Source organism: Pontivivens nitratireducens, from assembly GCF_011290545.1.
Lineage (GTDB): Bacteria > Pseudomonadota > Alphaproteobacteria > Rhodobacterales > Rhodobacteraceae > Pontivivens > Pontivivens nitratireducens.
Window position 1 is genome coordinate 1258440 of record NZ_CP049811.1, and the last position, 57671, is coordinate 1316110.

Annotated in this window: 49 protein-coding genes, 1 tRNA gene, 1 other RNA gene and 1 pseudogene (2 of these 52 cut by a window edge); 36 read left to right on the forward strand and 16 right to left on the reverse strand. The window is 63.5% G+C overall.

The window, feature by feature from the left end:
- Together lysA and G8E03_RS06180 are read left to right on the forward strand one after the other, a co-directional pair.
- Positions 1-188, forward strand: partial view of a diaminopimelate decarboxylase gene (gene lysA / locus G8E03_RS06175; RefSeq protein ID WP_166189811.1) — the 3' portion only. It extends 1090 nt beyond the left edge of the window; the window shows 188 of its 1278 coding nt (coding positions 1091-1278); its start codon lies off the left edge, out of view; it ends in the stop codon at positions 186-188.
- Between the two features lie 93 nt (positions 189-281).
- On the forward strand, positions 282-2750 hold the full coding sequence (locus G8E03_RS06180; RefSeq protein ID WP_166189813.1) for a DUF4175 domain-containing protein: 2469 nt from the start codon (positions 282-284) through the stop codon (positions 2748-2750).
- 4 nt (positions 2751-2754) lie between these two features.
- Here the strand turns inward: G8E03_RS06180 and G8E03_RS06185 are convergent, their stop codons facing one another.
- A complete protein-coding gene (locus G8E03_RS06185) occupies positions 2755-3960 on the reverse strand; it encodes a hypothetical protein (protein ID WP_240910438.1) in 1206 nt (401 codons plus the stop codon).
- 60 nt (positions 3961-4020) lie between these two features.
- A pseudogene (locus tag G8E03_RS17685) lies at positions 4021-4080 on the reverse strand (MJ0042-type zinc finger domain-containing protein); the annotation flags it as partial.
- 173 nt (positions 4081-4253) lie between these two features.
- On the opposite strand from G8E03_RS17685, the gene G8E03_RS06190 reads away from it, so the two are divergent.
- The 3 genes from G8E03_RS06190 to G8E03_RS06200 are packed head-to-tail and all read left to right on the forward strand — an operon-like array spanning position 4254 to position 6529.
- On the forward strand, positions 4254-4931 hold the full coding sequence (locus tag G8E03_RS06190) for a cell division ATP-binding protein FtsE (RefSeq protein ID WP_166189818.1): 678 nt from the start codon (positions 4254-4256) through the stop codon (positions 4929-4931).
- Positions 4928-5821 carry a cell division protein FtsX gene (locus G8E03_RS06195; RefSeq protein ID WP_166189820.1) on the forward strand — a complete coding sequence of 298 codons (894 nt, stop codon included), beginning with the start codon at positions 4928-4930 and terminating at the stop codon, positions 5819-5821. The genes G8E03_RS06190 and G8E03_RS06195 overlap by 4 nt, the downstream gene beginning before the upstream one ends.
- Positions 5822-5830: 9 nt before the next feature.
- A complete protein-coding gene (locus G8E03_RS06200) occupies positions 5831-6529 on the forward strand; it encodes a lysophospholipid acyltransferase family protein (RefSeq protein ID WP_166189822.1) in 699 nt (232 codons plus the stop codon).
- A gap of 93 nt (positions 6530-6622) precedes the next feature.
- Here G8E03_RS06200 and G8E03_RS06205 read toward each other — a convergent pair whose 3' ends face one another.
- The gene (locus G8E03_RS06205) at positions 6623-7579 is read right to left on the reverse strand and encodes an acetyl-CoA carboxylase carboxyltransferase subunit alpha (protein ID WP_166189824.1); all 957 of its coding nucleotides are present in this window, start codon (positions 7577-7579) and stop codon (positions 6623-6625) included.
- Between the two features lie 116 nt (positions 7580-7695).
- Positions 7696-8655 carry an HpcH/HpaI aldolase/citrate lyase family protein gene (locus G8E03_RS06210; protein ID WP_166189826.1) on the reverse strand — a complete coding sequence of 320 codons (960 nt, stop codon included), beginning with the start codon at positions 8653-8655 and terminating at the stop codon, positions 7696-7698.
- Positions 8656-8865: 210 nt separating this feature from the next.
- On the opposite strand from G8E03_RS06210, the gene ffs reads away from it, so the two are divergent.
- An RNA gene (gene ffs / locus G8E03_RS06215) (signal recognition particle sRNA small type) lies at positions 8866-8964 on the forward strand.
- A gap of 36 nt (positions 8965-9000) precedes the next feature.
- Here the strand turns inward: ffs and G8E03_RS06220 are convergent.
- Positions 9001-9405 carry a VOC family protein gene (locus G8E03_RS06220; RefSeq protein ID WP_166189828.1) on the reverse strand — a complete coding sequence of 135 codons (405 nt, stop codon included), beginning with the start codon at positions 9403-9405 and terminating at the stop codon, positions 9001-9003.
- A gap of 123 nt (positions 9406-9528) precedes the next feature.
- Between G8E03_RS06220 and G8E03_RS06225 the strand changes: the two genes are divergently transcribed.
- Positions 9529-9891, forward strand: coding sequence for a DUF202 domain-containing protein (locus G8E03_RS06225; RefSeq protein ID WP_166189831.1), 363 nt, complete (start codon positions 9529-9531; stop codon positions 9889-9891).
- On the opposite strand, the gene recR is transcribed toward G8E03_RS06225, so the two are convergent.
- From recR to G8E03_RS06240, 3 genes are read right to left on the reverse strand one after another with little or no spacing between them, the layout of a single operon-like run.
- A complete protein-coding gene (gene recR / locus G8E03_RS06230; protein WP_166189833.1) occupies positions 9888-10484 on the reverse strand; it encodes a recombination mediator RecR in 597 nt (198 codons plus the stop codon). The genes G8E03_RS06225 and recR overlap by 4 nt on opposite strands.
- A gap of 8 nt (positions 10485-10492) precedes the next feature.
- A complete protein-coding gene (locus tag G8E03_RS06235; RefSeq protein WP_166189835.1) occupies positions 10493-11620 on the reverse strand; it encodes a beta-ketoacyl-ACP synthase III in 1128 nt (375 codons plus the stop codon).
- A 44-nt stretch (positions 11621-11664) separates the two neighbouring features.
- Positions 11665-12009, reverse strand: a complete 345-nt coding sequence (locus G8E03_RS06240; RefSeq protein ID WP_166189837.1) for a YbaB/EbfC family nucleoid-associated protein — start codon at positions 12007-12009, stop codon at positions 11665-11667.
- Between the two features lie 176 nt (positions 12010-12185).
- Between G8E03_RS06240 and G8E03_RS06245 the strand changes: the two genes are divergently transcribed.
- The 6 genes from G8E03_RS06245 (at position 12186) to G8E03_RS06270 (ending at position 20953) form a co-directional block, all read left to right on the forward strand.
- The gene (locus G8E03_RS06245; RefSeq protein ID WP_166189839.1) at positions 12186-14375 is read left to right on the forward strand and encodes an RNA degradosome polyphosphate kinase; all 2190 of its coding nucleotides are present in this window, start codon (positions 12186-12188) and stop codon (positions 14373-14375) included.
- Positions 14376-14454: 79 nt separating this feature from the next.
- A complete protein-coding gene (locus G8E03_RS06250) occupies positions 14455-15945 on the forward strand; it encodes a Ppx/GppA family phosphatase (protein ID WP_166189842.1) in 1491 nt (496 codons plus the stop codon).
- A 308-nt stretch (positions 15946-16253) separates the two neighbouring features.
- Positions 16254-17591, forward strand: coding sequence for a proline--tRNA ligase (proS, locus tag G8E03_RS06255; RefSeq protein WP_166189844.1), 1338 nt, complete (start codon positions 16254-16256; stop codon positions 17589-17591).
- Positions 17592-17661: 70 nt separating this feature from the next.
- A complete protein-coding gene (locus G8E03_RS06260; RefSeq protein WP_166189846.1) occupies positions 17662-18864 on the forward strand; it encodes a PQQ-dependent sugar dehydrogenase in 1203 nt (400 codons plus the stop codon).
- A gap of 126 nt (positions 18865-18990) precedes the next feature.
- Positions 18991-20277 (forward strand): lipoprotein-releasing ABC transporter permease subunit, encoded by a 1287-nt coding sequence (locus G8E03_RS06265; RefSeq protein WP_166189848.1) that lies wholly within the window; start codon positions 18991-18993, stop codon positions 20275-20277.
- Positions 20270-20953 (forward strand): ABC transporter ATP-binding protein, encoded by a 684-nt coding sequence (locus tag G8E03_RS06270; RefSeq protein WP_166189851.1) that lies wholly within the window; start codon positions 20270-20272, stop codon positions 20951-20953. The genes G8E03_RS06265 and G8E03_RS06270 overlap by 8 nt, the downstream gene beginning before the upstream one ends.
- A gap of 13 nt (positions 20954-20966) precedes the next feature.
- Here G8E03_RS06270 and G8E03_RS06275 read toward each other — a convergent pair whose 3' ends face one another.
- Positions 20967-22022, reverse strand: a complete 1056-nt coding sequence (locus G8E03_RS06275) for a hypothetical protein (protein WP_166189853.1) — start codon at positions 22020-22022, stop codon at positions 20967-20969.
- Between the two features lie 181 nt (positions 22023-22203).
- Here G8E03_RS06275 and G8E03_RS06280 point away from each other — a divergent pair, with 181 nt between their 5' ends.
- Positions 22204-22398, forward strand: coding sequence for a hypothetical protein (locus G8E03_RS06280; protein ID WP_166189855.1), 195 nt, complete (start codon positions 22204-22206; stop codon positions 22396-22398).
- Between the two features lie 39 nt (positions 22399-22437).
- Here the strand turns inward: G8E03_RS06280 and G8E03_RS06285 are convergent, their stop codons facing one another.
- Positions 22438-23616, reverse strand: a complete 1179-nt coding sequence (locus G8E03_RS06285) for an acetyl-CoA C-acyltransferase family protein (RefSeq protein WP_166189857.1) — start codon at positions 23614-23616, stop codon at positions 22438-22440.
- 258 nt (positions 23617-23874) lie between these two features.
- On the opposite strand from G8E03_RS06285, the gene G8E03_RS06290 reads away from it, so the two are divergent.
- Entirely contained in the window at positions 23875-26169 is a 2295-nt protein-coding gene (locus G8E03_RS06290) for a xanthine dehydrogenase family protein molybdopterin-binding subunit (protein WP_166189860.1), read from the forward strand.
- Positions 26170-26172: 3 nt separating this feature from the next.
- Here G8E03_RS06290 and G8E03_RS06295 read toward each other — a convergent pair whose 3' ends face one another.
- Positions 26173-26814, reverse strand: a complete 642-nt coding sequence (locus tag G8E03_RS06295; RefSeq protein WP_166189862.1) for a histidine phosphotransferase family protein — start codon at positions 26812-26814, stop codon at positions 26173-26175.
- Between G8E03_RS06295 and G8E03_RS06300 the strand changes: the two genes are divergently transcribed.
- The 4 genes from G8E03_RS06300 to G8E03_RS06315 all read left to right on the forward strand — a co-directional run bounded on the left by G8E03_RS06300 (position 26813) and on the right by G8E03_RS06315 (position 30421).
- On the forward strand, positions 26813-26989 hold the full coding sequence (locus tag G8E03_RS06300; protein WP_166189864.1) for a DUF3553 domain-containing protein: 177 nt from the start codon (positions 26813-26815) through the stop codon (positions 26987-26989). The genes G8E03_RS06295 and G8E03_RS06300 overlap by 2 nt on opposite strands.
- A gap of 170 nt (positions 26990-27159) precedes the next feature.
- Positions 27160-27948, forward strand: coding sequence for an L-ornithine N(alpha)-acyltransferase (olsB, locus tag G8E03_RS06305; protein WP_166189866.1), 789 nt, complete (start codon positions 27160-27162; stop codon positions 27946-27948).
- The gene (locus G8E03_RS06310; RefSeq protein WP_166189868.1) at positions 27945-28781 is read left to right on the forward strand and encodes a lysophospholipid acyltransferase family protein; all 837 of its coding nucleotides are present in this window, start codon (positions 27945-27947) and stop codon (positions 28779-28781) included. Before olsB ends, G8E03_RS06310 begins: the two co-directional genes overlap by 4 nt.
- Positions 28782-28858: 77 nt before the next feature.
- Complete coding sequence (locus G8E03_RS06315) at positions 28859-30421, forward strand: peptidoglycan-binding domain-containing protein (RefSeq protein WP_166189870.1); 1563 nt, start codon at positions 28859-28861, stop codon at positions 30419-30421.
- Between the two features lie 149 nt (positions 30422-30570).
- On the opposite strand, the gene ykgO is transcribed toward G8E03_RS06315, so the two are convergent.
- Together ykgO and G8E03_RS06325 are read right to left on the reverse strand one after the other, a co-directional pair.
- Positions 30571-30696 carry a type B 50S ribosomal protein L36 gene (gene ykgO / locus G8E03_RS06320; RefSeq protein WP_024810264.1) on the reverse strand — a complete coding sequence of 42 codons (126 nt, stop codon included), beginning with the start codon at positions 30694-30696 and terminating at the stop codon, positions 30571-30573.
- Between the two features lie 86 nt (positions 30697-30782).
- Positions 30783-30857, reverse strand: a tRNA-Val gene (locus G8E03_RS06325).
- Between the two features lie 268 nt (positions 30858-31125).
- On the opposite strand from G8E03_RS06325, the gene G8E03_RS06330 reads away from it, so the two are divergent.
- The 12 genes from G8E03_RS06330 to recN all read left to right on the forward strand — a co-directional run bounded on the left by G8E03_RS06330 (position 31126) and on the right by recN (position 46188).
- Positions 31126-32556, forward strand: coding sequence for a Glu/Leu/Phe/Val family dehydrogenase (locus G8E03_RS06330; protein WP_166189872.1), 1431 nt, complete (start codon positions 31126-31128; stop codon positions 32554-32556).
- Between the two features lie 203 nt (positions 32557-32759).
- Positions 32760-33941 (forward strand): peptidoglycan glycosyltransferase FtsW, encoded by a 1182-nt coding sequence (locus G8E03_RS06335; RefSeq protein ID WP_166189874.1) that lies wholly within the window; start codon positions 32760-32762, stop codon positions 33939-33941.
- Positions 33942-34011: 70 nt separating this feature from the next.
- Complete coding sequence (gene murG, locus G8E03_RS06340; protein WP_166189876.1) at positions 34012-35109, forward strand: undecaprenyldiphospho-muramoylpentapeptide beta-N-acetylglucosaminyltransferase; 1098 nt, start codon at positions 34012-34014, stop codon at positions 35107-35109.
- The gene (murC, locus tag G8E03_RS06345) at positions 35106-36509 is read left to right on the forward strand and encodes a UDP-N-acetylmuramate--L-alanine ligase (RefSeq protein WP_166189879.1); all 1404 of its coding nucleotides are present in this window, start codon (positions 35106-35108) and stop codon (positions 36507-36509) included. Before murG ends, murC begins: the two co-directional genes overlap by 4 nt.
- A gap of 18 nt (positions 36510-36527) precedes the next feature.
- On the forward strand, positions 36528-37454 hold the full coding sequence (gene murB / locus G8E03_RS06350; protein ID WP_166193934.1) for a UDP-N-acetylmuramate dehydrogenase: 927 nt from the start codon (positions 36528-36530) through the stop codon (positions 37452-37454).
- A gap of 45 nt (positions 37455-37499) precedes the next feature.
- Entirely contained in the window at positions 37500-38429 is a 930-nt protein-coding gene (locus G8E03_RS06355; RefSeq protein WP_166189881.1) for a D-alanine--D-alanine ligase, read from the forward strand.
- On the forward strand, positions 38417-39283 hold the full coding sequence (locus G8E03_RS06360; RefSeq protein ID WP_166189883.1) for a cell division protein FtsQ/DivIB: 867 nt from the start codon (positions 38417-38419) through the stop codon (positions 39281-39283). The genes G8E03_RS06355 and G8E03_RS06360 overlap by 13 nt, the downstream gene beginning before the upstream one ends.
- A 32-nt stretch (positions 39284-39315) precedes the next feature.
- Positions 39316-40623, forward strand: a complete 1308-nt coding sequence (gene ftsA / locus G8E03_RS06365; protein ID WP_166193937.1) for a cell division protein FtsA — start codon at positions 39316-39318, stop codon at positions 40621-40623.
- A 242-nt stretch (positions 40624-40865) separates the two neighbouring features.
- Complete coding sequence (ftsZ, locus tag G8E03_RS06370; RefSeq protein WP_166189885.1) at positions 40866-42428, forward strand: cell division protein FtsZ; 1563 nt, start codon at positions 40866-40868, stop codon at positions 42426-42428.
- Positions 42429-42664: 236 nt separating this feature from the next.
- Positions 42665-43597, forward strand: a complete 933-nt coding sequence (lpxC, locus tag G8E03_RS06375; protein ID WP_166189887.1) for a UDP-3-O-acyl-N-acetylglucosamine deacetylase — start codon at positions 42665-42667, stop codon at positions 43595-43597.
- A 100-nt stretch (positions 43598-43697) separates the two neighbouring features.
- Positions 43698-44531 carry an outer membrane protein assembly factor BamD gene (locus tag G8E03_RS06380; RefSeq protein ID WP_166189889.1) on the forward strand — a complete coding sequence of 278 codons (834 nt, stop codon included), beginning with the start codon at positions 43698-43700 and terminating at the stop codon, positions 44529-44531.
- A gap of 4 nt (positions 44532-44535) precedes the next feature.
- Positions 44536-46188 (forward strand): DNA repair protein RecN, encoded by a 1653-nt coding sequence (recN, locus tag G8E03_RS06385; RefSeq protein WP_166189891.1) that lies wholly within the window; start codon positions 44536-44538, stop codon positions 46186-46188.
- 61 nt (positions 46189-46249) lie between these two features.
- Here the strand turns inward: recN and G8E03_RS06390 are convergent, their stop codons facing one another.
- The gene (locus tag G8E03_RS06390; protein ID WP_166189893.1) at positions 46250-46573 is read right to left on the reverse strand and encodes a ribonuclease E inhibitor RraB; all 324 of its coding nucleotides are present in this window, start codon (positions 46571-46573) and stop codon (positions 46250-46252) included.
- Complete coding sequence (locus tag G8E03_RS06395) at positions 46570-47799, reverse strand: LL-diaminopimelate aminotransferase (protein WP_166189895.1); 1230 nt, start codon at positions 47797-47799, stop codon at positions 46570-46572. Before G8E03_RS06395 ends, G8E03_RS06390 begins: the two co-directional genes overlap by 4 nt.
- A 125-nt stretch (positions 47800-47924) precedes the next feature.
- Here G8E03_RS06395 and G8E03_RS06400 point away from each other — a divergent pair, with 125 nt between their 5' ends.
- The gene (locus tag G8E03_RS06400) at positions 47925-48440 is read left to right on the forward strand and encodes a DUF421 domain-containing protein (protein ID WP_166189897.1); all 516 of its coding nucleotides are present in this window, start codon (positions 47925-47927) and stop codon (positions 48438-48440) included.
- On the opposite strand, the gene gghA is transcribed toward G8E03_RS06400, so the two are convergent.
- Positions 48437-50791 (reverse strand): glucosylglycerol hydrolase, encoded by a 2355-nt coding sequence (gghA, locus tag G8E03_RS06405; protein WP_166189899.1) that lies wholly within the window; start codon positions 50789-50791, stop codon positions 48437-48439. The two genes, G8E03_RS06400 and gghA, sit on opposite strands and share 4 nt — an antisense overlap.
- Positions 50792-51011: 220 nt before the next feature.
- Here gghA and G8E03_RS06410 point away from each other — a divergent pair, with 220 nt between their 5' ends.
- The 4 genes from G8E03_RS06410 to glgA form a co-directional block, all read left to right on the forward strand.
- Complete coding sequence (locus G8E03_RS06410; RefSeq protein WP_166189902.1) at positions 51012-53459, forward strand: glycogen/starch/alpha-glucan phosphorylase; 2448 nt, start codon at positions 51012-51014, stop codon at positions 53457-53459.
- 151 nt (positions 53460-53610) lie between these two features.
- Complete coding sequence (gene glgB / locus G8E03_RS06415; RefSeq protein WP_166189904.1) at positions 53611-55785, forward strand: 1,4-alpha-glucan branching protein GlgB; 2175 nt, start codon at positions 53611-53613, stop codon at positions 55783-55785.
- 238 nt (positions 55786-56023) lie between these two features.
- Positions 56024-57277 (forward strand): glucose-1-phosphate adenylyltransferase, encoded by a 1254-nt coding sequence (gene glgC, locus G8E03_RS06420; protein WP_166189907.1) that lies wholly within the window; start codon positions 56024-56026, stop codon positions 57275-57277.
- Positions 57278-57280: 3 nt separating this feature from the next.
- Positions 57281-57671, forward strand: the start of a protein-coding gene (gene glgA, locus G8E03_RS06425) for a glycogen synthase GlgA (RefSeq protein ID WP_166189909.1). Its footprint extends 1013 nt past the window's final position; the window shows 391 of its 1404 coding nt (coding positions 1-391); it begins with the start codon at positions 57281-57283; its stop codon lies beyond the right edge, outside the window.

The window sequence follows — 57671 nt, forward strand, 5'->3', positions numbered from 1 at the left end:
GCGATCTGATCGCGTTCAGATCCGCCGGGGCCTATGGCGCGGTCATGTCATCGGAGTACAATTCGCGGCCCCTGATACCCGAGGTTCTGGTCAGCGGCGACCGCTTCGCCGTGGTGCGGGCGCGTCCGACATTTGAGGAAATGCTGGCCCGCGACACGGTGCCCGACTGGTTGCAAGACGAGGGCTGAACCGGCCCCACGATCACGTCATCGCGGGTGACGCTGCCGGACGCTTGGCCATCGGGCGGCAAGACGCTACCTTCCATGGCGAAGGGAGCATTCATGCGCCAGACCGATCGCCAGCCTGATCCTCAGTTCGACCCGCTGCACGCCTTTCGCGGACGCCTGCGCGCAACGCGTCTGGTCATCGCGGCGGAACGGGGGGCGCGGGCCTTTTGGCCGGTCAGCACATTGTTGTTGGGCGGCTACGCGGCGCTGCGATTCGGGGGCGTCGCCTGGTTGGCGGGGCATGTCGGCCTGTGGCCGGTTGTCGCCGGATTTGCTCTCGTCGCCGCGTTGCTCATCGCCATGGGCTTGCGCCGCTTTCGCTGGCCCACGACCGGCGATGCAATTGCGCGGCTGGATCGCGGCACGGCCCGAAACCTGCTGACCACGCTGACCGACCGCCCCGCCATGCCCACCGATCCCGCGCAGGCCGCCGTCTGGTCCGCGCATATGGCACGGGCGCAGGCTGCGGCGCAGGGCGTCGGCGTTCCCGCGCCGAACCTGCAAGTTTCGCGTCAGGACCGCTACGCATTGCGGCTGGTCGCGGCAACGGCTGCGATGGCGGGGGTGCTGTTCGTGCAGGGCACCGATCCGGGAGGTCTGGGCAAGATCGGCGGTGCCCGTGCCGCCGGACCGACATTCGAGGCCTGGGCCACCCCGCCGGCCTATACCGGGCTGCCCACCATCTATCTGACCGAGCGTGAGGGCGATCTGCTGTCCCTGCCCACAGGCACCGAAATTGCCCTGCGCGCCTATGGCGAGGGGTTCGAGCTGGATCACAGCGTCGGCAGCGACGGCACCCTGCGTCAGGTCGCCCCCGGCCTGAACGATGCGCGTCTGCTGTTGAATGAGGATGGCGCGATCACGCTCAGCCGGGGCGGGGCACAACTGGCGAAATGGGATTTCTCGGTCAGTGGCGATCAGGCCCCGACGATACGGTTCGATGGTGACGTGACCCGCGCGCGCGCCGGTGCGACCGAGGTTCCCTTCGCTGTCGCGGATGATTTTCAAGTTGCCTCCGCCAGGATGATCGTCACCCGCGATCTGGATGCGGTCGATCGCCGACATGGCTTGATCCCCGATCCCGTGACGCGCCCTGATTTGACCGTCGATCTGGATCTGCCGTCGCGCGATCAGGGCAGCGGAGCCGAAGTCTTTACCCGCGATCTGTCCACACATCCCTTTGCCGGGCTTCCCGTCCGGATGGTGCTTGAGGCGACGGACGGCGCAGGCCAGACCGGGCGCAGCGAAGCGCGCGAACTGGTGCTGCCGCAACGCGCCTTTTACGACCCGCTTGCCCGTGCCATTGTCGAACAGCGTCGCGACCTGCTGTGGGCCCCTGAGGAGAACATCCGCCGTGTCGGTCAGTTGTTGCGTGCGGTCTCGTATCAGCCGGATGAACTGAACACGCCCGACGGGGTCACGGACGCCCTGCGCGACACCATCGCCGCGATAGATATCGCCCGTCAGGGCACCCCGACATTGGAGCAGATCGACACCCTGGCCCAGCAGCTTTGGGACATCGCGCTGATGATCGAGGATGGCCGCCTTGCCGATGCCGCCGCTGAAATGCGCCGCGCACAGCAGCGGTTGAGCCAGGCCTTGCAGGACGGCGCCAGTGACGCCGAAATTGCGGATCTGATGCAGGACCTGCGTGAGGCCACGCGTGAGTATATGCGCCAGATGGCCGAGGCTTTGCAAAACGACCCGGACGCCCAGCAGCGCGCGCAGGAGCAGGGCGACGACGGGATGGAGATGAGCCGTCAGGACATTCAGGATCTGATGGATCGCATTCAGGAACTGTCCGAAAGCGGCCAGCGTGAGGAAGCGCAACGCCTGCTCGATCAACTCGCGCAGATGATGGAAAACATGCAAATGACCCTGAACGGTCAGGGACAGGGCGGCGAACCGCAGCAGGGGGGCGAGGGCGGCACAGGTCAGGGCGGTGTGCAGGACACCTTGCGACAACAGCAGGAGCTTGCCGACCGTTCGTTCGAAGAATTGCAGCGCCAGTTCCGTGAGGGCCCCGGTTCCGAGGGCGGTTCGGGGCTGGAGGGTCTTGCCGAGACGCAGGAGGCCTTGCGCGAAATGCTCGAAGGTTCCGATGACGGGCAGAGCAGCGCCGAGGCGCAGGAGCGTCTGGATCAGGCGGAACGCAACATGGCCGATGCCCGCGATGCGCTGGAACGTGGCGACGGGCGCGGTGCCCTCGACAGTCAGGCCCAGGCGATGGATGCATTGCGCGAGGCACTTCGCGCGCTCGACAACAAAGGCAACGATGAGGATGCGCCCCCGCGTGAGGGCGATCCCGCAGCGGAGGCCGATCAGCAATCGGCAAGCCGCGACCCGCTGGGGCGTCCGACCCAGAATGGTCAGGCCCTGCACAGCGGTGAGGATATGGTCCCCGAGGGCGGCTCCATCGGGTCCGCACGCGATCTGCTCGACGAAATCCGGCGCAGGTCAGGCGACCGCGACAGAACGGTGGAGGAGCGCGACTACCTGCGCCGCCTGCTCGACCGCTTCTGAGGGGTCAGCCGTTCACAAGGGCCGCGATGGACGCCCGCAACGAGTTGATGGTCGAAACGTAGGCCTCCAGCGCTGGCGCGATGGGCGGCAGGGCGGCGGCCAGATCGGCCGCCAGAAAATAGACCGCCGCCGCGATCAGGGCGAGCATCAGCGCCATCACGAAACCCAGACCACCTCGACCACCGGTCGTCGGGGAGGTCTGTTCCTGTAGTTCGCGCTCATCCTCCGGCACATTTTCCTGCGGCACATTGTCGTTCGCAGCCGCAGGAAGGGTGGTGGCAGGTGGTGGGGTGGCGCCAGGTCGCCCGGGTCGCGCAGGACGCGCGGTTCGCGGGGCGGCAGGCGCCACCGGATGATCGGATACCGGATGCGCGCCAGGGCGGCCCGGGCGTTGTGGACGGGCCCGCGACGGGGGGAAGGGCATTACATCGGAAGTTTCCGGCTCGATCCGCGCGGCAGGCGGAGGCGCCAGAGCGTCGGCATCCCCATCGGGCTCCGCCTCATGTGTCAACTCATGTGTCAACGTCGCTGCGGGCTGCGATGGCTCATCAAGGATGCGGCGCAGATCGTTCAGAACCGAATCCGCCTCGTCAATCTCGCTTGCGGGTTCCTCAATCAGGGTTTGTGATGTCGGTGGCGTTGCGTCCGACTGGCGCGCGGCTCGCCGTTCGGCGCGGCGCGCGCGCATCGCCTCGAACGCGGCATCGGCCCCGGCGCGGATCGTATCGCTTTGCGGCACCGGCGGAATGCTGAAATCGGCGGATGTGTCCGGTTCCTCGGGCTGCGCGGCAGGTGGATGCGGTTCGTCGGCATATTCGTGCTGCATTGGCACTGGGGTCGCGTCGATCGTGGGGGCGCTGTCGGTGCGTTCCGGCTCAACCGCGTTCGTCGCCTGATCAGTGGGCGCTTCCGCAGGATCCTGACGGGAGGAGACCTGTCGCGACAGAAGGGAGCGCAATGCCTCGACGTCGAAATCGGAGGCCCCGGCCATATCCGGCTGCTCCTCCTCTTCATCGAGGTCCATGCTCAACCGGTCATCTACGGCATATTCTTCCGCAGTATCAGGCACAGCTTCGGGTGTGGAATCGGGCCGCTCCCCCAAGGCATCGGAAATGGCGCTGGCGATCTCCTCCGGCGCCGCGAAGTCCGGGGTGATCATTTCGGGGGTGTCATCCGGGGAGTCCGGCGCGGCCGAATCCTGCGTGCTCACGGGTCGCGTGGCGGTCCATTCATTGTCGCAGACACCACATTGAACCACGCGGCCTGTTACCGGAACATCGGCATCCGCAACTTCGTACTGGGTTGCGCAGTTCGGACAGATCAGGCGCACGTCATTCCCCCGGAAATACTGTTTCAAGCTGGTCGCCCCCCCTCAGGATCGACCGCAATGACGGACATTAACCTGCAATTCCGACGGTGCCTAGGCCCCAACCCCCGTGCCGAACTATTGTTCCCGCGATACGCATCTGCAATGGTCCGCAAGCAACGGTTTGGGGGAAGAACGTGATCGGTTTCGAGCAGGCTGGCTTCAGCTACGGGCAAGATCGCATCCTGTCGGATGTAACGCTCGACATCGCGCCTGGGTCCTTCCATTTCCTGACCGGTCCGTCGGGAGCAGGCAAGACCACGTTCCTCAAGATGTGTTATCTGGCGCTGCGACCTACCGACGGCCGCATGCAATTGTTCGATCGCGATGTGATGACGTTTGACCGGAACGATGTCGCGCTGACCCGCCGCCGGATCGGTGTGATGCATCAGAACTGCGTCTTTCTGGATCATCTGACGCTGCGCGAAAACGTCGTGCTGCCATTGCAGGTCGCAGGCCGCGTCGGGCCGGAGGTTGAGCGGGATCTGGACGATCTGCTCGATTGGGTCGGTCTGGCCAGTCGCGCCTACGCCCTGCCGCCTGAATTGTCGGGCGGGGAACGCCAGCGGGCCGCCCTGGCGCGCGCAGTCATCAGTGCGCCGGACATCGTGCTGGCGGATGAGCCGACGGGCAATCTGGACTGGGCGATGGCTGAGAGGGTTCTGCGTCTGCTGGTCGAGTTGAACAGGCTGGGTAAGGCCGTGGTGATCGCGACCCATGACATGAATCTGATTCGAACCGCGAAGGCGGACGTGAACGCCCGCGTCTTGCGCTTGGCCAGGGGGCGGTTGCAAATGGCGGGGGCGGACCTGTGAAACTGCATCGCTTGCTTTCGGGCGGGGCGGCGGACGGTATCGTCCCGACCTCCGGCTTCACAGCTTGGCTGGTGTCGCTGGTGTCGCTGGCCATGGCGGCGCTGGGCGTGGCGGCGCTGGCGGTCTGCTTCGCCACGGACCGGCTGGCCGACAGATGGTCGGCGGAGCTGGCGCGCTCCTCCACCGTGACGATCATGGTCCCCGAGGGGCAGATGGACGCGCAGGCCGAGGCAGCCCTGATTGCTGTGCGCACGACCCCCGGCATCCAGTCCGCACGGCTGTTGAGCGAGGAGGAGCAAAGCGCCCTTCTGGCCCCCTGGTTGGGTAGCGACCTGACGCTGGACGTGCTGCCCGTGCCCCGCGTCATCGTGATGGAGGAGACGGTCGCCGGACCCGACGCCGACAGCCTGCGCCTGCGGCTGGAGGGAGAGGCACCTGATGCCGTCTATGACGACCACACCCGCTGGCGGCGGCCGATGGTGGCGGCGGCGCAACGTCTGCGTCTGTTCGGGCTGGGCGCGCTGGGACTGATCGCGCTGGCCACGGCGGGCATGATCACGCTGGCCGCACAGGCCTCACTGGCCGCGAACGAACAGATCATCGGAACGCTGCGTCTGATCGGGGCGCAGGACAACTACATCGCCGGTGCCTTCGTGCGCCGCTTCACGCTGCGGGCCCTGGGCGGTGGCGTGGCCGGAACCGTGCTGGCTGCGCTGGGATTGCTGTTCATGCCCGACATGGCGCGGGAGGCGGCCTTCGTCACGCGGCTGGGCCCGCAGGGCGCACAATGGGCGCTGTTGCTCACCGTGCCCTTGATCGCTGCGGCGACCGCGTTTATCGCAACCCGAATGGCCGCGTTCCGCGCGCTGCGTCACCTCGAAGACCGCTGAGGACATTCCATGCTTCTGATCCGATCCCTGATCTTTACCGCCGCGATGTACTTCGCCCTGCTGGTCATGGGAGTGGCGGGCGCGATACCTGCCATGCTGTCCAAGGATTGGGCCTATTGGTTCATGAGCCGTTACTGCCACGTGGTGTTCTGGCTGATGCGAACCATCGTCGGACTGAAGGTCGAGATTCGGGGGCATGTCCCCCAGGGCGAATGCATCGTGGCGGCAAAACACCAGAGCTTTCTGGACATCATCATCCTGATGGGCACCTTGCCCCGCCCGAAATTCGTGATGAAAAAATCCGTGAAGTGGACCCCGATCGTCGGTTTTTACGCCATGCAGATCGGTTGCGCGCCAGTGGACCGGCAGTCCAGAGGCGCGATGGGCGCGATGTTGGAAAATGTCGCGGAGGAACGCGCCGATCCCGGACAGATCGTGATCTATCCGCAGGGAACGCGGGTCGCGCCCGGTGTGGTGGCGCGGTACAAGCGGGGCGCGGCGGCGCTCTATCAGAGCTTCGCGCTGCCCTGCGTACCAGCGGCGACCAATGCAGGCGTGTTCTGGGGCCGCAATTCCCTGCTGCGCAAACCCGGCGTCGCGGTGGTCGAGTTCCTGCCGGAAATTCCCGTAGGGCTAGACCCGGCGGCGTTTATCACCCAGCTCGAAGCGGAAATAGAGCCGGCTTCGGACCGATTGCTCGACCTTTGAAATCGCCTCTGGCTACAAGTTGAGATCGCCCCCCGGCGATAGGGGGCGAACGTCCATAAATGGGCTTTTCAGGCTTTGGGCGTAGCATCTGCGCTATAGCGCGACCATGCCCATGTCGAGGAACTTCTTGCGACGGTCATCGCGGATCTGGTCGCCACTCTTGCCGTCGAAATCCGCCAGCATTGCGCTCAACGCCTGACCAACGGATGCAATCGCCGCATCGGGATCGCGCTGCGCGCCGCCGACCGGCTCCGCGATCACGCGATCTATGACGCGCAATTTCAGCAGGTTCTGCGCGGTCAGCCGCAGGGCCTCGGCGGCCTCGCGCATTTTCTCGGCGTTTTTCCATAGGATCGAGGCGCAGCCCTCGGGCGAAATGACGGTGTAGATCGCGTGTTCCAGCATCGCGACACGGTTGCCGGTGGTCAGTGCGATGGCACCGCCCGACATGCCCTCACCGATGATGACGGAGATCAGCGGAACACGCAGCGACAGACATTTCTCTGTGGAGCGGGCGATGGCCTCGGACTGGCCGCGTTCCTCCGCGCCCTTGCCGGGATAGGCGCCGGGTGTATCGACGAGGGTGATGACGGGCAGGCCGAACCGGTCGGCCAGATCCATCAGGCGCACGACCTTGCGATAGCCCTCGGGCCGCATCATGCCGAAGTTGCGGGCAATGCGGCTGGCCGTGTCATTGCCCTTTTCCTGACCGATCACCACGACCGGGCGATCGTCGAGGCGGGCCAGACCGCCCATGACGGCGGGATCGTCTGCGAAGTTACGGTCGCCCGCCAAGGGCGTGTATTCCGTGAACAGTGCGTCGATATAATCCTTGCAGTGCGGACGGTTGGGATGGCGCGCCACCTGCGCCTTGCGCCAGGGGGACAGGTCGCCGTAGAGGTCGGCGAGCATCGTCTTGGCCTTCTTGTCCAGGCCGGCCGCTTCCTCATCGACCTTCATAGTCGGGTCCTGCCTGCCGAGGGCGCGCAGCTCCTCCGCCTTGCCTTCGATTTCAGCCAAACCCTTTTCGAAGTCGAGATAGTTCTGCATATGGCCCCTCGTGCGTTACTATGGGGGATATAGGCGGCTGGGGGACCGAAATGCAATTCCCCCCGTGTAGATGCAATGTAGATGCGGGGGGCCCGGTCGCCCGGGCCACCCCGATTTTACCCGGCGATCATCTCGGATTGCTTGACGATCACTTCGGCCTGACGGATCGAGGCGAGATCGACCAGACGCCCCTTGTAGACGGCGGCACCCTGACCGGTTTTTTCCGCCTCCTCCATCGCGGCGAGGATTTCGCGGGCTTCGGTGATCTGCGCCTCAGACGGGGTAAACACCTCATTCGCCAGCGCGACCTGCTTGGGGTGGATCGCCCATTTTCCGACCATGCCCAGCGTGGCGGAGCGGCGTGCCTGCGCCATGAAGCCCTGATCGTCCGAGAAATCACCGAACGGACCATCGACGGGCAGCAGGCCGTGCGTGCGGCAGGCGGCGACGATGGCGGTGATGGGCATGACCCAGGGATCGCCCCAGTGCTTTTGCCCATCGGGGGTCAGCATGTAGTAGTTTTCCTGCGTTCCGCCGATGCCGGTGGTCTGCATTCCCATGCTGGCGGCATAATCTGCGGCACCCAAGCTCATCGCCTGCATCCGGGGGGAGGCGGCGGCGATCTCCTCGACATGGGCCAGACCGGCTGCGGTTTCGATGATGACCTCGAAGCCGACCTTCTTGCTGCGGCCCTTGGCCATTTCCACGGCACTGGCCAGCGCGTCCACGGCGTAGATATCACCGGCATTTCCGACCTTGGGAATCATGAATCGGTCAATGCGGTCGCCGGCCTTTTCAAGCACATCGACCACATCACGATACCAGTAAGGCGTGTCCAGACCGTTGATCCGCACGCTCAGCGTCTTGGTGCCCCAGTCGATGTCGTTGATCGCCTCGATAACGTTCTTGCGCGCGTTGTCCTTGTCCGACGGGCTGACGGAATCCTCTAGGTCGAGGTTGATGACATCGGCGGCGGAGCTGGCCATCTTTTCGAAGATAGCAGGACGCGAACCGGGGCCGAACAGTTGGCATCGGTTGGGAACGGCGGGGGCTTGTGGCTGGACCTTGAAGGACACGGGTTCTCCTTTGGGACATAATGTTGCGTAGCGCTTACCTGGAGGGATATTTCCGTGCGATCAAATCGTCAAGGGGGATGCTGCGGCTGCGAAGGCTGACGCCCTGGCCCGCAGCCTTAGGCAACGCTGTGACGACGATGTCAGCAGCGCCGTCGAAAGGTCAATGGTCAACGTCTTGCGACCCGCGCAACTTTGCCCTATCTGGTGAGTCGAGAGGTTGGCGCGGGCAGGCACCTCGCCAACCTGGTCAGAGCCGGAAGGCAGCAGCCACAACGAGACTCGCTTGGGTCGTCGTCCAGCCTCTCACCCACCTTCCCGCGTGGATAGGTATTCCCCCTTCGAAAATCATGCGTCGTTCGGATCGTTGGCGAACAGCGCGATCTTGTTGCCCTGCGGATCACGCAGGTAGCAGACGTAGAAATTCGCCCCGTAGGCATCGCGCAATCCCGGTTGCCCCTCATCCGAACCACCGGCCTGCAACGCGGCGCTGTGCAGCGTGCGGACCTGTTGCCGGTCGCGCGCCTGAAACGCAACCATCGTGCCGTTGCCTGCGGATGCCGGGCTGCCGTCGAAGGGCGGTTTGACGTAGAATTCCGGCAGGAGGGCCAGCTGGTCGGATGGTTGGGCCAGCGCATAGCTCAACCCCTCCGGCCCTTCCTTCACCCTGTAGCCCAGCGCGGGCAGGATGGCGGCATAGAACCGCTTCGCCCGTGGAATGTCATCGGCTCCGACGCAGACATAACTGATCATGTGAGGGATCCCGTGGTTGAGTATCGCGTGGCACGCGATGATTAGACCGGAGTATGAATAGACCGGGGCGCGCCCGTTCACAAAAGTTTTGCCAAACCCGCGTCCCGGTCCAATTTGATCCGCATGACGGATACAGACAAACTGGCCGAGGACAGAACCGATTGGGCCGAGGACCGCACGGTCATGGCGAACGAGCGCACGTTCGCGGGCTGGATGCGGACCGGCATGGCGTCGCTGGGCATCGCGATCGGTCTGTCGGCGGTGTTCAAGGAGGCGGAGCCGACCTGGGTGGCGAAATCGGTCGCGATGATCTTTATTCTGATCGCGCTCATCATCTTTCAGATGGCGCGGCGTGCCGCGTGCAAGGTCCAGACCCGGCTCGATTCCCATCGGGCGGAGCCGCAAAACACCAAGGGTATCACGTTGCTTACCGCCATATTCAGCACCGGCGCACTGGCAACCGGTGCAATCCTGTGGTGGCTCTAACGCATCTGCCGCCGGGCGCTGAGGGCAGCGGTAATCGTGCCGTCGTCCAGATAATCCAGTTCCCCGCCCACGGGCACACCCTGTGCCAGCGACGTGACGGGGATACCGCGATCCGCCAGCATGTCCGCGATGTAGTGCGCGGTGGTCTGGCCATCTACGGTCGCGCCCAGCGCCAGAATGACCTCCGTCACACCGTCCTGCGCGATGCGGTCGGCCAGGCGGGGCAGGTTGAGATCCTCTGGCCCGATCCCGTCCAGCGCGCTGAGCGTGCCGCCCATGACGTGATAGCGCCCGCGAAACACCTGCGCGCGTTCCATCGCCCACAGGTCCGCGACGCTCTCGACCACGCAGATGGTTGAGCCGTCGCGTTTCGGATCGCTACAGATATCGCATTGCTCCGACGTGCCGATATTGCCGCAGATCAGACATTCGCGGGCGGTGCGGGCAACCTCGGTCATCGCCTCGGCCAGCGGTTCGAGCAGCACGCGCCGTTTTTGCACCAGCGCCAGCGCCGCCCGCCGGGCGGAGCGGGGGCCGAGGCCGGGCAGCCGGGCCAGCAGGCCGATCAGCTCATCAAGGGGACCACTGCTCATCCCCGCTCCTATGCTCCGGCGCGGCGCACGATGACGGAGCCGACGGAATAGCCCGCCCCGAACGAGCAGATCACGCCCAGATCCCCCGGTTCGAAATCGTCGGAGTGTTTCGAGAACGCGATGATTGATCCGGCGGAGGAGGTGTTGGCGTAATCCTGAAGGATGTTCGGCTGTTCGTCGCGGGTCGGCTCACGCCCCATGACCTTCTTGCCGATCAGGTCATTCATCGACTTGTTGGCCTGATGCAACCACATCCGCTTCAGATCCTCGGGTGCGATGCCGTTATCGGCCAGATGCGCGGTCATCAATGTCGCCACGATGGGCACCACCTGTTTGAAGACCTTGCGCCCCTCCTGCATGAATTGCATGTCGCGGCGATCCTCGACCCCGTAAGGGCGGGTGCGGCGCAGGAAGCCGTTATTGTTGCGGATATTGCTGGAAAACTGCGTCAACAGGCGGGTGTCGACGATGTCGAAGCGAATGCCGGTGGCATCCTCGGCCCGTTCGACCAACACGGCGGTGCACACATCGCCGAAGATGAAGTGACAGTCGCGGTCGCGCCATTCCAGATGGCCCGAGGTGATCTCGGGGTTGACCATCAACACCGATCGGGCGGAGCCGGAGCGGATCATGTCCGCCGCCTGCTGGATGCCGAACGTGGCGGAGGAGCACGCGACGTTCATGTCGAAGGCAAACCCCTCGATCCCCAGAAGCTGCTGAATTTCGACCGCCATCGCGGGATAGGCGCGCTCCATGTTGGACGCGGCGCAGATCACGGCGTCCACGTCGTCAGCGGTGCGCCCGGCCTGTTCCAGGGCGGTGGTCGCTGCCTTGACCGCGATTTCCGCCATCAGCGAGGGTTCGTCGTCAGCGCGTTCACGAAAGCGGGGAAACATGCGGGTGGGGTCCAGCACGCCTTCCTTGTCCAACACATAACGCTGTTCGATACCCGATGCGGCAAAGATGAAATCGGCGTTGGAATGGGTCTTGGCCGGTATGTCCCCCGCCGCGATGGCATCGGCATGTTCCGCATTGAAAAGGTCCACATAGGCGTTGAATGCCACCACCAACTCGTCATTCGTGATGATCTGCGACGGAGTGAACACGCCGGTTCCCGTAATGGCGGGTTGGTGCATGGAACGTTTCCTCATGTTTTATGGGCCGAAAGCGGCGGTAGTGATCAGAAGGGCATCTTCATGCCGGGGGGCAGTTCCATGCCCTCTGTCACCTTGGCCATTTCGGCCTGTGCTGCATCGGATGCGCGCGATTGTGCATCCTTGATCGCGGCGAGGATCAGATCCTCGACCACCTCACGCTCCTCCGGCTTGAACAGATCGTCCGAGATGGTCAGGCTGGTCAGCTCCCCCTTGGCGGTGGCACGGGCCGTGACCAGACCGCCGCCGGACTGTCCTTCGACCTCGATGGTGTTCAGACGCTCCTGCGCCTCCTCGACCTTGCCCTGCATTTCCTGCGCCTGCTTCATCAGCTTGCCGATGTCGCCCAGCTGTCCCAGTCCCTTTAGCATGTTGTTCCTCATGTGAATGGAGTGTTGCCTGAATATGTACTGTGCCGACAGGGGCGCGACAAGTTGAGGCTGTTGAAGTTCCGTAAGGGCGCTAACGGCTTGCGTCGCCGTGACCGGCGCAGCAAGCTGTGCGCGGCGTCATTTACCTGTCACACCTGCATACGATACAAACCCGCATGATTGATCCAGATTTTCTCAATTCCGCGCCCGGCCCGTCGGTCGAGCTTTCCGACTTCGACGTCACCGGACCTCAGCGGTTCTTCAACCGGGAGCTGTCATGGCTGTCATTCAACTGGCGCGTGCTGGAGGAGGCGGAGAACCCTGCCGTTCCGTTGTTGGAGCGGGTGCGCTTCCTGTCCATTTCGGGGTCCAACCTGGATGAGTTCTTTACCGTCCGCGTCGCGGGTCTGCGCGGGTTGGTGCGGGCAGGGGTGGTCAAACCCTCGGCAGACGGGCTGACCCCCGCGCAGCAGTTGGAGCGGATCGACGCGGATGCCCGCGCGCTGATGCTGCGCCAGCAGGAATGCTGGGCCACGCTCAAGCGTCTGCTGAAGGACGTCAATATCGATGTCGTCGGCGTGGACGATCTGACCAAGGTGGATGCGGAGCGGTTGGAGCAGGTCTTCATGGATCAGGTGTTCCCGGTCCTGACGCCGCTGGCCATCGACCCGGCGCATCCCTTTCCGTTCATCCCCAATGCCGGTTTCGCCATGGCGCTGCAACTGCGGCGCGTGGCCGATGGCGCCCCGCTGGAGGCGCTGTTGCCAGTGCCCAATCAGGTCAATCGCTTCATCCGGCTGGAAGGCGGACGCCCCGGTGTTCTGCGGTTTCTGCCGTTGGAGGGTCTGCTGGAACTGTTCCTGACGCGACTGTTTCCGGGCTATGAGACAGCGGGCCTTTGTACCTTCCGCGTGTTGCGCGACAGCGATCTGGAGGTCGAGGAGGAGGCCGAGGATCTGGTGCGCGAGTTTGAGAGCGCGCTGAAACGGCGGCGACGGGGGGAGGTGATCCGGCTGAAAATCTCGATGAACGCCCCCCCGGACCTGCGCGCGATGATCATCGAGGAACTGCACGCCAATGCCGACGAAGTGATCGAGCTGGGCGGCGTTATCGGGATCGCGGACCTCAGCGAACTGGTGGTCGACGATTATCCCGACCTGCTGTGGAAAAAATACAAGCCCCGCACGCCCGAGCGGGTTCAGGATTTCGAAGGCGATATCTTTGCCGCCATCCGGCAGAAGGACATGCTGCTGCACCACCCGTATGAGAGTTTCGACACCGTGGTGCGGTTCGTTCAGCAGGCCGCGCACGACCCGGACGTGCTGGCCATCAAGCAGACATTGTACCGCACGTCCAAGAACTCCCCCATCGTGACGGCCCTGTGTGAGGCGGCGGAGGATGGCAAGAGCGTCACCGCGCTGGTCGAATTGAAGGCCCGTTTCGACGAGGCCGCGAACATCCGCCTGTCCCGTCAGTTGGAACGCGCCGGTGCGCAGGTCGTCTATGGCTTCATCGACTGGAAAACCCATGCCAAGATGTCCACCGTCGTGCGGCGCGAGGGGGAGGATCTGGTCACATATTCGCATTTCGGCACCGGCAACTACCACCCGATCACGGCGAATTTCTACACCGATCTGAGCCTCATGACCTGCGACAAGGCACTGGGCCGGGATGCGACGCGGGTGTTCAACTATGTCTCGGGCTATGCGATGCCCGAAATGCTGGAGAATCTGTACGTCTCCCCCCACAACTTGAAAAGCCACATCATCGACAGCCTGGAGTGGGAGAGCGAGCACGCCCGCGCCGGACGGCCCGCCGCAGCGTGGTTCAAGTGCAATTCGGTGATCGAGCCGGACATCATCGACGCCATGTACCGCGCCAGTCAGGCCGGAGTGCGGATCGACATGGTGATCCGCGGCATTTGCGGCGTGCGTCCCGGCATCACCGGATTGTCCGAGAATATCCGCGTGAAATCCATCGTCGGGCGGTTTCTGGAACACAGCCGGATCGCGTGTTTTGGCAATGGTCACGGCCTGCCCTCGGACGGGGCGCGGGTCTATATCTCCTCCGCCGATCTGATGGGGCGCAACCTCAACCGGCGGGTTGAAACGCTGGTGGAGATCAAGAATCCCACCGTGCACGCCCAGATCATCCATCAGGTGATGGCGGCCAATCTGGCGGATGAGGCGCAGACTTGGGTGCTGGACGCCAATGGCGACTATGTGCGCCCCGGTGCGATCGACGGGGACAAGCCGTTCAACTGCCACGAATTCTTCATGCGCAATCCTTCGTTGAGCGGTCGGGGCCGGGCCGGGGCCGGCGATGCGCCGCTGCTGACGAAATTGCGGCTGTCCGGCGGTCGCTGAGCCGGGCCTCAGGGCTTTTGCCGTGGTCACGGGCGATCAGCAGGCTATCGTGTCCTCGAATAAGATGAGGGGAAGCGCGATGGCGAAGCGGATCAAGCAGTTCGAGGGGTTGGACCTGTCCCGCGTGGGCGTGGTGGATGTCGGCTCGAACTCGGTCCGGCTGGTGGTGTTCGACGGCGCGGCGCGGTCACCTGCGTATTTCTTCAACGAAAAGGTGCTGTGTGGACTGGGCGCGGGGGTCGGGGCCACGGGCAAGCTGAACCCCGAGGGTCGCCGCTCCGCCCTGTCCACGCTGAAACGATTCGTGGCGCTGGCGGAGCGGATGAACCTGTCCTCGCTGACCTGCGTCGCCACCGCCGCCGTGCGTGAGGCGAAGGATGGCCCCGATTTCGTCAAGCAGGTCGCGCGTGAAACAGGACTGGAACTGCGCGTGATCGAGGGGATCGAGGAGGCTCGGCTCTCCGCGCAGGGCGTGCTGGTCGGCTGGCCCGATGCGGTGGGCCTGACGGTGGATATCGGCGGCGCGTCCATGGAACTGGCCCGCGTTCACGGCGGTCGGATCGGCACCTGCGTCACGTCCAATCTGGCGCCGCTGTCCTTGGCGGACATTCCCGAAAAGAAGCGCGAGAAGGTGATCGCGGAAACCTTGCGCGATTTACGGCAGAAACTGCCGGGCCGGGTGGAGGAGATGTTTCTGGTCGGCGGCTCGTGGCGGGCGATCGCGAACCTGCACATGGCGCGCCGGGCCTATCCGCTGAATGTGTTGCACGCCTACGAGGTCGCGCCCGAGGATTTGCTGGAGACCGCCGAATGGGCGGTGGGGCAGGATGTGGCGGCCTTCAGCGAACTGGTCACGACCTCCGAGGCGCGGCTGTCGCTGGTTCCGCTCGCCTCGCAGGTCTTGCGGCAGGTGGTCACGGTGTTCCAGCCGGAGCGTATCGCCGTGTCGTCCTATGGCCTGCGCGAGGGGGTGCTCTATGAACAGATGTCACCCGAAGCCCGGCAACTGGACCCTCTGATCGAGGCCTGTCGCCACACGGAGATCGCGGCCGCCCGGTTCCCCGGATTCGGTGAGGCGCTGTTCGACTGGGTCAGGCCGATCTTCGCGCTGGAGGAGGAATGGACGCTGCGTCTGATCCATGCCGCCTGCCTGCTGCACGACGTGAATTGGCGGACCCATCCCGATTTCCGGCCCACCGCCAGTTTCGAATCCGTGACGCGGGCCAATCTGGGCGGCATCACGCATCGGGGCCGGGTCTTTCTGGGTCTGATGCTGACCAATCGCTATAAAAGTGGGCGCAGGGTCAGGCCGGATGACGATCTGGTTGCGTTGCTGGAGCCGGAGCAGCAACAGCTTGCGGAAACGGTCGGCAGGGCGTTGCGATTGGGCGCGATGCTGACCGGGGCGTCGGTCGATGCCCTGAAACAGTCACGACTGATTCTGTCCGACAGCAAGCTGGTTCTGGTTCTGGATGGCACGATGGGCGCCCTGCGCGGTGAGGTGGTGGAGAAGCGTTTGGCCAAATTAGCGGCGAATCTGGGCCGAAACTTCAGCATTCAGGTCGAATAACCGTGCAAAACCGGCAGTTTGTCCCAAAAAGCAAAACGGACCGGCAATGCCGATCCGTTCAGAAAGTCTCCCCAGACTTGGGCCGTCTATGCGGTGTATCAACCAACAATAAACGGACTTTTCCCTCACGTCACCCCGAAACTTTCTTTCCGGTGTAAAAACTGGCGAGATGATGGGCAGGGATGCCCTATTAACAGGCAGATGAAATGACGGCGACAGATGCCGCGCATGCGGCCCGTTGCTGCCCCATTGCTCCATCGTGCGGGCTGCACTAGACCGGGTCCGAAACCGATTGTCGGAGAATACGGATGCGTCTGTCGCGATACTTCATGCCTGTCCTCAAGGAAACGCCGGCCGAGGCGCAGATCGCCAGTCATCGCCTGATGCTGCGGGCCGGAATGATCCGGCAGGCCAGCGCCGGAATATATTCCTGGCTGCCGCTGGGCCTCAAGGTGCTGCGACGGTTGGAGCAGATCGTGCATGAGGAACAGCAGCGCGCGGGCCACCTGCCGATGCTGATGCCCACGATCCAGTCCGCGGACCTGTGGAAGGAATCGGGCCGCTACGAGGATTACGGCAAGGAAATGCTGCGCATCACCGACCGGCATGACCGCGACATGCTGTACGGCCCCACGAACGAGGAGTTGATCACCGACATTTTCCGTCGCGATGTCGGCTCCTACAAGCAGTTGCCGCTGACGCTCTATCACATCCAGTGGAAGTTCCGCGATGAGGTGCGCCCGCGCTTCGGCGTCATGCGGGGTCGGGAATTCCTGATGAAGGATGGCTACAACTTCGACCTGACCAAAGAAGACGCGATGCACGCTTATAACCGTCACATGGTCACGTATCTGCGGACCTATGAGCGGATGGGCCTGAAGGCGATCCCGATGCGGGCGGATTCCGGCCCGATCGGTGGTGAGAACACGCATGAGTTTCTGGTTCTGGCCGACACTGGCGAAAGCGAGGTCTTCTATGACAGCGCCGTCACCGATCTGAGCCTGGGCGCGCGGGACGTGGACTATGACGACGTGGACCAGTGCCGCGCCATCATGCAGGAGTTCACCACCCCCTATGCCCGTACGGACGAGACGCATGACGAGGCCACCTTCGCCGAGGTGCCCGAGGATCGTCGCAAGACCGCGCGCGGCATCGAAGTGGGGCAGATCTTCTATTTCGGCACCAAGTATTCCGAGCCGATGGGCGCCACCGTTCAGGGGCCGGACGGCAAACCGGTGCCGGTGCACATGGGCAGCCACGGCATCGGCGTCTCACGTCTGGTGGGTGCGTTGATCGAGGCCAATCACGATGAGAACGGCATCATCTGGCCCGAAAGCGTCGCCCCCTACGGCGTGTCGATCGTGAACCTCAAGCAAGGCAACACCGATACCGACCGGGTGTGCGAGGAATTGTACGCGACCCTTGGCAAGGCCGGGATCGAAGTGTTGTACGACGACCGTGAGGAACGGGCCGGGACCAAGTTCGCGACCGCCGATCTGATGGGCGCACCGTGGCGGATCACCGTCGGGCCGCGCGGGTTGAAGGACGGCGTGGTCGAACTGACCTCGCGCCGCACGGGCGATGCGCAAACGCTCGACCCGCAGGCGGCGGTGGAGCGGCTGAAGGACATCTTCACGGGGCTGTGACGTTTCCGGCCCGGTTGGTGAAAGCCGGCCGGGCCGCACTACCTCCCCCTCATACAGAGGAGGATTTGATATGAAATATGCATTGTTCACGGCAATGATCGTGGCTGCCCCCGCCTTGGCCCAATCCAACAATCCCGTAGCGCAGAGCGCGCCGAATGTTCCGGAATTCACCCCCGCCTTTCCTGAGCAGACCCGCGCCCCCGAAAGTCTGAGCGGTATCGAGTTGCAAACCACCGAGGTCGCGGCTGGTTTGAGCCACCCCTGGGGCATCGCGGTGCTGCCCGGTGGCGGCTATCTGGTGACGGAGCGCAGCGGGCAACTGCGCGTCATCGATGCGGACGGCAATCTGGTGGCGGAGCCTGTCAGCGGGCTGCCGGACTTGCTGGCCGAACAGCAAGGTGGCCTGCTGGATGTCGAACTGGCCCCGGATTTTGCACAGACGCGCCACATCTACTTCACCTATTCAAAACCGCATCCTGATGGCGGATCGTCCACCGCCGCCGCGCGCGCGACCCTGTCGGACGATCTGACCGCGCTCAACGATGTGGTCGATATCTTCGTGCAGTCGCCGCCCTCACCCAACCCGATGCATTACGGGTCGCGGGTCGTGCCGAATGGGGATGAAATCTATGTCACCACCGGTGAACATTTCGTGCCGCAGGAGCGTGTCTTCGCTCAGGACCTGAACAAGACCTATGGCAAGATCGTGCGCGTCACCGCTGACGGCGACGCGGTGGAGGGCAATCCGTTCATCGGTCAGGACGACGCGCTGCCCGAGATCTTCAGCTACGGTCATCGCAACATTCAGGGGGCGGCAATCCGGCCCGATACCGGGGAGTTGTGGGCGATCGAGCATGGTCCGGCAGGGGGGGATGAGTTGAACCTGATTGCGCCGGGTGAAAACTACGGCTGGCCCGTCGTCAGTTACGGTGAGAATTACGACGAAACCCCTGTGGGCACCGGCGGTGCCGACCACGCGGCGGAAGGCTTTACCGAGCCGCGCTATTACTGGGACCCGGTGATCGCGCCGGGGGGCATGGTTTTCTATCAGGGTGACGTCTTCGCGGATTGGCAGGGCGATGTGCTGATCGGCTCGCTCAACCCCGGTGCGCTGGTGCGGCTGGAGATGGACGGCAATACTGTGGTGGGTGAGGAACGCCTGCTGAACGATGTGGGCCGGGTGCGCGACGTCGCGGTGGACGCGGACGGGTCCTTGCTGGTTCTGATCGACGCGGATGACGGCGCGGTACTGCGGGTCACCCCCGCAAACTGACCCATCAGGCGGGGCCCGCGCGGCGATGATGCTGCGCGGGCCCCGTCAACCAGCAGCCTCGCAGCCCCTTGACCCCGGACAGGGGCGAACGCATTGTCCGCGCGGGCATCAAGGCCGGAGGACATCATGGCAGGCAGTGCCACCCCCTTTGCATCTTTCGAATGGTTGATCGCGTGGCGTTACCTGCGCGCGCGCAGGCGCGAGGGTGGCGTCAGCGTCATGACCTGGATCAGCCTGATCGGCATCGCGCTGGCCGTGTTCGCGCTGATCGCGACGCTGTCCGTCCGCTCCGGCTTTCGCAGTGAGTTCGTGGCGACGATCCTGGGGGCCAACGCGCATGTCCAGGTTCTGCAAACGCCCTATGCGACCGAGACGGGGCAAGTGATCCGCACGCTGGACGACTATGACGCCAGGGCGGATGCTGTCCGGCAGGTTCCGGGCGTCACCCGTGTGGCCCCCACCGTGCGGGGTGAGGTTCTGGCCTCGGCCAACGGGCGCAATGCCGGTGTGCAGGTGCTGGGCCAGACCATCGCGGACATCAAGACCCTGCCGCTGCTGGCCGATCCGGAGGTCAGCTATGGCAGCATCGACGATCTGGCGAACGGGATCGCCATCGGCACCGGGGTCGCCAACCAATTGGGCGTACTGGTCGGGGACCGCGTACAGATCATTTCCCCCGACGGGGTGCAGGGGCTGATGGGGACCACGCCGCGTACATCGACCTACGAGGTCGTCCATATCTTTCAGGTCGGGCGCTATGACATCGACCGCATCCGGGTCTACATGCCGCTGGCCGAGGCGCAGCGATTCTTCAACCGTGATGGCGTCGTGGATGAACTGGAAGTTCTGGTCGAGGATCCCGAGGATATCGACGATCTGGTGACGCCGATCCTGGCCGCCGCAGGGGCGGGCACCTATTCGTGGACATGGCTGCAATCGTCGGGCGGGTTCCTGCGCGCGTTGGAGATGGAGGACAACATCATGTTTGTCATCCTGTCCATTCTGGTGCTGATCGCGACGCTGAACATCACTTCGGGCCTGATCATGCTGGTCAAGAACAAGGGCCGCGACGTGGGCATCCTGCGCACGATGGGGCTGTCGCAGGGGTCGATCCTGCGGGTGTTCTTCATCTGCGGATCAGGGATCGGGCTGATCGGCACGACACTGGGCGTGATTCTGGGCTGTGCGTTCGCGATCTATATCGACCCGATATTCGGGTTCGTGAACTGGTTGCTGGGCGGCGGGGTCTGGGACCCCTCGGTCCGGTTCATCAGCGAACTGCCCGCCGAATTGCGGCTGGTGGACGTGCTGCGTGCGGCGGCGCTGTCGCTGGGGCTGTCCTTCGTCGTAACCTATTTTCCGGCGCGCCGTGCCGCGCGCATGAACCCGGTGGAGGCGTTGCGCTATGAGTGATCCGGTTCTGAAGCTGACAGGCATCTCCAAGACCTACAACGAGGGGGAGCCCGGTGAAATTCGCGTCTTGCGCGATCTGGATCTGAGCGTCGGACGGGGTGAGATCGTCGGACTGGTTGCGCCATCCGGTTCGGGAAAATCGACGCTGCTGCACATCGCGGGCCTGCTCGATTCCACCGATAGCGGCACGGTAGAGATCGAGGGACAGGACGCCACGCGGCTGGGCGACCGTGCCCGTACGCGGCTGCGCCGGTCCACCATCGGGTTCGTCTATCAGTTCCACCACCTGCTGCCCGAATTCACGGCGAGCGAGAATATCGAGCTGCCCCAACGCGCCGCCGGTGTCGGCACGTCCGACGCACGGGCGCGGGCGCGCGAATTGCTCAGTTCTGTCGGTCTGGCGGATCGGATGGGCCATCGCCCCTCGGAAATGTCGGGCGGGGAACAGCAGCGTGTGGCCTTCTGTCGGGCGCTGGCCAACAATCCCGGCCTCCTGCTGGCGGATGAACCGACGGGCAATCTGGACCCGGACACGTCCGAACAGGTCTTCGCAGTCCTGATGGGTCTGGTGCGCGACACTGGTCTGTCGGCGGTGATCGCGACGCATAATCTGGAACTGGCCGGTCGGATGGATCGGACGCTGCGCCTGACATCGGGGGCGGTTCAACCGGTCTAGCCCCAGGTGGTTTTCAGTCGCAGGCCGCCTTGAGACGCAGCCAGTCCGCGTCGTCCAATGCAGGAGTGTAGACGGCGGGGCCAATGCTGTCGCCCGCCTGCAAGGTCTCGATCCGGGCGCGGGGTGCGCCATATTCGTTCAGCAGCAGGCTGACCGGCAGACTGGGCAGTTGCGCCACTGTCAGCAGGCGCAGGGCCGCGCTGTCGGCCTGAGGGTCGCGCAGGCCGGCGCTGATCAGCGCCTCTAGAACATCGTCATGACGCGCGCGGGGCAACACCTCGGACGCGGCCAGACGGACCGTACCGATCAGGCCCAGCGTCTGCGTTACAACCTGTCGATCCAGTTTCAGATCATAGCGGGCCTGAGCCAGTGCCAGCAGTCCGGCAATCTGCTCGGGTTGATCGCTTAGATCGACGGCATTGGCGTTCAGCAAGACCAACGCACCGGGCAGGCTGAGCACGGGTGGCCCGTCGAACCGGGCCAGAACCGGGCGGATGGCCGTCGCGCCGGGGTCGAGCCGCCCGTGGATGCGCAGCAGCAGCGGATGACCGCGCGAGGTACGTAACCCGGCCGTTCCGTTCACCCGGCAGAACCGCGCATCCTCGGCCTGCATCCGGTCGGTCGCCAGCGCGATGGCGACCCGTTCCCATGTTACATCGTCCACGCGTTGCATCAGGAATGTGGCGATGGGCTGTCGTGCCAGCAGCACGGCACCGATCAGCACCACCAGAAACAGCAGCGCTGGTGCCAGAAGCTTGATCCGGCGACGCTCGACTATCTCACGCAGTGCATCGCCGCGCACCGCCCGAATCGCGGAGATCATGTCGCGATCGTCGAGCGACAGCGTTTCCTGACAGTCGGGGTCCGGGGTCAGGACTAGGCCGTGCTCATCGCTTCCCAGCTCCTCCAGCGCGGCGAGGGACCAGTGACCCCACGGCTCCTCCTCCATGCTCATCAGGGTCAGGGTGGCATTGCCGAAACTGACCACGACCTCGCGCGGGTCCTCATCTGGCGACGAGCGCCACAATGCGACGGCTTCGAGCCGTTGATACTGATCCAGTGCGGTCATCGCTTGCCTGTTCTGCCTCGCCCCACATTTAGCGCGTTTGCGGAACGAGGCGAGAGATCACATTCCTTGGGGTTTCCGAAATACAGCAGGCAACCCACGGGAACTATGGAAAGCTCTTATTCCTGACGCAACTGTGCCCGGCCCTCAGACGTTGGAGAGGTAGGAGAGACAGGAGGCGGAGATGAGTGATTTTTCCCAAAAGACCAGTCTGGCGCGGGCCGGGGCGCCCGACCTGACGGCCGGGCATGACCCGGACGGCACGTTGCCGGATTTCCTGCAAAGCACGCCCGACGGGCTGCGATGTGTGGAATGCGGTGCAATTGCTGAGGATGTGGAGCATCTGACGCACAAGGACGACTGCCCCTACGCCGCCTGAGCAAGTCGCGCCGCCGGTGGCGGCGGCGCGACTAGGGGATCAAATGCGTTCGATGGCGATGGCGATACCCTGACCGCCGCCGATGCACATAGTGATCAGGCCGTAGCGTCCGCCGGTCCGCTCCAGCTCATAGAGCGTCTTGATCGTGATGATGGCACCGGTCGCGCCGACCGGATGGCCCAGAGCGATCGCGCCGCCGTTCACGTTGACCTTGGCCGGGTCGAGGCCCAGGCCGCGATTGACTGCGATGGCCTGTGACGCGAATGCCTCGTTCGATTCGATCACGTCGAAATCGGAGCCCTTCAGGCCGGTTTTAGCCAACAGGTTCTCGACGGCCGGAATTGGCCCGATTCCCATCACTTCGGGGCGCACACCTGCATGGGCGTAGCCTACGATGCGCGCGCGCGGGGTCAGACCCGCTTCCTTTGCCGCATCTGCGGTTGCAAGCACCATCGCCGCCGCGCCGTCATTGATGCCCGACGCGTTGCCCGCCGTGACCCGGCCGTCCTTACGAAACACCGGGCGCAGACCGGCGAGAGTCTCAGCCGTGCTTGCCTTGGGATGCTCATCCGTGTCGAAGGCGACGGTGTCACGCTTGACCTTCACATCGACCGGCACGATCTGATCCTTGAAATAGCCTTTCGCGATGGCGTTGGCCGCACGCTCCTGCGATTGCAGGGCGAAGTCGTCCATCTGCTCGCGGGTCACGTCGTGCTCATCCGCGACGTTTTCCGCCGTCACACCCATATGGCCGGTGCCGAACGGACAGTTCAGCGCGCCCAGCATCATGTCCAGTGCGCGGGTATCGCCCATCTTCTGGCCCCAGCGGGCCTCGGGCAGGATGTAGGGCGAACGGCTCATGTTTTCCGCACCACCGGCAACGGCGAAATCGGCGTCCCCCAGCATCAGCGATTGCGCTGCCGAAACAATGGCCTGCGCGCCCGAACCGCACAGACGGTTCACGTTCATCGCGGGGGTCGTGTCGGGGATGCCAGCCTGCATTGCGGCCACACGGCTGAGGTACATGTCGCGCGGTTCGGTGTTGATGACGTGACCGAAGACGACATGACCGATGCGGTCGCCCTCGACACCGCTGCGCTCCAGCGCTGCCTTGGTTGCTATAGCGGCAAGATCGATCGGCGGGGTGGAGGCCAGCGCGCCGCCGAAGGTTCCGATTGCGGTGCGTGCACCGCCCAGGATGACGATTTCTCGGGTCATAGACGTTTCCTTCTGTTGTCTTTGCGCGCACGATGCCCATCGACCGGCTCAGGTCAAGTCGAATGCGGCGTCAGGATCATCGCTGGCCGGCAGCTTGGACCATGCGGGTCAAGGCTATCACCATCAATTCGTCTGATCGGACAGTCTGCCAACCCGGATTTGGTCTGCCCGCGTAAATCCTGGCCGCGTCAATGGCGGCATGGACAGCGCACCGCGAAATGTTAGGTTCGCAAGGTAACCTTTCGAAAGGGCCAGGTCATGACAAAGTTCGGTATCAGCCAATCCGTGCGACGCAAGGAAGACAACCGCTTCCTGACCGGACAGGGCCAATATGTCGATGATCTCTCGATCGGGGCGGATGCCTTCGCCGTCTTTGTCCGGGCGCCTGTCGCGCATGCCGATATCGTGAAGCTGGACACCGCCGACGCATGTGAGGCCGAAGGGGTCGTCGCGGTCTACACTGCCGCCGATCTGGAGGGAAAGCTGAAGAACGCGATGAACTTCGCGCTCGTGAACAACCGTGACGCAACCAAGGCGGCGGCACCGGTACGCCCGATGTTGGCAACCGGGCGCGTGCGCTACGTCGGTGAGGCGGTCGCCGTGGTGATCGCCCGAACCCGTCAGAACGCACTGGATGCCGCGGATCTGGTCGAAGTGGATTATGAGGATCTGCCCGTGCATGTCGCGACTGCCGTGGGGGGTGAGACGATCCACCCCGAGGCACCGGACAACCGCGCCTATGACTGGGCGCATGGTGACGAGGCCGCGACCGAGGCCGCCTTTGCCAAAGCCGCGCGCACGGTATCTCTCGAACTGGTCGATAACCGGGTGATCGCAAATCCGGTGGAGCCGCGCGGTGCGCTGGCCCGCATGGTCGATGGCCGTCTGCATTTTACCGTGAACGGTCAGGGTGTCTGGGGGTTGCGCGACAATCTGGCGCGCAAGCTGGGCATGGACAGGACGCAGGTTCGTGTCACCAACCCGGATGTCGGGGGCGGTTTCGGGATGAAGAGCTTCGATTACCCCGAATATTTCGTTCTGGCCTTTGCCGCGCGCGAAACGGGACTGGCGTTGCGCTGGATGGCGGATCGGGGCGAGGGGCACCTGACCGATGCCGGGGGCCGCGATCTGGTCACGACGGCTGAGGCGGCCTTCGATGCGGATCACAAGCTGCTGGCCCTTCGGTTTCACACGATCAGCAATCTGGGTGCCTACAATTCGCCTCACGGCCAGTTGATCCAGTCCGAACTGGCGTTGAAGGTCATGCCGGGAAGCTATGACGTGCAGACCACGTTTTTCCACGTCGAAGGGGTTTATACGAACACAACGCCGCTGGATTCCTATCGCGGCGCCGGGCGGCCCGAGGCGATCTATGCGGTGGAGCGGCTGATGGATCAGTGCGCACGCGAACTGGGGATCAGCCCGGTCGAATTGCGGCGGATAAACTTCATTCCGCGCGACAGCTTCCCCTATACCTCCGCCAGTGGTGAGACATACGACGTCGGTGATTTTCACAAGGTTCTCGACCGCGCCCTGCGCGAGGCGGATATCGACGGGTTCGAGGAGCGTCGGAAGCAGAGCGCGCAGGCGGGTAAATATCGCGGATTGGGACTGGCCTATTATATCGAGTCCATCCTCGGCTCGCAGGATGAGACGACGAAGATCGAGTTCGACGACGACGGCCGCGTGAACCTCTATGTAGGCACCCAGTCGAACGGGCAGGGGCATGAGACGGTCTTCGCCCAGATCCTGAATGAGCGGGCCGGCATTCCGTTCGATCGTATCAGTTTCGTTCAGGGCGACAGCGACCGCATCGCGAAGGGCGGTGGCACCGGCGGCTCCCGCTCCGTCACCATGCAGGGCAATTCCATCAATGCTGCCGCGGACGAAATGATCCGCCGCTTCCGCCCTCTGGCGGAGGAGGAGCTGGAGGTTGCGGGCGCCGATCTGAGATTCCAGAACGGCGCCTTCCAGATCACAGGCACCGACAGATCCATCAGCCTGATGGAATTGAGCGATGTCGCCCGCAAGCGCGGCAAGGCCGACCTGCTGGTCACCGAACTGGAAAACACGGTCGGGGGCCGCTCCTATCCCAACGGGGCGCATTTCTGCGAGGTCGAGGTCGATCCCGATACCGGCAAGACGCTGGTCGTCAAATACACCGTGGTGGATGATTTCGGCGTGCTGATGAACCCGATGCTGGCCGAGGGGCAGGTGCATGGCGGCGTCGCGCAGGGCATCGGGCAGGCGATCACCGAACAGGTGGTTTATGACGCGGACGGGCAATTGCTGTCAGGCAGCTTCATGGATTATGCGATGCCGCGTGCCTACGACGTGCCGTGGATGGATTTTCACGCGGAACTGGTCCCCTCCACCGCGAACGAGATCGGTATGAAGGGCTGTGGCGAAGCGGGAACTGTCGGAGCGCTGGCCGCCGTGACAAATGCCGCACTGGATGCGGTCTGGGATGCGGGCGTGCGGCATGTGGACATGCCGATCACCCCGGTGCGTATGTGGAGCTGGCTCAACGCCGCCCGGATCGCGGCGGAATGATCGCTAGACGCTGAGGAGCCAACCCTGTGTATCCTCATGCAAGGCGAACTGGCGCCCCATCTGATCGGCGTGCAGTCGGGCAAGGGGAAACTGGACGTTCCCGGCACCGACATCCGTGAACGTGCCCTCGCCGCACAGCGCGGCCCACAGATCGTCCTGCCAGCGGAACCGCTCGCTGCTCATCGTCAGCGTCACTTCGCTGTCGTGTACAGTTAGCGTCAGCAATCCGCCGAAAGGCATCGCCGTGTCCGCGCACAGCAGTGACAGGGCGAGCAGTTTTGCCTGCGGACGGGACATCGCCGCCGTCTGATCCACCCAGCTGAATTTCAAACGGGATCGGTTGAAGGTCTCCTCGAACACCTGCCGCAGATCCTCACCCCGGCTGACCGCGTCTGGGGATGCGGCACCGAACGCGATGCGAAACAGCCTGAGTTTCAGGCCCGCCGCCCTTGCGCTTTGCCCGATCAGGCCCATTTCGGCGGAGTGTGAGGTGCCGGACAGCGCAGTCATCAGCTCGACCCCATTGTCGATCGCGCCGATGGGGCTGACCAGATCATGGCAGATACGCGATGTCACCAAGCCGATCAGATCGTCCTCGATCCGCGAGGAGATGTTTGAGTTTTGAAGCAGGGGTGCAGTGGCCATGAATGAATTCCTCGAACCGGGCGCGCTGGTGCGCCATCCTGATGAGCCGGACTGGGGTATCGGCCAGGTGCAATCCGTGATCGGGCAGAAGATCACTGTAAACTTTCAAAATCGCGGCAAGGTGGTGATCGACGGGTCGCGCATCGTCCTCCACCAGATCCACGATCAGCTATAACGTGGATCCAATCTTACACGATATGCTTAACAAAAAGTGCACAAAAGGTTAATGCGCAGCCCTGCGGCGCTTTTGCCGGCAGGTGACCTATCGCGTTGAAGTCGGCGCGTGGTCCTAATAGGTTCCCCTCGACTGCCGGAGCGCATACCGGCGCCAGTACGGATCCTATGATGAAGGTCGATGCCAAGCGATTTCAGGTAAGGCTCGCCCGTGACGAAGGCGAGATCCGCGCCGCTCAACGTCTCAGATATACTGTGTTCGTTGAGGAGATGGGCGCGTCCGCCTCGGCTGAGGAGCACGCCCTGCGGCTGGAGCGTGACCGCTTCGACCCCTTCTTCGACCATCTGTTGCTGATTGATCTGCTTCACCCGGGTGAGGATGGGATAAATGTTGTCGGCGTCTATCGCCTGCTGCGCGGCTCGGTCGCGCAGGCAGGGCCGGGGTTTTACGGCCAAAGCGAGTACGATCTGGAACCGCTGACCAGACTGGGGCGCGAAACGGTCGAACTGGGCCGTTCCTGCGTGCATCCTGACTATCGCGGCGGTGTGGCAATGCATCTGTTGTGGTCCGGTTTGGGCGAATATGTCCTGAGCCACGGTATCGAAGTGCTTTTCGGTGTGGCCAGTTTCCCCGGAACGGATTTGGACGCGGTGGCGCAACCCCTGTCCCATCTGTATCATAGCCATCTGGCCCCACCTGCGTTGCGGGTCCGCACGCTGGCCGATCATTATGTCGAGATGAACCGCATGCCGGCCTCGCAGATCGACGCGCGGCAGGCGATGCGGCAGATGCCGCCGTTGATCAAGGCGTATCTGCGTTTGGGCGGTGTCGTGGGTGAGGGGGCATTTATCGACCACGATTTCAACACCATAGATGTCTGCCTGCTGATGGACACGGCAGCAATGACGGAGCGTTACAAGGACATGTACACCCGCACGACCGGAAAAGGCATTGCGTGAGCACGTGGGACGAAGCTGAGCCGCCGGCACCTCCGCCCACCGGCCCGTTGCGCGCCGTCGTCGCAGCCCTGCGCGGGGTATTGCTCATCCTGTGGCTGGTGCTGGCGATCGCGATCTATCTGCCCTTGAAATGGGTGCAGCCTTTGCTGGGGGGCATGCGTCCTCGCTATGCCGTCATGCGGTTGTGGGCCCGGGGCAGTCTGCGCTTGATCGGGTTGCGGCGGATCGTGCACGGCACCCCCCCGCCCGACGGGGCGGCGCTGGTTGCCAATCACTCCAGCTGGCTGGACATCATGGCGTTCTGTTCCATCGGGCGCACGGTCTTCGTCGCGAAGTCCGAGGTCGCGGACTGGCCTGCTATCGGGTGGTGTGCCCGCATGATGGACGCGATGTTCGTCGAACGCAGGTCCAGCGCAGCGGCCAGGCAGAAGCTTGAAATGGCCGAGCGTCTGGCGCAAGGGCAGCAATTGCTGTTCTTCCCCGAGGGGACCAGCACCGACGGCCAGCGAGTCCTGCCCTTCAAATCCCCGCTGTTCGCCGCATTTGCAGACATGGAAAGCAGCGTCAAGATTCAGCCGGTCGCCGCGATCTACGTGCCCGCGCCGCACCTGCCGGCAACGTTCTATGGCTGGTGGGGGGATATGAGCCTGGGAGGCAGTTTGTGGACCCTGCTGGCGCATTCCTATGGCGGCACACTGCACCTCAGCTTCGCGCCCGCTGTCGAAGCCGCTGATTTCGCGGGCCGCAAGGAACTGGCGCGCCATTGCGGTGAGCAGGTTCGCGCGCATTGGGCCCTTTATTCCCCTGCGGGGCAGGCGATCACGATTAGCTGAGCGTCTTAATACGCAACTGGGACGCTGCATCAGGCGTTCTACCTGATATTTGACCTAATATCGGGAGGTTCACAGGTATGAGATCCACACTCAAGACTTTGCTCGCCAGCACGGCATTGCTGGCCGTTGCCGCACCTGCATTTGCGCAGGATGTCGCGTTGGTCATCGGAAATTCAGACTACGCCAACGCCGATGATGTGACTTCGCGTGAGCATGACCGGCTGGTCGATGCCTATCGCGCGGCTGGATTTGACGTGACACAGGGCGAGGATCTGACGCGTACACAGCTGTTCAGCCTGCTGGGTGGCTTCATGGACGATATCGACGGGGCGGAACGGATTGTCGTCCACCTCAACGGGCACACCGTCACAACGGATACCGAAAGCTGGTTCATGCCCGTCGATATCAACGGTGACAGCGTGGTGCGAATCGGGCTGACCGCGCCGACGATAGATTTCTTCGTGTCGCTGGTGGACGAGGCCGAGGAACTGGGCGTCGTTTTCGTTGGCAGTGACGACGATGGCGGATTCGAGGGCGAAGGCTATGAGGCGGGTATCGGGCGTCTGTTCGCCCCGCGCGATACGATGGTCGTCACCGGATCAATCGCGGGCGTGTCGTCGCTGGTGCGCAACACCGCGTTGGAGCCGGGAATGACAATGCGTGAGATGGGCAATGATCTGCCCGACGATCTGAACCGCTTTGGCTTTGCACCGCGCGATGCCGTTCTGGTGGAAGAGCGGGTAGAGCCTGCCCCACTGCCCGCGGCCCAGCCGGAGCCTGCGACTGTGACTCCGCAGCCGCAGCCTGAAGTTGAGGAAAATCCGGCGGAGGCGCGGGAGCAGCAGCTGAATCTGGAGCGGAGCGAACGGCGCCAGATCCAGCAGAATCTAGTGGCACTTGGATACAACACGCGCGGCGTTGACGGTATCTTCGGGCCCGGATCGCGCAGTGCCATCGCGGCATGGCAACAGTCCGAGGATTTCACGGCGAGCGGGTTCCTGTCACGCGGTCAGATCGACCTGCTGGGCGTTCAGGCCGACAATGCGCGCGCCGAGCAGGAGGCCGCTCAGGCAGCCGAACAAGCGGAGAGGGAGCGTGAGGATCGCGCATTCTGGGATGCGACAGGGGCAAGCGGAGAAGAGGCCGCGTTGCGCCGCTATCTCGACTCGTTCCCCAACGGCGTTTTCGCCGAGCGCGCCCGCAGCGAGCTGAACGCGATCGAGGCCGAGAACAACCGCGCGAATGCGAACGCAAACGTGAATGCGGCCTGGCAGCGGGCCCGGAACGCGAACACGATCGAGGGGTACGAAACCTTCGTCGCCAACTTCCCGAACAGTGAGTTCGCTGCAACCGCCCGTGCTCAGATCGAGACTTTGCGGGCCTCGCAGGAAACGCAACAACCCGACCCGGCGCAGGACCCGCAAGCGACCGAGCAGGCACTGGGCCTGAACTCGATCAACCGGGCGCTCGTCCAGATCCGCCTGCAATCGCAGGGCTATTCCGTGGGCAATATCTCGGGCAGTTTTGATGAGACGACACGTCAGGGTCTGCGCCAGTTCCAGCGCGATTTCGGCTTGAACGCGACCGGATATGTCGATCAGGCAACCGTGCGTCAGTTGATCACGCTGGCCGGAAACTGATCCCTGCCTGCGATGCACAGCGAAAGGGCCGCTCCATCAGGAGCGGCCCTTTTATATTTGTGTCGTATTTGTAAGTGTGTTCAGCAACCGCAGGCTGTCCAGCCAATTGTGCAGATCTGGCCGCGCAGCTCAGGCGGGAAGCAGGGCGATCAGCCCTGACGTGCCTTGAAACGAGGCTGGGTCTTGTTGATCACGTAGACTCGACCCTTGCGGCGCACGACACGACAATCGCGGTGGCGCTGCTTCAGGGAGCGAAGCGAGTTCTTGACCTTCATGGCATCTCTCCAATTTCAGCGGCGCGAGCGGACCCGGCGCCTCGGTTGCGATGACCACTGTCGCGTATCGGCAGCGGCGGAATGGATGGTGGGCGTAACAGGGATTGAACCTGTGACCCCTTCGATGTCAACGAAGTGCTCTCCCGCTGAGCTATACGCCCATCCGTCCGACCGGGAAGTTGCCCCGCCGGAATTGACGCGGTAATTGCCACGAGTCGGGGGGGTCGTCAACCGCACTTTTGCACCCGGCGGCGATGTTTCTGGAAGCGGCGGCCCCACCCCGACCGTTCGGGGGAGGACACGGAGGTTTTACCGGGGCGCTGCGCACGCAATGTCGAATATCGCTTCGCGTGCCTTTCAATCATGCAAAACCCCCCTACGCTTAGGTCTTCCAAAGGGGAAATCACAAGGTTTGGAGGTAACAAACCGATGAATACCACGTCAGAGCCGAGCTTTCGCCAATCCGTCGATATCATGTTCAATCGCGCGGTCGCGCTGATGGACCTGCCCTCCGGAATGGTTGAGAAGATACGCGTGTGCAACGCGACATATACCGTCCGGTTCGGCGTGCGCCTGCGCGGCGGCATCCAGACCTTCACCGGATATCGCGCGGTACACTCGGAGCATATGGAGCCAGTCAAGGGCGGCATCCGCTACGCCGGAAACGTCAATCAGGATGAGGTTGAGGCACTGGCCGCGCTGATGACTTACAAATGTGCTCTTGTCCAGACGCCGTTCGGCGGCTCCAAGGGGGGCGTGGCCATCAACCCGCTGGACTGGAATGAGGAGGAGCTGGAACGGATCACCCGCCGCTTCGCCTACGAACTGATCAAGCGCGACATGATCAACCCCGCGCAGAACGTTCCGGCACCCGACATGGGCACCGGCGCGCGCGAAATGGCCTGGATCGCGGATCAGTACCGCCGCATGAACACGACCGACATCAACGCGCGGGCCTGCGTCACCGGAAAACCGCTGAACGCCGGCGGCATTGCCGGCCGGGTCGAGGCGACGGGGCGCGGCGTGCAATACGCACTGCGCGAATTCTTCCGCCATCCGCAGGACGTGGCAAAGGCTGGCCTGTCTGGCAAGCTGGACGGCAAGCGCGTCGTCATCCAGGGGCTTGGCAATGTGGGCTATCACGCGGCGAAGTTCCTTGAGGAGCAGGACGGTTGCTGCATCACCTGCATTGTCGAGCGGGACGGCGCAATCATCTGTGACACCGGTCTGAAGGTCGAGGACGTGCGCAACCACCTCAGGGAAACCGGCAGCGTCAGGGGCTTTCCCGGTTCCAAGTTTATCGAGAACGGCGCGGCCGGGCTGGAACTGGAATGCGATATCCTGATTCCCGCGGCGCTGGAGGGGGTCATCAACCTCGACAATGCCGAGCGAATAAAGGCCGCCCTGATCATCGAGGCCGCGAACGGCCCCATTACCGCCGGTGCCGACGACATTCTGCGTGAGCGGGGAACGGTCATCATCCCTGACATGTACGCGAATGCGGGCGGTGTGACGGTCTCCTACTTCGAGTGGGTCAAGAACCTGAGCCACATCCGCTTTGGCCGGATGGAGCGGCGTCAGGAGGAGGCGCGCCACGAATTGCTGGTCGACGAGCTGGAGAAGGTAAAGACCGCAGGCGGCAACAATCTGGTCCTGTCCGAGAACTTCAAGAAGCAATACCTGCATGGGGCGGGGGAGTTGGAGCTGGTCCGCTCCGGCCTCGACGATACGATGCGCGACGCATATCAGTCCATGCAGGCGATCTGGCACGAACGGGCGGATGTGAAGGATCTGCGCACCGCGGCCTATCTGGTCAGCATCCAGCGTGTCGCCGCGAGCTATGCAACCATGGGGCTGTAGGAACGACCTTGTGACCGGGGCTGGCCGAGCGTGGGGCACCCCCTCGCACGGCCGGTTCATCGCGGGTTTTGCGGCGAAATAGCGTGCACGCACAGATATCTGGTCCGACGGCGAAATTCAGGATAGGGTGAGGGCAGGGCATACCGTGTCACTCATAAGATCGGATGCCGGAGCAGAGTACCGCGGCAGTGTGAGGCAAGCCGATGACCGATATGGTGTTCGGAGCGCAGGACGCGCCCGAAGAAGAACCGATCCTGTCGCATTGGTGGCGGACCGTGGACAGGTGGACCCTGTCCGCCGTGGCGATCCTGTTTCTGGTCGGATTGCTGCTGGGCCTGGCCGCGTCGCCGCCGCTGGCTGCACGCAACGGGCTGGATCCTTTTCACTACGTTACCCGTCAGGCGGTGTTCGGTGTGATGGGCATGGGGACGATGCTGATCGTGTCGATGATGAGCCCGCGCCAGATTCGCCGGTGGGCGACATTGGGCTTTGCCGGGGCGTTCGTGGCGATCCTGTTGCTGCCGGTGCTGGGCACGGATTTCGGAAAGGGCGCGGTGCGCTGGTACTCGTTGGGGTTTGCAAGCGTGCAGCCGTCCGAGTTCCTCAAGCCGGTCTTTGTCGTCTTTGCCGCATGGTTGATGACAGGGTCGATGGTGCGCGGCGGTCCGCCGGGCAAGACGCTGTCCTTCGCGGTCGCGCTGGCGGTGACGGCCTGTCTGGCGCTGCAACCGGATTTCGGACAGGCCAGCTTGATCCTAGCGGCATGGGGCCTGATGTATTTCGTGGCCGGTGCGCCGATGCCGCTGTTGCTGGGGCTGGCGGGCGCGGTGGTTGCGGCAGGAACCTTCGCATACGAGAATTCCGAGCACTTCGCCCGGCGCATCGACGGCTATCTGACGCCGAACATCGACCCCAACACCCAGATCGGCTACGCAACCGCCGCCATCCGCGAGGGGGGCTTTCTGGGCGTCGGCATCGGAGAGGGGCAGGTAAAGTGGCGCCTGCCCGACGCGCACACCGATTTCATCATTGCCGTCGCGGCGGAGGAATACGGCCTGCTGCTGGTCTGGATCATCATCGGCCTGTTCGGGTTTGTCACCTTGCGCGCGCTGTTTCGGTTGAGCCGTGAACGTGATCCGTTCATTCGCCTTGCCGGAACCGGTCTGGCGGCATTGTTCGGAATGCAGGCAATCATCAACATGGGGGTGGCGGTGCGTCTGCTGCCCGCAAAGGGGATGACGCTGCCCTTCGTCAGCTATGGCGGATCATCGGTGGTTGCGGCGGGAATCGCGCTAGGCATGTTGATGGCGCTGACACGTCGTCGCCCGCAGGATGATTTCGGTGATCTGGTTGGGTTCTCACGCGATCGGGCCATTTCGGGTTGAGTCGGGTCTGGTCGAATGCTTGAGGCGGTCGCCTCCGACGGGGATATTTGAAGAAAGTGAAGGGGGCGGGATGAAACCGCGCAAACTGGTGATCGCAGCGGGCGGTACGGGGGGACATATGTTTCCCGCACAGGCCCTGGCGGAGGAGATGCTGCGGCGGGGCTGGCAGGTGTCGCTGTCAACCGATGCACGGGGTGCACGATATGCCGGGGCGTTTCCCGATGCCGTCACGCGTGAGGTCGTGCGCGCCGCAACGCCTGCACGGGGCGGGTTGCGGGGTAAGCTGACGGCCCCCCTGTCGATCGCGCGGGGGGTCTGGGACACCTGGCGCGCGATGCGCAGGGACCGGCCTGCCGTTGTCGCCGGCTTTGGCGGGTATCCTGCCGTTCCCGCGATGAGCGCCGCGAAGATGCTGGGCATACCCACGTTGATACATGAGCAGAACGGCGTGCCGGGCCGCGTGAACCGGCTGTTCGCGCCGCGCGTCGATATCGTTGCCTGCTCGGTCGAGCCGACGGTTTTGCCCAAGGGGGCGAAGGCGGAGCATACAGGCAACCCGGTGCGTGGATCGGTCTTTGCCATGGCGGGCGCGGATTACGATCTGGCCCGATCCGATACGCGAAACGTGCTGGTGATCGGCGGATCACAGGGGGCCGCGATCCTGTCACGGGTCGTGCCTGCGGCGCTGGCCGCGCTGCCGGATGAATTGCGTGCGAAGCTGAAGGTTGCGCATCAGGCCCGTGGCGAGGATGAGACCCACGTGCGCGGGGCCTATGCCGCCGCCGGTATCGAAGCGGATGTGCGGAGCTTTTTCGACGACGTTCCGCAGCGTCTGGCCGACTGTCATCTGGTGATCAGCCGTGCGGGCGCGTCCTCCGTCGCGGATATCGCGGTGGTCGGGCGCCCCTCGATCCTGATCCCCTATGCGCTGGCCACCGACGACCATCAGGCGGCAAATGCACGTGGACTGGTCCAGGCGGGTGCGGCGCTGATGATACGTGAGGATACGCTTGACAGTGGTGGCCTCTCGACTGAAATCGCGGCAATACTCGGCGACCCGACGCGGGCGGCGTCCATGGCGGAGGCGGCGCGGAATGTCTCACGCCCCGATGCGGTGCAACGCCTGGCCGATCTGGTCGAACGCATGTCTAAAGGAACCGCCACATGAGCGAACGCCCCACACGATTGCCGCAGGATATCGGCTCTATCCATTTCGTCGGACTGGGCGGTATCGGCATGTCCGGCATCGCCGAGGTGATGCTGAACCACGGCTACAAGGTTCAGGGGTCGGATCTGAAGGACGGCCCGATTCTGGAGCGGTTGCGCAGCAAGGGGGCCACGACTTTCATCGGCCAGTCCGAGGACAACCTGACCAACGCGGAGGTCGTCGTGATCTCCACCGCGATCAAGAGGGGCAACCCGGAACTGGACGGCGCGCGTAAGCGGGGTCTGCCCATCGTGCGGCGGGCGGAAATGCTGGCCGAACTGATGCGCCTGAAGTCCAATGTCGCGGTGGCGGGCACGCATGGCAAGACGACGACGACGTCGCTCGTATCGGCCATTCTGGATGCGGGTGGGGTCGATCCGACGGTCATCAATGGCGGGATCATTCACGCCTACGGCTCAAACGCGCGGATGGGGGCCAGCGACTGGATGGTGGTCGAGGCGGATGAGAGCGACGGCACTTTCCTGAAACTGCCCGCAACCATTGGGATCATTACCAATATCGACCCCGAGCATATGGACCACTACGGCAGCTTCGATGCGATCCGCGCGGCGTTCGACAGCTTCGTGTCGAACATTCCGTTTTATGGCGCGGCGGTAATCTGCATCGACCATCCGGAATGTCAGGCCTTGAAGGGGCGGGTGCAGGACAAGCGGGTCATCACCTACGGGTTCAGCCTGCAAGCAGATATCTGCGCGGTGAACCTGAGCTATGACGGGCCAGTCGCCTGTTTCGACGTGATCGCGCGGCACCGTCATGGTGAGCGCCGGATCGAAAACCTGCGGCTGCCCATGCCGGGCGATCACAACGTTCAGAACGCGCTGGCGGCCATTGCCGTGGCGCTGGATCTGCAAATTCCCGATGATGCAATCCGCAAGGGGTTAAGCGGTTTCGGCGGCGTGAACCGACGCTTCACCCATGTGGCCGAGGTTGGCGGCATCACCATCATCGACGATTACGGCCACCATCCGGTCGAGATTTCCGCCGTGTTGAAGGCCGCGCGCAACTCCACCAAAGGCAAGGTCATCGCCATCCACCAGCCCCACCGTTACAGCCGCGTCGAAAGCCTGTTCGACGAGTTCTGCACCTGCTTCAACGAGGCGGACGTGGTTGCGATCTCCTCCGTCTACGCAGCCGGAGAGGATCCGATCCCCGGTGCCGATCAGGGCGCCCTAGTCGAGGGGATCGCGGCGCATGGCCACCGCGACGTGCGCGCGCTGGACGCGCCGAAGAGCATCCCCGCTTTCGTGCGTGAGGTGGCCGAAGCCGGGGACATGGTCGTCTTCCTGGGTGCGGGGACCATTACGCAATGGGCGCATGCCCTGCCGCGCAGCCTGACCTGAGGGCGGATCATGAGCCTGATCGACCGATTGCCCCCGATACGTGGCCGCTACATGCCGGACCGCGACATGTCCGCGATGAGCTGGCTTCGCACTGGTGGCCCGGCTGACGTTCTGTTCATGCCGGCGGATGTGAACGATCTGGCCGGGTTTCTGCGCGATTGTCCCGATGACGTGCCGCTGCTGCCGGTCGGCGTCTGCTCGAACATGATCGTGCGCGACGGCGGTGTGCGCGGCGTAGTGATTCGCATGGGGCGCGGCTTCAACGAAGTGGACATCGCCGACGGGCAGGTCCGCGCCGGATGTGCGGCGCTGGATGCGCAGGTGGCCAAGCGCGCGGCGGAGGCGGGGATCGACCTGACATTTCTGCGCACCATCCCCGGTGCCATCGGCGGCGCGGTGCGGATGAACGCGGGCTGTTACGGCACCTATACCGCCGATGCGGTGGTGGAGGTGGACGTGCTGCTGCGCGACGGGTCGCGGCAGACCATCGCGGGGGGCGATCTGGGGTTCGGCTATCGATCCTCCGCCCTGCCGGACGGGGCGATCGTGGTGTCCGCCCTGCTGCGCGGCCCTGCTGGCGATCCGGATGCGCTGACCGCCAAGATGACCGAGCAACTGGCCAAGCGCGCCGACAGCCAGCCGGTGGACGATCTGTCGTGCGGTTCGACCTTTCGCAACCCGGCGGGATATTCCTCAACCGGGCGCGACGACGATGTGCACGATCTGAAGGCGTGGAAGGTGATCGACGATGCCGGATGCCGGGGCCTGACCCTGGGGGGCGCGATCATGAGCCCCAAGCATCCGAACTTTCTGGTCAACACGGGCACCGCGACCTCCGCCGATCTGGAGGGACTTGGCGAAGAAGTGCGAAAAAGGGTTTTGGACCACTCGGGCATTGAGCTAGAGTGGGAAATCATGCGGATAGGCGAACACGTCGGCGCATGACGGCGACCCCGGACCAACCGGGGCGACCATTTGAGTGAGGCGGGTATGTCGAGCAGTGGACAGCCCCGTATTGCGGTCCTTCTGGGCGGCCCTTCGGCGGAGCGTGACGTATCGCTCGTGTCCGGTCGGCTGTGCGCGGACGCATTGCGGGAAGACGGTAGCGAAGTATTCGAAATCGACGCAGGCCCGGACCTGGTGTCGGATTTGCAGCGCATCAAACCTGATGTTGTGTTCAACGCCCTGCACGGGCGCTGGGGCGAGGATGGTTGCGTGCAGGGGCTGCTGGAATGGCTGCGCATCCCTTATACGCATTCCGGGGTTCTGGCCTCGGCGCTCGCCATGGACAAGCTGCGGACCAAGGCCGCCTATCGCCGGGCCGGTCTGCCGGTGGTTCCCGACCGGCGCGTGACCAAGGCGGAGGCGATGGACGCGCATCCGATGGACCCGCCCTATGTCATCAAGCCCTATAACGAAGGGTCCTCCGTCGGCATCTATATCGTGGATGAGGGCGCGAACGGTCCTGCCGTGATTGATGAGAAGATGCCCGACATGCTGATGGCCGAACAGTTCGTGCCGGGGCGTGAGCTGACCGTTTCAGTGCTGGATGCAGGCGGACCGGTGCGCGCGATGTGCGTGACGGACATCATCAGCAATACCGGCTGGTACGATTACGAGGCGAAATACGGCGATGGCGGCTCGCGCCACGTTCTGCCCGCCGACCTGCCGGATGAAATCACGGCGCTGTGTCGCGATTACGCCCTGCGCGCGCATCAGGTGCTGGGCTGTCGTGGTGTCTCGCGCACCGATCTGCGCTGGGACGAAAGCCGGGGCGCCGACGGCCTGTTCCTGCTGGAGACGAACACCCAGCCGGGCATGACGCCGACATCCCTCTCGCCCGAGCAAGCCGCGCATGAGGGGATTGCCTTCGCGCAGTTGTGCAGGATGCTGATCGAGGATGCTTCATGCGACAGGTAAAGAGAGATTACGCGCCCTCGCGGTTGCGCTATCGCCTGGCGCGGTGGTGGCTGTCGCCCCGTGTGCGCAGAACGGTGACGCGCTGGGTTCCGCTGGGGGCGCTGGCCGGAATCGTGGGGCTGGTCGCGACCGATCCCGCCAATCAGGCCTACGCGGTGGAACGGTATCAGCAGACCTGGGCCTATATCGAGGCCCGCCCCGAATTCGCCGTCACCGGTGTGCGCATCGACGGTGCGGGTCCGGTCCTGTCCGACAGGATTCGGGCGGCTCTGGCGGTGGACCTTCCGGCAAGCTCCCTGACGCTGGATCTGAACGCCGCCCGTGATCGGGTCGAGGGCCTGCCACCCATCGCCAGCGCGCAGATCGCCGTCGGCGCGGATCGCCAACTGGTCGTTCGCGTCCGCGCCCGCACGCCGGTGGCGGCGTGGCGTCGCGCGGACGGGCTGTGGCTGCTGGATGCCGAGGGCGTCGTGATCGGATCGCTGGAAAGACGAGACCTTCGTTCGGACCTGCCCCTAGTCGTGGGGCGAGGGGCGCAGCGGCATGTTCGCGAGGCCCTTGCCCTGGCCGAGGCTGCCGGCCCGCTGGCAGCACGGATCGAGGGTGTCGTGCGTGTGGGCGAACGGCGCTGGGACGTGGTGCTGGACGACGATAAACGGATCATGCTGCCCGAAACGGGGGCTGTGGACGCGCTGATGCATGTGCTGGCCTTGCAGTTGAGCGAGGAAGTGATGGAACGCGACGTGGCCGTCTTTGACATGCGCAACCGTGCGCGCCCTACCGTGCGGCTGGGCGAACACGCTGTTCATGAAATGCGGCGCCTGCGCGCCATGGAATCGGGGGAAGACGCGTGAGTGACAGTGACCTTTTCATCAGCCAGCGCATCATGCGCGCCCGCCGCGAAAGCGCGCTGCGCAAGGGGCTGGTCGCGATCGTCGATCTGGGTTCGTCCAAGATCACATGCCTGATCCTGGCCATCGACCCGGCCCTGTTGCGCGCGCCGCGTGCCGACGGGGTCGGGCGGCTCGATGGTCATGCGGGGCTGAAGGTGATCGGTGCCGCCACCACCCGCTCGCGCGGTATCGAATTGGGTGAGATCGCCTCGATGGAGGAGGTGGAGCGTGGTGTGCGCACCGTCATCCAGTCGGCGCAGAAGATGGCAGAGGTCCGCGTGGACCACGTCATCGCGTGCTATTCCGGCGGGCAGCCCCGCTCCTACGGGCTGCTCGGCACGGCGGAGGTCGAGCATGGCGAGGTCAGCGAAAGCGATATCGGCGCGGCGCTGGCCGATGGTGAAATTCCCGATTACGGCGCCGCGCGTGAGGTGATCCATGCGCTGCCGGTGAACTTCACGCTGGACCATCGCACCGGCCTGACCGATCCGCGCGGCCTGACGGGCGCGCAGTTGAGCGTGGACATGCACATGATGACCGTCAGTCAGGAAAGCATCCTGAATCTGGTGCAGGTCATGCGGCGCTGCGATCTGGAACTGTCGGGGCTGGTGCATTCCAGCTACGCCGCCGGGCTGGCGGCGATGACCGAGGATGAGCTGGAACTGGGCGGCGCGTGCATTGATCTGGGCGGCGGCTCGACCGGGTTGTCGATCTTCATGAAGCGTCAGATGATCTATTCCGATGCGGTGCGGCTGGGTGGCGATCACGTCACGCTCGACATCTGCAAGGGACTGGAGATTTCCGCGCAGACGGCGGAGCGGATCAAGACCGTGCATGGCGGACTGGTCGCTACCTCCCGCGATGATCGCGACCTGATCGAATTGCCGCGCGACAGCAACGATCACGCACCGGGGAGACAGATGATTTCACGCGCCGAACTGATCGGCGTCATGCGCCCCCGCGTCGAGGAGATTCTGGAGGCCGCGCGCGACCGTCTGGACGCGGCGAGTTTTGAGCATATGCCGGGACGGCGCATCGTGCTGACAGGCGGGGGCAGCCAGATTCCGGGGCTTGAGGAGATCGCGACCCGTATCCTCGGCCGTCAGGTGCGTCCGGGGCGTCCACTGCGCATCCCGGGATTGCCACAGGCCCAGACGGCGGCGCAGTTTTCGGCCGCCGTCGGCATGGCATTGCATCTGGCCAAGCCGCAGGACGAATGCTGGGATTTCGAAATGCCCGCGGACCGAACCGGAAAACAGCGGATTCGCAAGGCGATGCGCTGGTTTCGCGACAACTGGTAGGTGCAGGACCGCAGACCAAACGCTGCGCGGCCGCACGGCGCACGCATCCAGGTGCCATTTCGGCGGAGTTTCGCCTATCTGATCCACCTGAGCGATAACTTCGCAGCGTGTCATCAGGATTTTAACCTATTAATCCGTGACCGATTCAACCCTATGGGTTACGCTAACGAATCAGTAGGGTGCCCCTGACAAATGAGGGCCCCGCTGTAGGTAGAGCAGAGCAAACACAGGCGGATTACACCATGAGTCTGAATCTTCGGATGCCCGAGCAGACCGAGCTGAAGCCGCGCATCCTCGTCTTCGGCGTGGGCGGTGCGGGCGGCAACGCGGTCAACAACATGATCGACAAACAGCTCGAAGGTGCTGAATTCGTCGTCGCGAACACCGATGCGCAGGCGCTGACACAGTCACGCGCGCAACGTCAGGTCCAGCTCGGCGCGCTGGTGACGGAGGGGTTGGGCGCTGGCGCCAAGCCGACCGTCGGCGCCGCCGCAGCCGAGGAGAGCATCGAGGAAATCGTCGATCACCTCGCCGGATCGCATATGTGCTTTATCACTGCCGGCATGGGCGGCGGAACCGGTACGGGCGGTGCGCCGATCATCGCGCAGGCCGCGCGGGAGATGGGCATCCTGACCGTTGGCGTCGTGACCAAGCCGTTCCAGTTCGAAGGCTCGAAGCGGATGCGTCAGGCGGATGAGGGCATCGCCGAGCTGCAGCAGCATGTCGATACGCTGATCATCATTCCCAACCAGAACTTGTTCCGGCTGGCTAACGAGAAGACCACCTTCACCGAAGCGTTCATGATGGCCGACGACGTGCTGTATCAGGGCGTAAAGGGCGTGACCGATCTGATGGTGCGTCCGGGCCTGATCAACCTCGACTTCGCGGATGTCCGGTCCGTTATGGATGAGATGGGCAAGGCGATGATGGGCACCGGAGAAGCCGAGGGCGAAAACCGCGCCATCGAGGCCGCCGAACGTGCCATCGCCAACCCGCTGCTGGATGAAATCAGCCTGAAGGGCGCGCGCGGCGTGCTCATCAACGTTACCGGCGGCCCCGACATGACCCTGTTCGAGCTGGATGAGGCGGCAGGTCGCATCCGCAAGGAAGTGGACGACGACGCCAACATCATCGTCGGTTCCACCATGGACCCGTCGCTGGACGGCATCCTGCGTGTCTCCGTCGTGGCAACCGGCATCGAGGCTGTGGCACATGAGAAGCCGCTTCCCGCCGCAGCTTCGCAGCCTGCACCTGCGGCCATTGCCGAGCCTGCACCCCAACCGGTTAACCGGTCGGCTGCGGATGCTGCACCGGCACCCGTTTCGCAGGCAGCCGCCGCGTCGCCCACAACCGTTGCTGATCTGGTCCGCGCCCGTCACGTGATTGCGGAGGAACAGCCGCTGGCACCTGCCTCCGACGCACGGCAGCCTGAATTGCCCGTGCAACAGCCCGCTACCGCAGGCGAGCCCACCGCTGAACCGACACCGGACACGATGCGCCGTCTTCAGGCCGCCGTTGCCAAACAGCCGAGCCATTCGACCCCGCCCCGGCCTACGACCCGGACCGGTGAGGAGCGCAAGCCCGCTTTCGGCATCAACTCGCTGATCAACCGCATGACGGGTCACAGCGATGCGGCCCCGGCGCCGCGTCAACAGCCTGTGGCGGAACGCCCGGCAGCGCCCGCCCCGGCGGCAGCGCCGAAACCGCGCGTGGTGCAAAGCGCCCCGCGCCCGGCGGACCGGCTGGACGATGATGAGCGTCAGCGCATCGAGATCCCCGCATTCTTGCGCCGTCAGGCCAACTGAACCTGACGTCACAACATATCGAATTGAGCCGTCCCGCCATAAGCGGGGCGGCTTTTTCTTTATGAAAACAGGTGTTTGTCTTCGAGCGCTCATCATGTGACATAAACCGTCACATTCATTGATTTGCCGGTCTGAGGCGCAAAAGGCTATTACTTCGTTACTACCCAGGGAACGACAGACGCGCAGAGCGTTAACGATCGGACGACGAAGAGCGTCACAGTGGGAATGAGGCAGATATGCAATCGATCTATCAGACGACCTTGCGTCGGCCAGTACGCATTCAGGGCATCGGACTTCACTCCGGCGTCAGTTCGACGCTGTGCATCCGCCCTGCGCCCGCCTTTCATGGAATTTGGTTTCGCCGCACTGATTTGATCGGTGTCGACACGATGATCCCGGCAAGCTGGGATTCGGTCAGCGATACGATGCTCAACACCCGGATTTCGAACGCGGCTGGCGTCACCGTCTCCACGATCGAGCATTTGATGGCGGCGCTTCAGGGCACCGGTATCTCGAACGCGCTGATCGAGGTGGACGGACCGGAAGTGCCCATCATGGACGGCAGTTCCGCGCCCTTCGTGCGCCACATCCTGGCCGCCGGCTTCGCTGAGCAGATGGAGCATCGCAGCGTTCTGCGTATCCTCAAGAAGGTCGAGTTGATCGAGGACGCGGCGCGCGCATCGCTCGAACCCGCGCGCCAGTTCGAGGTGGATTTCCACATCGATTTTCCCGGCACGGCGATCGGACGGCAGGCCAAACGCCTCGCCGTGGTGAACGGCGCGTTTGTCGAACACCTGATGGACAGCCGGACTTTCGTGCGCAGCGGCGATGTCACCCGCCTGCGTGAAAACGGTCTGGCGCTGGGTGGCTCCCACGCGAATGCGGTGGTGGTCAACGGCAACGTCGTCGAAAATCCGGAAGGGTTCCGTCACCCGGATGAGGCCGTGCGGCACAAGATGCTGGACGCGGTCGGTGATCTGGCCTTGGCCGGTGCGCCGATCATCGGAAAGTATACCGGGATCCGTGCGGGTCACGGTGTCACCAACCGACTGTTGCGCAAGCTTTTCGCCACACCCGGTGCATATCGGCTGGACAGTTGTGCCGCCACGGATGTGGACGGCCTGCCCGGCGTCGCGCGGGGCGAGGAGGCCCTGCGGCGCATCGCCTGATCGCGGTGCGCAGGCGGCCTTTCCCCTTGGTTTCGATCTATGCTATTGCTCGTGAAACTGGGTGCCGCGGCGCTCGTGAGGACAGTTAGGATCGTCGAAGATGATGCGTGCTATGACATTGCTCAGTGCATTTTTGGTTACGGCCACACTCTCGTCCTGTGGCGTTTTCAGCAGTGAAGAAGAAGTTCCCATCGAAGCCCGCTCCGCGCAGGAGATTTTCGATATGGCCCAGGCGGATCTGGACCGCGGGGCGGAGCGTGAGGCCGCGCGGACCTTTAGTGAGGTCGAGCGGCTGTATCCCTATTCGCAATGGGCCAAGCGCGCGCTGATCATGTCCGCCTTTTCCTATTACGAGGCCACGGATTTCGTCGAGGCGCGTTCGGCGGCGGAACGGTTCATCAGTTTCTATCCCGCCGATCCCGATGCCGCATATGCGCAATATCTCATCGCGCAAAGCTGGTACGATCAGATCAACGATGTGGGTCGCGATCAGGGCAACACGCTGGAGGCCTTGCAGGCGCTGCGCGTTCTGATCGAGCGTTACCCCAACTCCGAATACACACGTGAGGCGGAATTGCAGTTCGACCTCGCCCTCGATCACCTCGCCGGCAAGGAGATGGAGGTCGGGCGCTATTACCTCAAGCGGGGTCAGTACATCGCCGCCATCGGTCGGTTCAAGGCCGTGGTGGATGAGTATCAGACGACCTCGCACACGCCCGAAGCGTTGCACAGGCTGGTCGAATCCTATCTGGCGCTGGGTCTGGATGATGAGGCGATCAAATCGGCCTCCGTTCTGGGGCACAACTTTCCCGGCTCCGAGTGGTATGCGGACAGCTACCGATTGCTGGAAACCGATGGTGCGCTGAATGCCTCGGACGAAGGGGGTGTTCTGGGCCGCATCTATCGGCAGGTGATCCTGGGCGAGTGGCTATAAGCTCATGCTGTTGAGCCTTGCGGTTCGTGACATCATCCTTATCGACCGGCTGGATCTGACCTTTCGCCCGGGGCTTAACGTGCTGACCGGGGAGACCGGGGCCGGCAAGTCGATCTTGCTCGATGCGCTCGGCTTTGCTTTGGGGCATCGCGGGCGGGCCGATCTGGTCCGCAGCGGGGCGGAGCAGGGCGAGGTCGTGGCGGAGTTCGACGTACGCGGCAATGCGACCGTGGCGGATGTGCTGGCGCAGGCCGGTCTGCCCGGCGACGAAGACAGCCTGTTGATCCGACGCACGAACACCCGCGATGGGCGCAAGACTGCTTGGGTCAACGACAGCCGATGCAGTGGTGAGGTTCTGCGCACCCTGTCCGCCGCTTTGGTGGAAATCCACGGCCAGCATGACGACCGCGGCCTGCTGGACCCCAAGGGCCACCGCGATCTGCTTGATGACTACGCCGGGTCCGCCCCCTTGGTTGAGGCGACGCGCGCAAGCTGGCTCGCCCTGGCCAAGGCACAACGGGCATTGCGGGAGGCTCGTGCGCAGTTGGAGGAGGCGCGAAAGGATGAGGAATTCCTGCGCCACGCCATCACGGAGCTGGACAGCCTAGACCCGCAAAAGGGTGAGGACGCCGAACTGGACATCGTGCGCCGGCAAATGCAGGCGGCGGGACGGCTGCGGGAGGATGTGCAGCGCGCCGACACCGCCATCGGTCCGCAGGGCGCGGAGGGTCCGCTGAACGATGCTTTGCGCTGGATTGAGGGGGCGGCGGCCGCGCTGGACGGTCTGGCCGATCCCTCCGTCGCGGCCCTGGAACGGGTGCTGTCGGAACTGTCCGACGCGCAATCAGGTGTCAGTGCGCTGCTGGATACACTCGATTTCGATCCGCTGGAACTGGAACGGATCGAGGAACGGTTGTTCGCGATCCGTGGCCTGGCCCGCAAGCACGGCATTCTGGCGGATGATCTGGCCGCTTTTGCCGAAGATATGCGGAGCAAGCTGGTCGAGATTGACAGCGGCGCCGATCAGATTGCCGGGCTGGAGGCTGACCTGACCCGCGCACAGCACGATTTCGACACGGCGGCGCAGGCATTGCACGCACATCGCGTCGCGGCAGCCGCCCGGCTTGACGCGGCCATGGCGGCGGAACTGGCCCCGTTGAAGATGGAGCGGGCGGTCTTCGCGACGGAAATCACGCAAGCCCCCCCTTCAGCCGAGGGCACGGATACCGTCGTCTTCACTGTCGCCACGAATCCCGGTGCCCCCTCCGGCCCGATCAACAAGATCGCCAGTGGTGGGGAGCTGTCACGGTTCCTGCTGGCGCTCAAGGTCTGTCTGACGACACGGGCAGACAGTCTGACGATGATCTTCGATGAAATCGACCGTGGCGTCGGCGGGGCGACGGCGGATGCGGTCGGGCGCAGGCTCAGCTCCATCGCGCAAAAGGCGCAGGTTCTGGTCGTCACCCACTCGCCCCAGGTTGCGGCGCGGGGCGGGCATCACTGGCGGATTGCGAAATCGGTCACGGACGGGATGACGACGACGGATGTCACCCCCTTGGGGCCCGAGGAACGGGTGGATGAAATTGCCCGGATGTTGTCAGGCGACCGTGTGACGGATGAGGCGCGGGCCGCCGCGCGGACCTTGCTGAGCGATTGAGGCCAGTGAGCGATTGAGGCCAGATCGACGGATGTCGTTCAGTCCGGATCGTTGGAGGGATTCACGGCTCCCAAAAGCCCCACCCATCGGGTTCGTATCCACGATCCAGCGCGATCTTGGTGGCGCGCTCCTCCTGCTGCCAGACACCCTCCAGCGTCAGGGGAACATTGCCGATGGAGGCGGCGATCATGCCATCCTCGTGAATCTCGACCTCATATCCGAAGGTACGCAGCGCCTTGGCGCAGGCGTCGGCATCCGCAGTGTCTGTGGGCAGGAATTCCAGATCCAGCGTTACCTGCGCCCCGGTGGCCAGATCGCCGCTATCGCGCAGTTCCTTGAGGGTGACGGCGGTCACGTTTTTTTGGAATTCATAGTCCCAGCTCATGTCTCTGCCCCCTGATATTGCGCAAGGATGCGGTCGGCATCCTCCATCACCTTGCGCACATTGCGTGCGGCCTGCCGGATCCGTTGTTCGTTTTCCACCAGTCCCAGGCGGATGTAGCCCTCACCGTATTCCCCGAATCCGACGCCGGGTGATACCGCGACCTCTGCCTCACGCAGCAGGATCTTCGAGAACTCCATGGAACCCAGATGGCGGAACTTCTCGGGCACCGGCGCCCAGGCGAACATCGTCGCGGGCGGTGAGGGGATATCCATCCCCGCGCGTGCGAAGGATTCCACCAGGGTGTCGCGGCGTGAGCGGTATGTATCGCGGATTTCCCCGATACAATCGTCCGGCCCGTTCAGCGCGGCGGCGGCGGCCACCTGGATGGGGGTAAAGGCACCGTAGTCCAGATAGGACTTGATGCGCGCCAGTGCGCCGATCAACCGCTCATTGCCCACGGCGAAGCCCATGCGCCAGCCGGGCATGGCATAGGTCTTGGACAGGGACGTAAACTCGACCGCGATGTCCTTCGCGCCTTCGATCTGCAAGAGGGAGGGGGGCGGATTGTCGTCGAAGTAGATCTCGGAATAGGCCAGATCGGACAGCAGCCACAGGTGGTGCTTCTTCGCGAACTTCACCAGATCGCGGTAGAAATCGAGGTCCGTCACCTGCGCCGTCGGGTTCGAGGGGAAGCTGACGACGACCGCGACCGGTTTGGGCACCGAATGCACCACGGCCTGTTCGAGCTGGCGCAGATATGCCTCGGGCTTGAACTGACCGTCCACCAGCGTCTGGATATGGCGCAGGGTGCCGCCCGCGATCATGAAGCCGTAAGGGTGGATGGGATACGAGGGGTTGGGCACCAGCATCACATCGCCGGGGGCCGTGATCGCCATGGCAAGGTTGGCCAGGCCTTCCTTCGATCCGAGGGTGGCAATCACCTCCGTTTCGGGATCCAGCTTCACCCCGAAGCGTCGCGCGTAATAGCCGGCCTGAGCCTTGCGCAGACCCGGAATGCCCTTGGAGGAGGAGTAGCGATGCGTCCGGGGGCGGCGCACCGTCTCCACCAGTTTATCGACGATATGGCTGGGCGTATTCATGTCCGGATTGCCCATGCCGAAGTCGATGATATCCATGCCGCCTGCACGGTATTCCGCCTTGAGCCGATTGACCTCCGCGAACACGTAGGGCGGCAGGCGTTTGATGCGGTAGAATTCTTCGGTCATGGCGTGTCCGGATTTGGCATGGGGTTGAAGCTTTATGTAGCTGGCCAATGGGGAGGGCAACGACAGAATCCTGCTTTTCGAAGATTGATATCGACCGATCGTGTTTCTGCGCTATCTCGCTGGACATGAATGAGTATATTTCCGAACTGTTAAATCTGGCGGGCAGCGCCGTGGTGCTGCTTGTGGCGATCGTGGTGATTACACGAATTGTCGGCCTGCGCAGCTTTACCAAGATGTCCGGCTTCGACTTCGCGCTGACGGTTGCGACCGGCTCTATCGTGGCATCCGCATTGCTGTCACCGGATATGCCGGTGCTGCGCGGTGTGGCCGGGCTGGTAATGATCTTCGCCGTGCAATGGTCCGCGGCGCGGTTGCGTTCCTCGTTCGAGCCGGTGCGCAAGGTGATCGACAATACCCCGCTGCTGCTGATGAAGGGCCCTCATATCCTTGAGGAGAACCTGCTGGCCGCGCGAATGACACGTTCCGATCTGATCGCGAAGCTGCGAGAGGCCAACGTGCTGCATACGGGTCAGGTGCGCGCGGTCGTACTGGAAACGACCGGCGATGTCAGCGTTCTGCACGGCGACGCGGATGGCCCCGCGCTGGATTGGGATATGATGTTGGACGGGGTGCGCCGCTAGCGCGGTCGGCGGGTATAAACCAGCCCCATCGAATCGTGCAGTGACAGGGGGCCGCCGATGAAATCGGACCCGACCTGCGCGGTGCGCAACGCTACCTCCCAGCCGAAGCCCTCCAAACCCTGTATCGGCAGGCGCAGCGGATCGAACTCACCGGTTTCGCCGCCTTCCATATGGGCGACCATGAAGACCTGTTCGCCATCCGGCGCATGACGCAAGGATGTAAACAGCACGGTTCCGTCCACCGGGCGGCGGTAGTCGAATCGGTCCCTCTCACCCAGATTGTCGCGCAGCCATGGACGGTCCCGGCGGAATTCGCGCAGTTGGTGGTTGAAGTGGGTCTGGGTCGCGCTCAAACCCGCGTGGTGGCGGGCAACGTTGCAATATTCGTGCATGTCGTCCATCCACGCCCGCGCGATATCCTTCAGAGCACTGACATTGAGCGGTCGCGGGCCGTCCAGCGCCGGATCCACTTCGCTGAGCAATTTCGCGATGACGTTCAGGTCGTAATCCGTAACCTCGACCAGGGCGGGCAGGAATTCCATGAACCTTACCAGACTTTCGCGATCCTCGAAGCCCATGGCCTTGAGCCGTGGAAAGCTCTGCGGCAGGGAGTAGCTGTATTCATCGACCTGCCATTTCAGGCTGATAGCTTCCTCCGCCACGACCTTGACCCCGTATTTGTCATCCTGATTGCGGATGAACCCCCACGAGGCCCGGGCAGAGGCATTCACAAAATCCATCGGCACGCCGGGAAACGCGGCGTATGTCACCAGCTGGATGGCCGGGTTGTCATAGGCCTTGTCCAGGATCTCCATACGGGTGTGACCCAGTCGCGTGTTCACGTTCAGTTTGGTATCGACCTGGGTTCCCCGCCGCAGCGTGTCATGATTGGCGCAGCCCGAAATCCAGTTGGAGCCGTGATTGAGAATCTCCCGAATCCGCCACCATTTCGACAGCCAGAAACCGTATAGGAACGGCGTGTTGTGCGCGAATGTCAGCGGTCCCCATTGGAAGACATCGGAATCGCGCTGCCCCTCGATCACCGCGCGATAGGTGGAGGACAGTTCCCAATCCTCTTGCGGCCAGGGGCGGCCGTCCTCGAACACGAACCACGGACGATAGGACGTGCCCGCGACCTGCTGCACGATATCGGACATGGATTGCAGATATTCGTCGTCATGGCGCATCGCCTCGACCTCGGGATCCCACCACTTGAAGTCCTGCGCCCCGTCCACCCGCACGCCATCGGCACCGAAATTCACCTTGCGCCGCTGCATCTCCAGCATCAGCGCGCGCACGGTGGGGTGGCGGTAGTTCATGTTCTGGCCATACATGTTCGGCCCGGCGAACCAGTTGGAGTTCAGCACATTCGTGCCCTGATTGTCCGAATGCCCGAACACTACGTCCAGCACCAGCTTCTTGGGCCGGGGAAAGTTGTGCAGCGCGCAGGCGAAATCCAGCAATTCATCCGGGCGACCTGATTCCAGCAGCACCGGGTTGACCGTGCCCATGCCCGCGATCACCACGTCATAGCCCCAGTTCGTGGTGTCGGGCCGCGTCAGATCGACGGTCAGACTGTCGCTGCCGTGGTCCTCCTCCTCCCAAAAGGCGGGTCCGGCTTCATACACCGTGGTCGGTTCGACCGGCAGCAACTGCACGGCGTCGTAGCCTGCGAACAATTCCTCGGCCGGTTCCAGTTCAGCACCTGCGGCGACCTTCTCGGCCAGCCGCTCATACAGTGCGGTCAGCGATGCGAGCGTTCCGCCAGCGGTGGCGGTCGGGACGTGAATTTGCTGGATGTTCACGGGCGGTCCGAACTTCGCGACCTCGCCTTCGCGGCGCTGGGTCCAGTAGTCGCCATCGGTGCGGGCCGCCAGCATCCCCTCCACATCATAGAACTCGGCTGGTGCGAACGCGCCGAAGGGCAGGGACCAGGCCATCGGGTCCAGGATATGGTGCCAGTCGCCCGCCGCGTCGCGCCAGGCCAGGCGGTAGAACGTGCCGATCCGGTCACGGGTGCCCGCATCCATGCCGTCGATGCTGACGCAGGAATAATCATGAACCCGGTCCATGGCGATCCAGGTGCGCGTGAACCGGATGTTCTGTCGGGCACGGGTCAGGTCGGGCGTGCTATCCGGTTGCAGGCATTCCAGAAAGACATCGCCGGCCGGAACCCGCTGTTCCAGCAGCTCGGGCGTCCAGAAAATGACCTCCGCGTGGTCATCGCGCAGATGGGCGCCGACCCGTGGCGCGATCTGCTGTTGCACCTCGAACGCCGCATCTGTGCCGTTCAGGGTCGTTTCAAGCCAGTCGCGCAGTGCCTCGCTCGCGGTTTCGTTGCGGTCGATCATGATGCGCTCCTTGGTCCGTTTCGTTCCACAGATGGCCCGTGGGGCGGGTTGCGTCAAACGACTTTTCCGTATTTCGCCCCATAGTATCAAAGCGGTTTGAGTTGATTCTCTTGCATTGCAGCATAAACCGCGCATAACGAAGTGGTACATCCACGCCCCGGCTAACCCGGGCCTATTCCGGGAATACATACGCATGACCCAAACGTCGCAAGACCCAGATATGAAGCCGCACGGAGGTGCCCTGGAGCCGACACCCAAGTCGTCCGATCCCGCGCTTCTGGCCACCGACATCGTCAACCGCCTGACCTATCGCATCGGCAAGGATGCGACCGTGGCCACGCAGGACGATTGGCTGACGGCCGTTATACTGGTGGTGCGTGACAGGGTCGTGACGAAGTGGATGGAAAGCACGCGCGACACCTATCGGCGCGAGGGCAAGCGGGTCTATTACCTCAGCCTCGAATTCCTGATCGGGCGCCTGATGCGCGATGCCATGACCAATCTGGAACTGGTGGACGAGCTGCAGCAGGCGCTGGACGATCTGGGCGTCGATCTAGACGTGATTCGCCAGTTGGAACCGGATGCAGCACTCGGCAATGGCGGGCTTGGCCGTCTGGCGGCCTGTTTCATGGAATCGATGGCCAGCGTGGACATTCCCGCCTACGGATATGGCATCCGCTATCAGAACGGCATGTTCCGGCAGGAGATCAGCGACGGCTGGCAGGTCGAACTGCCCGAGACGTGGCTGGAGCATGGAAATCCGTGGGAGTTCGGCCGGCGCGAAAGCGCATATGATATCGGTTTCGGTGGCAGCATCGAGACCGGCGAAGGGGACGCCTGCACCTGGACCCCGGCGGAACGCTTCGTGGCCGAGGCATTCGACACCCCCATCGTCGGCTGGCAGGCCAAGCGCGTGAACACTCTGCGCCTTTGGCGGGCGGAGCCGGTGGACCCGATCCTGCTGGGCAAGTTCAACGCGGGCGACCATATCGGCGCCCTGCGCGAAAGCAACAAGGCCGAGGCGCTGAGCCGCGTGTTGTATCCCGCGGATGAGACGGAGGCCGGTCAGGAGCTGCGTCTGCGGCAGGAGTATTTTTTCTCATCCGCATCGCTTCAGGACATCCTGCGCCGGCATCTGTCGCAATTCGGGCGCATAACCTCGCTGCCCGACAAGGCGGCGATCCAGCTTAACGACACCCACCCTGCGGTCAGTGTCGCGGAACTGATGCGGCTGCTGATCGACGTTCATCACCTCGATTTCGATCTGGCATGGGACATCACGAAGCGGACCTTCGCCTATACCAACCACACCCTGCTGCCCGAGGCGCTGGAAAGCTGGCCGATCCCCCTGTTCGAGCGTCTGCTGCCGCGTCACATGCAGTTGATCTATGCGATCAACGCGCGTGTGCTGCAGGAAGCGCGCTCCGTGGGGACCTTCGAGCCTGAGCAGATCTCCGCGATGAGTCTGATCGACGAAAATGGCAGTCGCCGGGTGCGGATGGGCAACCTGGCCTTTGTCGGGGCGCATTCGATCAACGGCGTGTCCGGACTGCATACCGACCTGATGAAGCAGACCGTGTTTCGCGATCTGCATCAGCTTTACCCGCTGCGCATCAACAACAAGACGAACGGCGTGACGCCGCGCCGCTGGCTGATGCAGGTGAACCCTAAGCTCTATAATCTGGCGCGTGAGGTCGCGGGCGACGGCATCATGACGGATCTGGACCGGCTGACCGCGCTGAACGACGTGGCCGAAGACGCGCAGGTGCAACAGCGCGTTGCCGCGATCAAGGCTGAGAACAAGGCCGCCCTGTCCAATCTGATTCAGGATCGCATGGGCCTGTCCATCGACCCTGCGATGATGTTCGACATCCAGATCAAGCGTATCCACGAATACAAGCGCCAGTTGCTCAACATAGTGGAGACGGTGGCGCTCTACGATGAGATCCGCTCCCATCCGGAGCGGCCCTGGGTGCCACGGGTCAAGCTGTTCGCGGGCAAGGCGGCGGCGAGCTATCACAACGCCAAGCTGATCATCAAGCTGGCGAACGACGTGGCGAAGGTCGTCAACGCCGATCCCGCCACACGTGATGTCCTCAAGGTTGCGTTCCTGCCGAACTACAACGTCTCCCTGGCCGAGGTCATGGTCCCCGCTGCGGATCTGAGCGAGCAAATCTCCACCGCCGGGATGGAGGCGTCGGGCACCGGCAACATGAAATTCGGCCTGAACGGCGCGCTGACCATCGGTACGCTGGACGGTGCGAATGTCGAAATGCGCGAACATCTGGGCGCGGACAACATCGTTATCTTCGGCATGACCGCCAGCGAAGTCGCCCAGAAACGTGCCGACGGGTATGTCCCCGAGGAGGTCATCGCAGCCTCTCCCGAACTGGCGCAGGCCTTGAGGGCAATCGAAAGCGGGATTTTCTCACCCGATGATCCAAGCCGCTACCACGATCTGATCGGCGGCATCAGGATGAGCGACTGGTTCATGCTGGCCGCAGATTTCGACGCCTACGCTGCCGCTCAGCGTGAGGTGGACGACATCTGGCGTGACCGGTCGCGCTGGAACGCGATCTCCATCCGCAACACCGCGCGTATGGGATATTTCAGCTCTGACCGCACGATCCGCCAGTACGGACGGGAAATCTGGTCCGTGCTGCCCTGATGGGGTTTCCGGCGATCCGGTCTTGCACCCGGATCGCCGGAACCGCGAACATTCAGGCGAACCGGGGCCTGTTCCGGTTTTGCCTGTTCCGGTTTTGATTGTACCGCGCGTGGCACTAGGTGACGCTCAAAGAGACCCAAGGAGCATTCGCATGGCAGACACCCAGTTGACCGAACCCGGCGCCATTTCCGCGGTGCTTTCGGGAACACATTCCGACCTGTTCGGATTGTTGGGCGTACACCAGACCAGCGCAGGTTTCATCGCCCGCGCCTTTATCCCCGGTGCCAGGCGGGTGGAAGTTGAAATGCTCGACGGAACGGTCGTGGGGGAGCTGACCTGCCGCGATGTGCAAGGCTTTTTTGACGGGCCGGTGAGCCTGACCGAACGCCAGCCGGTTCGCTATCACGCCTCGAACAAGGAGGCGTCGTGGCGGCTGATCGACACCTATTCCTTTTCGCCGGTTCTGGGTGAGATGGACGATTATCTTTATAATGAGGGGTCACATTCTCGCCTGTTCGACCGCATGGGCGCGCAGGTGATGACGCATGAGGGCGTGGAGGGGACCAACTTCGCGGTCTGGGCGCCCAATGCCCGCCGGGTTTCCGTTGTCGGAGAATTCAACATGTGGGACGGGCGCAAGCACGCGATGCGTCTGCGTCAGAGCACCGGCGTGTGGGAGATCTTCATACCGGAAATCGGCCCCGGCACCTCGTATAAATTCGAGTTGATCGGACCCGATGGCGGGCTGCTGCCGCTGAAGGCCGACCCCTTCGCCTTCGCCGCCGAATACCGCCCCGCCACGGCCAGCATTGTGCACCGGCTGGGCAATCAGGATTGGCACGATCAGGGCCATATTGCGCATTGGGCCGGAACGGACAAGCGCCGCACACCCGTTTCGATCTATGAGGTGCATCCGGGCAGTTGGCAGCGCGCGGACGATGGCGGGTTCCTCAGCTGGGATGCGATGGCGGACCGCCTGATCCCGTATTGCGTCGAGATGGGCTTTACCCATATCGAATTCCTGCCGGTGTCCGAACATCCCTACGATCCGTCCTGGGGCTATCAGACGACAGGCCTCTACGCGCCGACTGCCCGGTTCGGTGAGCCTGACGGCTTCGCTCGGTTCATGGAGGGTGCGCACGGCGCGGGGCTTGGCGTGATCCTCGATTGGGTTCCGGCACACTTTCCCACCGATGCGCACGGGCTTGGCAATTTCGATGGCACCGCGCTGTACGAACATGCCGATCCCAAGCAGGGCTACCACCCCGACTGGAACACGCTGATCTATAATTTCGGGCGCAAGGAGGTGGAGAATTACCTCGTGAACAACGCGCTTTTCTGGGCTGAGAAATACCATGTGGACGGGCTGCGCGTGGATGCGGTGGCCTCGATGCTGTACCTTGATTACTCGCGTGAGGAGGGGGAGTGGATCCCCAACGATGAGGGCGGCAATATCAACAAGGAGGCCGTGGCCTTCGTTCGCCGAATGAATGCCGCCGTCTATGGTGCGCACCCCAACATCATGACGATCGCGGAGGAAAGCACGGCCTTTCCCGGCGTCTCTCAACCGACCAGTGCGGGGGGCCTCGGCTTCGGGTTCAAATGGAACATGGGCTGGATGCACGACACGCTGGAATACATGTCCAAGGATCCGATCCATCGCAAACATCATCACGGCGACATGATGTTCACGTTCCATTACGCCATGTCCGAGAATTTCGTGCTGCCCATCAGCCATGATGAGGTCGTGCACGGCAAGGGATCGCTGCTGGCCAAGATGCCCGGCGATACGTGGCAGAAACACGCCAATCTGCGGGCTTACTATGGTCTGATGTGGGGTTATCCGGGCAAGAAGCTGCTGTTCATGGGGCAGGAATTCGCGCAGGAGCAGGAATGGTCCGAGAGCCGCAGCCTGGACTGGTATCTCATGGATCAGCCTCTCAAGCGGGGAATGCGTGATCTGGTCCGCGATCTGAACGGCATCTACAAATCGCTGCCCGCGCTGCACGGCCGCGATAACGAGGCCGACGGCGTCGAGGTGGTGCTGGGCGACGATGCCGAAAATTCCGTCTTCGCCTGGTTACGCCACGCGCCGGGTGGCAATCCGGTGTTGGTGGTCAGCAACATGACCCCGAACGTGCATCACGATTACCGCGTTCCGGTTCCTGACCGGTTGTCGGGTCGCTGGCGTGAGGTGTTGAACACCGATGCCCCGATTTATGGCGGGTCCGGCGTAGGCAATATGGGGGCCGTCGATTCATCGGACGGTGCGGCAACCATGACGTTGCCGCCTCTGGCCACCCTGTTTTTCGAATACGAAGGCTAGATCGCGATGCAGGGGTCTTTCCGGCCCTCTGCTGGCATCCCCCGCCGTGGTAGAGTTTTCCCGGCGCGTGCATCTGCGCGCCGATCACACGCATGGGATGCGCGCGCAGAAGCGATTGAGACCGCTACATTCCGCTCGATGGAAATTAGCGGATGCGATTTGCCGACTTTGCACTAGGGTTAAAGAAAACGAAGCTACCTCGCGCGACGACGGGGGGCGCCATAACAGGAGGAAGACAATGCAAAGACAAGGACCGTTGAGCCGCGATGCTATGGCGTACGTTCTGGCCGGAGGCCGTGGATCCAGGCTGAAGGAGCTTACGGATATCCGTGCAAAACCCGCCGTCTATTTCGGCGGAAAAACCCGCATCATCGACTTCGCCTTGTCCAATGCGCTGAATTCCGGGATCCGTCGCATGGGCGTGGCGACCCAGTACAAGGCGCATTCCCTGATCCGTCACCTGCAACGCGGCTGGGGATTCCTGCGAACGGAGCGGAACGAGAGCTTCGACATCCTGCCCGCCTCGCAACGCACCTCGGACAGCTGGTACGAGGGGACGGCCGATGCCGTGTTCCAGAACATCGACATTATCGAGGATTACGCCCCGCTATACATGGTGATCCTGGCGGGCGACCATATCTACAAGATGGACTACGAGATCATGCTGCAACAGCACGTGAACTCCGGCGCGGACGTCACGGTTGGCTGTCTGGAGGTTCCGCGTTCTGAGGCCAGCGGCTTCGGCGTCATGCATGTGGATGAGACGGACCGCATCACCGATTTCGTGGAAAAACCCTCCGACCCGCCCGCGATCCCGGGTCAGCCCGACATGGCGCTGGCCTCGATGGGGATCTACGTCTTTACCACGTCGTTCCTGATGGAAGAATTGCGCCGCGACGCGGAGACGCCCGGTTCGAACCGCGATTTCGGTGGCGACATCATTCCCCATATCGTCAAGCACGGCCACGCGCAGGCGCACCGGTTCAGCCAATCCTGTGTACGCTCCTCGTCCGAGGCAACGTCCTATTGGAAGGATGTCGGCACCGTGGATGCCTACTGGCAAGCCAATGTCGATCTGACAACCACGGTGCCGGAACTGGACCTGTACGACCGTGATTGGCCGATCTGGACCTATGCGGAAACGTTGCCGCCCGCGAAATTCGTGCACAACGAGGAAGGCCGGCGCGGTTACGCGGTGCAATCGCTTGTCGCAGGGGATTGCATCATCTCGGGGACGGAGATGTCGAATTCGCTATGCTTTACCGGTGTGCGCACCAATTCCTTCTCCCGTCTCGATCAGGCGGTAATCCTGCCCGGGTGCGAGATCGGCCGTCATGCGAAGCTGACCAAGGTCGTGCTGGATCGCGGGGTGCGCATCCCCGACGGCATGATCGTGGGCGAGGATCCTGAACTGGACGCCCGCCGGTTCCGGCGCACGGATAGCGGGGTCGTGCTCATCACGCAAAAGATGATCGACGCGTTGGAAGGCTGAACGATGAAGGTCCTGTCCGTCGCGTCGGAAGTTTATCCTCTCATCAAGACCGGTGGACTGGCCGATGTGGCGGGCGCCTTGCCCGCCGCGCTGGTCGGCGCCGGGGTCGAGATGCGCACGCTGGTGCCCGGCTATCCCAAGGTGATGGCCGCGCTGGGCAGGACCAAGACCGTGATGAAGGTCGATGGCGGTCAGGTGCGCCACGCAACGCAGGACGGGCTGTCGCTATACGTGCTGGACATTCCGGCACTGTTCGACCGTGAAGGCGGGCCGTATGGCGATGCCTCTGGCCGCGACTGGGACGACAACGCCCGGCGGTTCGCAACCTTTGCGCATGTCGCCGCCCGCATCGCGCGGGGTGAGGCCGGGTGGCAACCCGATGTCGTGCACGCGC

What these genes read in the sequence shown, in the direction of transcription:
- G8E03_RS06280 (WP_166189855.1), top strand. Translation starts at nt 22,204, where the DNA reads ATGAGTGATTTTTCCCAAAAGACCAGTCTGGCGCGGGCCGGGGCGCCC.
- ftsZ (WP_166189885.1), top strand. Translation starts at nt 40,866, where the DNA reads ATGAGTCTGAATCTTCGGATGCCCGAGCAGACCGAGCTGAAGCCGCGC.
- G8E03_RS06250 (WP_166189842.1), top strand. Translation starts at nt 14,455, where the DNA reads ATGGCGAAGCGGATCAAGCAGTTCGAGGGGTTGGACCTGTCCCGCGTG.
- G8E03_RS06220 (WP_166189828.1), bottom strand. Translation starts at nt 9,405, where the DNA reads ATGATCAGTTATGTCTGCGTCGGAGCCGATGACATTCCACGGGCGAAG.
- G8E03_RS06260 (WP_166189846.1), top strand. Translation starts at nt 17,662, where the DNA reads ATGAAATATGCATTGTTCACGGCAATGATCGTGGCTGCCCCCGCCTTG.
- proS (WP_166189844.1), top strand. Translation starts at nt 16,254, where the DNA reads ATGCGTCTGTCGCGATACTTCATGCCTGTCCTCAAGGAAACGCCGGCC.
- gghA (WP_166189899.1), bottom strand. Translation starts at nt 50,791, where the DNA reads ATGATCGACCGCAACGAAACCGCGAGCGAGGCACTGCGCGACTGGCTT.
- G8E03_RS06265 (WP_166189848.1), top strand. Translation starts at nt 18,991, where the DNA reads ATGGCAGGCAGTGCCACCCCCTTTGCATCTTTCGAATGGTTGATCGCG.
- G8E03_RS06180 (WP_166189813.1), top strand. Translation starts at nt 282, where the DNA reads ATGCGCCAGACCGATCGCCAGCCTGATCCTCAGTTCGACCCGCTGCAC.
- ftsA (WP_166193937.1), top strand. Translation starts at nt 39,316, where the DNA reads ATGCGCGCCCGCCGCGAAAGCGCGCTGCGCAAGGGGCTGGTCGCGATC.
- G8E03_RS06300 (WP_166189864.1), top strand. Translation starts at nt 26,813, where the DNA reads ATGAATGAATTCCTCGAACCGGGCGCGCTGGTGCGCCATCCTGATGAG.
- G8E03_RS06290 (WP_166189860.1), top strand. Translation starts at nt 23,875, where the DNA reads ATGACAAAGTTCGGTATCAGCCAATCCGTGCGACGCAAGGAAGACAAC.
- G8E03_RS06410 (WP_166189902.1), top strand. Translation starts at nt 51,012, where the DNA reads ATGAAGCCGCACGGAGGTGCCCTGGAGCCGACACCCAAGTCGTCCGAT.
- G8E03_RS06270 (WP_166189851.1), top strand. Translation starts at nt 20,270, where the DNA reads ATGAGTGATCCGGTTCTGAAGCTGACAGGCATCTCCAAGACCTACAAC.
- G8E03_RS06335 (WP_166189874.1), top strand. Translation starts at nt 32,760, where the DNA reads ATGACCGATATGGTGTTCGGAGCGCAGGACGCGCCCGAAGAAGAACCG.
- murG (WP_166189876.1), top strand. Translation starts at nt 34,012, where the DNA reads ATGAAACCGCGCAAACTGGTGATCGCAGCGGGCGGTACGGGGGGACAT.
- G8E03_RS06400 (WP_166189897.1), top strand. Translation starts at nt 47,925, where the DNA reads ATGAATGAGTATATTTCCGAACTGTTAAATCTGGCGGGCAGCGCCGTG.
- recR (WP_166189833.1), bottom strand. Translation starts at nt 10,484, where the DNA reads ATGAGCAGTGGTCCCCTTGATGAGCTGATCGGCCTGCTGGCCCGGCTG.
- G8E03_RS06380 (WP_166189889.1), top strand. Translation starts at nt 43,698, where the DNA reads ATGATGCGTGCTATGACATTGCTCAGTGCATTTTTGGTTACGGCCACA.
- G8E03_RS06275 (WP_166189853.1), bottom strand. Translation starts at nt 22,022, where the DNA reads ATGACCGCACTGGATCAGTATCAACGGCTCGAAGCCGTCGCATTGTGG.
- G8E03_RS06205 (WP_166189824.1), bottom strand. Translation starts at nt 7,579, where the DNA reads ATGCAGAACTATCTCGACTTCGAAAAGGGTTTGGCTGAAATCGAAGGC.
- G8E03_RS06285 (WP_166189857.1), bottom strand. Translation starts at nt 23,616, where the DNA reads ATGACCCGAGAAATCGTCATCCTGGGCGGTGCACGCACCGCAATCGGA.
- G8E03_RS06360 (WP_166189883.1), top strand. Translation starts at nt 38,417, where the DNA reads ATGCGACAGGTAAAGAGAGATTACGCGCCCTCGCGGTTGCGCTATCGC.
- G8E03_RS06315 (WP_166189870.1), top strand. Translation starts at nt 28,859, where the DNA reads ATGAGATCCACACTCAAGACTTTGCTCGCCAGCACGGCATTGCTGGCC.
- G8E03_RS06295 (WP_166189862.1), bottom strand. Translation starts at nt 26,814, where the DNA reads ATGGCCACTGCACCCCTGCTTCAAAACTCAAACATCTCCTCGCGGATC.
- G8E03_RS06390 (WP_166189893.1), bottom strand. Translation starts at nt 46,573, where the DNA reads ATGAGCTGGGACTATGAATTCCAAAAAAACGTGACCGCCGTCACCCTC.
- G8E03_RS06395 (WP_166189895.1), bottom strand. Translation starts at nt 47,799, where the DNA reads ATGACCGAAGAATTCTACCGCATCAAACGCCTGCCGCCCTACGTGTTC.
- ykgO (WP_024810264.1), bottom strand. Translation starts at nt 30,696, where the DNA reads ATGAAGGTCAAGAACTCGCTTCGCTCCCTGAAGCAGCGCCACCGCGAT.
- G8E03_RS06355 (WP_166189881.1), top strand. Translation starts at nt 37,500, where the DNA reads ATGTCGAGCAGTGGACAGCCCCGTATTGCGGTCCTTCTGGGCGGCCCT.
- G8E03_RS06200 (WP_166189822.1), top strand. Translation starts at nt 5,831, where the DNA reads ATGCTTCTGATCCGATCCCTGATCTTTACCGCCGCGATGTACTTCGCC.
- lpxC (WP_166189887.1), top strand. Translation starts at nt 42,665, where the DNA reads ATGCAATCGATCTATCAGACGACCTTGCGTCGGCCAGTACGCATTCAG.
- G8E03_RS06225 (WP_166189831.1), top strand. Translation starts at nt 9,529, where the DNA reads ATGACGGATACAGACAAACTGGCCGAGGACAGAACCGATTGGGCCGAG.
- G8E03_RS06330 (WP_166189872.1), top strand. Translation starts at nt 31,126, where the DNA reads ATGAATACCACGTCAGAGCCGAGCTTTCGCCAATCCGTCGATATCATG.
- glgB (WP_166189904.1), top strand. Translation starts at nt 53,611, where the DNA reads ATGGCAGACACCCAGTTGACCGAACCCGGCGCCATTTCCGCGGTGCTT.
- G8E03_RS06240 (WP_166189837.1), bottom strand. Translation starts at nt 12,009, where the DNA reads ATGCTAAAGGGACTGGGACAGCTGGGCGACATCGGCAAGCTGATGAAG.
- G8E03_RS06235 (WP_166189835.1), bottom strand. Translation starts at nt 11,620, where the DNA reads ATGCACCAACCCGCCATTACGGGAACCGGCGTGTTCACTCCGTCGCAG.
- glgC (WP_166189907.1), top strand. Translation starts at nt 56,024, where the DNA reads ATGCAAAGACAAGGACCGTTGAGCCGCGATGCTATGGCGTACGTTCTG.
- recN (WP_166189891.1), top strand. Translation starts at nt 44,536, where the DNA reads ATGCTGTTGAGCCTTGCGGTTCGTGACATCATCCTTATCGACCGGCTG.
- olsB (WP_166189866.1), top strand. Translation starts at nt 27,160, where the DNA reads ATGAAGGTCGATGCCAAGCGATTTCAGGTAAGGCTCGCCCGTGACGAA.
- G8E03_RS06245 (WP_166189839.1), top strand. Translation starts at nt 12,186, where the DNA reads ATGATTGATCCAGATTTTCTCAATTCCGCGCCCGGCCCGTCGGTCGAG.
- murC (WP_166189879.1), top strand. Translation starts at nt 35,106, where the DNA reads ATGAGCGAACGCCCCACACGATTGCCGCAGGATATCGGCTCTATCCAT.